The sequence below is a fragment of the Candidatus Limnocylindrales bacterium genome (genome assembly GCA_035626395.1).
Lineage (GTDB): Bacteria > Desulfobacterota > Binatia > UBA1149 > CAITLU01 > DASPNH01.
This window is the reverse complement of sequence record DASPNR010000001.1, coordinates 1-42,256: the sequence shown is the minus strand read 5'-3', so window position 1 is coordinate 42,256 and position 42,256 is coordinate 1. Positions and strand designations below refer to the sequence as shown.

Below are 42,256 nucleotides of genomic sequence, written 5' to 3'. Positions count from 1 at the left end.
GAGCGGGATTTGTGGCGGCACCGTGAGCGCGATTCGTGGCGGCACCGTGAGCGCGATTTGGAAATATTTCTCGGGACTCATTGGTGCCGTAGGATCGAACGCGAAAATCCTTTCGGATGAACGCGAGAAAAAGGACGCGGACAAATGATCGAAGACCCCAAATCCACCGTCGGCGGCTACGCTGCCGAACTGTCGGCGAAGCTCGCGAGCGTGGCCGAGCGCGCGCGTGCGGCGGGATGGTGGGGCGCGCATTTCTGGTGCGGCGTGCTGCGGATCATCCTGGACGACCTGATCGCGGCGCTGACGGAGCTGCGGGACGCGATGTACGGCGCGGAGCAGCGGCAGAGGGAGGCGTTGTCGCGGATCGCGGCGGCGCAGTGCCCGACCTCGGAGGGCGGAACGGCGATCACGCCGGCCGAGGCGCGGACGTTCGTGCCGCTGATCGCGAACAGCGCGGAGCGGCTGAGCGAGATTAGCGACGGGGTGAAGGTCGCAAGTTAAACAACGCCTATGAAGATCGTCGTTCGTTTTCTCTACCGCCTCCGCTACGGCGTGCGCGGCGCGATCAAGCCTCCCATCAACTGGAACCGTGCTAACTCGCGCTGGTATCGCTGGCGCTACCGCGTGTGGCGCCTTGACGCTTCGATCTACGAGTGGACCGGGCTTCCCGAACTGTGGTGGAAGTCGGTTCGCGGGGAGAAGAACGGCAAAATGCCGCGGGTGGCCTGAACGAACCATAGACGCGGACCTCAAAGAAGCCCTCGACGGATGGATCGACGATCTGCGCCAGAAGCAGCACCCCGCCATACTCACGCTCATGCGCGCGCGGACCACGCTAAACGCCCAGGAGGCCGAGAACGCCAGGCTGCGCGAGGCATTGGAGCGGATTTCTAAACTCCGCGGCACCACTTCTTCGGCCATCGCCAAGACCGCGCTGAACCCCTGACAGGGGAACAACACATGACGCAAAACGGAGTCATCATCACCCCCGAGCAAGAAGCCGCGATCCTCGAGGCAATGGTCGGGGTTTTCACGTTCAACGATGTTCGCGCCGCTGCAACGCGAGCGGGGATTGGCGCGTTTGGTATGGGCGTCCGCTACGCGTCCCCCTCACGCGTTGCCGACCGGCTTTTGCAGCGTGAACGCCGCGCCGGCCGCGTGCGCTTCCTGGGCCAGCGCGAGGGCTGGGTGAAAATCGAGAAGCCTTAGCGAACGAATCATGAACGCCGCGCCCACAGTCGCCCCCGGTCACTACTCCGTCACCACGACGACGCGTGCGCCCGACGACTCCACCCCGCTCCGCGGCTACGACCGGCAATCCGACGCCACCGGCCTATCCCCTTCCTACCTCAAGGCGATGCACCGCGCCTCCCGCAACACTCCAGAATGCCCCTGGCGCGGCCAGTTCGCCACGCGCCGCGGCATCCTCAAGTGGTGGGAGAACCACCCGGAGTTTGTTGCGCGCCGGGCGTGGGCTCTGGAGCCGGGGCAAACTTCACCTTGTTCAGATGCGCCGCAAGTTCGCCCGTCTGCTCGCGCTGGTAAATCCGGTGAACCGTCGGGTTCTTGTGCCCCGCAATCCTCATTGCAAACGACTCGGGCACGCCTGCGCGCCGCGCGCGACTTATGCCTGAAACCCGCGTAGAATGAAAGCACGTGTGGCCAATTCCGATCTTCTGGCGCAGCGCCCACCACTCCTTTGCCGCGAGCCTCGGCAGGACGCAGGTGAATGGTGCCTTGGCCGCCCTGAGCGCACGCAGCCGCGGGACCAAATTCTCGTGAATCGGAATCGCCTGCATCTTGCCTCCCTTGGCGCGCACGGTGAGTTCGCCCCTTTCGAGATCCACCAGATGCATTGGAATCTGCGTGCTGGAGAGGCGGCACCACGTATGCAGGGCGATTTCAAACGAGGTGGTCATCCATTGCGCCGCAATCGGCAGATGCGCCTCGCGGCGCGCGCATTCGGCGCGAATCAGCGCAATCTCCTCGTCCGTCAGCTCGGGCTTCTCTTTCGGGGGGTCTCGCCGCAGCCGAAGCCGCGCGCACGGATTGCGCAGGCAGTAATCGCGCCGCACGGCTTCGTCCATGATGACGCCGAAAATCTTCAACTCGGTGATGGCCGTATTCCGCGAGTACGCCTTTCCGCAATGGCGGGTATGGCCGAGACGCCACGGGATGTAGTTCATGACGTGCTCGTGGGTGACGGTCGCCGGCACGTGCATGGACTTCTCGACCAGGTACAGGTTCAGCCACGCCCAGGCGTTCGCGGCCCGCTTGAGACTGAGCGGGCTCGAGCGGTAGCGATCATTGACGTAGCGCGGCACCCAAGCGTTCCAGATTTCGCGCTTGGCGGCACCGCGGAACGCGATTGCTGCCTCGCTCTTGGCCGCGGCGAAGGCGTGGGCCTTTCGCTTTCCCGTCGGGTCGTCGACCCGGAAGGGGGTCGCCTCATGAACGCGTTTCAGGCGGCGCGTGCAGAAGTACGCGACGAAGTAGTGGGGGCGATCATCGCGCGTGTAGACGTTGGCGTCGCGGGGCACGGCAACAACCGGCAACAGCAGAACACACCCGACGCAACTTTTCTCCTGCTGGATGCAACCACTTTTAGACGGCTTTCACCGGGGGTCTTGAATCACCGGTTCGATTCCGGTCTGAGCCACCACTCTAAACCAGAGTGGTTGGCAACAAAACGGGAACAAAACGAGGGGTATAAGGCCCCCGAATTGGGCCGGGAAGGGGCGCTATGACCAGCGGCCTCCTCCGACCCCAGGACCGCGACGCGGCGCTGCGCGAGACCGCCGAATACATCGGGTCTTCCGACTTCGGCGAGTTCGGCGGCGTGATCGAGCACTGGAACCTGACGCAGCCGATTCCCGGCTTTCCGCGGCTAATCGCGGGTAGCACGTACTGCCGGCGGACGCTGGAGGAGGCGCTGTTTCCTGCCGACTACGGCCGGACCGAGGTGCGCCAGCACGAAGACCGGAGCGCGGTGGAGTCGCCGGAGGTTAGACTATGAATGACGACCTCGACCCGCAGGGCGCTCCCGAAAACGAGGCCCTATCCATCCGAATCGTGCCGTTCAACAGCCTGTTCGCCGTCGAGATCAAGTGGCCCTGTGGCGACCGCTCCGACGCCTTCGGCAACCCCGATTTCCTCTTCAGCCACACGCGCGACGTTCTCGCCAACTACATCGCTCAAGCCACGAAGCAACCCGCCCCATGATCGGCCAACTACCCGACCCGACCTTTTCCGACCAATTGGCCGCGGTCCGCCGCGAGCGCCACGAAGACCTAATGCGCGCCCTTTGGGCCATCGGGGCCTCCCCTTTTCAGACTCGGTTTTTGGCGGGAGGGCCAATGACCGCACCGACTACGAACACGACTGCAACCAAGCTGAATCCGCACCATGACCAAGACTGCAACCGTTGACACCGAGCTTCCGTTGGCCACCGCGCCGGCCGCACAACTCGCCCCCGCGCCCACGCGCTCCGGCCCTTCCGTCGGTGAAATGCTCGGCGCCGTCATCGAAAAGGGCGTAACCCAAGAGAACGTCGCCGCCATCGAGAAGCTGGTGGGGCTCTACGAGCGGATGGAGGAAAAGGCTGCTGAGCGCCAGTTCAATGCCGCCTTCGTCGCGCTCCAGGCCGATCTTCCCGTCATCGTCGCTTCCACGGTCATACCGAATCGCGGCAAGTACGAGCGGTACGAGGATGTCATGCGCGTGGTTGCGCCCCTGCTCGTGAAGCACGGCTTCACGGTATCCTTCACGATGGGCTTCCGCGAGGGTCGCGTGCTCGAGACATGCCACCTGCGCCACGTTGGCGGTCACTCGCAGTCCAATTCCTTCGCCGTCCGTACCGGCCGCGCCGACTCCGAGACCCAAGCCGACTGCAAGGCGGCGACGACCGCCAAGCGGAATGCCCTGCTCAACGCGCTCAACATCGTCATCCGGCAGGACGCCTACCAAGACGAAGACGGCGACGCGTCACTCGACGGCGCTTTCATTGCGCCGGACAAGGCGCTGTATCTGCGCGAACTGGTGAGGGAGACGAAGGCGGACGAGGCGAAGTTCCTGCGGTACGCTGGCGCCGACAAGTATGAGGAGATTCCTGCGTCCCGCTACGACGTGCTCGTGGCAGAGCTGCACCGGAGGAAGCGGTCGTGAAGATCCACGATCACAAGCAGGGCTCTTCCGCTTGGCTAATGGCCCGCGCCGGCATCTTCACGGCGTCCGAGCTCGACAACCTCATCACGCCCGAGTGGAAGCCGCGCACCGGCCAGACCCCCGACACGTACATTTACCGCAAGGTAGCCGAACATCTCTGCTGCTTCCCATTGGACACCGGCTCCTCGTGGGCGATGGAGCAGGGCGTTATCCTCGAGACCGAGGCACTCCCGTGGTTCGAGTTCTCCCAAGGCGTCACGGTGCGGCGCGTCGGCTTCATCACGAACGACGATGGCACGTTTGGCTGCTCGCCGGACGGGCTGATCGACGGCGACGAAGATAGCGATGATTTCGGCGGCATCGAGATCAAGTGCCCACAGCCGGCGACCCACGTCCGCTACCTCGACAACGGCGAGCTGCCCAAGGAGTACGCCGCCCAAGTCCACGGCTCCATGTACGTCACCGGCCGCTCATGGTGGAAGTTCCTCTCCTACTCGCGCCAGCTCCCGCCGCTGCTCCTCACGATCCACCGCGACGAGCGCATCATCGCCGCAATTCGCGCCGCTCTTTCCTCCGCACAGCAAACCTACAACTCCCGCCTCTCGAAACTGCAATCGCTCAAATCCGCCCACGAAGCCCCGCTCAAGGCCGCATACGAGGCCAAAATCCGCGAGTGGGAACTGACGGGCAAGATCCCCTAACCGCGCTGCGTTTCTCCCCTTCCCGCCCCACCGGATGAATAAAAGTCCCGCCCTCATGATCTACCCCGGCGACTACCTCCGCGATCCTGTGGCGGCCTGCTCCATTTCTGCTCAAGGACTCTGGTTTCGGATGCTGCTAATGATGCACGACTCGGACCGCTACGGCTACCTCTCCGTGAACGGCTCGCCTATTCCTCCAGCGATCATTGCCCGCCATTGCGGGTGTGAGACCCTGGCGCAATACGAGACCCTTCTGGCTGAGCTAGACAGCGTAGGCGCCCCGAGCCGTACTGCCAACGGCACCATCTTCAACCGGCGCATGGTTCGCAACGCTAAGGAGCGTGCGCAAGAGGCGGAACGAAAGCGACGTACACGAATGTCCGGTGCTTGTCCGGGAAATGTCCGGCATTTGTCCGCCCACACGGAAGATGAAAGTGAAACTGAAAATGAAACAGAAACAAACCTCGGAATAGAGCCAGTTCCCGAGGTGCCGATGCCCAATTGCCTTCTCACCGAGGCGTTCAAGGCGAAGTGGGCCGAGTATGTCGCCCACCGTCGGGCTTCCCACTTCAAGCCCCTCAAGCCGGCCTCCGTCGCCAAGCAGTGGGCCAAGCTCGCCGAATGGGGGCACGACCGCGCCATCGAGGCCATCGACCAGACGATCCGCAACGGCTGGCAGGGGCTTTTCGAGCCCAAGGCCGTTTCTGGCCACGCTACAGCGCCCGCGCCCCGCCCCGACATCTACACCGAGCCGGCCGACTGGCGCCTCAAGGCCGCCGCCAAGTGGCCCGGAATCACCATCCCCGCGCGCTGGGCCGACCTCTCCGCCACGATGCGCAACGACCTAGTCGCCGCCCCATGACGACCACCCACCACACTCTCGGCGCGGCCGCGCTTGGGCGCACATTGCCCAATTCGATTGAGGCCGAGGAGAACTTGCTCTCGTGCTGCCTGCTCGACGGGGCCGACGTCATTTCGCGCTGCCTGGAGGCCCGCATCTCCACGGAGTCATTTTACGAGCAGAAGCACGGCACCATTTTCGAGAAGATGGTTGAGCTCTACAACCGCCAGGCACCTATCGAGGTGTCGGTGGTCGCGGAGGAGCTGAAGACCGAGCGGCGCCTCGACGCTATCGGGGGGTACTCGTTCCTGACCAAGGTGTCTGCTCGCATCCCGACAACCGCACAAGCCTCGTACTTCATCGAGAAGGTGCGCGAACAAGCCCTCTTGCGCGAGATCATACGCACGGCGACCAAGGCCGTTGAGGGTTGTTACAACTTCTCGGGCGGCATCGACGAGTTTGTTGACGACATCGAGCGCCAGATGTTCGCCGTAACCCAGACCCGCATCTCGGACCGAATGCAGCGCGCCGCGCAGATTGTCCCAGACGCGCTCGCTGTGATCGACAGCATGGTTCAACGCAAGGGCGAGAAGACCGGCGTGTGCTCCGGGTTCACGGATCTGGACCAACTCACGTGGGGATTCCAGCGCGCCGACCTCATCATCCTTGCCGCGCGCCCCAGCATGGGAAAGACGGCCTTGGCCCTCAATATCGCCGAGAACATCTCGGCGCCGACCAAGGGTGCAGGCTCGCCGGTTCTCGTCTTCTCGCTCGAGATGACGGCTACGCAACTCGTCCAGCGGATGCTGTGTAGCCGGAGCCGCGTGAACATGAAGCTGCTGCGCGACGGATTCCTGAGCAGGGGCGGCGACGAACAACTGCGCCTCGTAAATGCTGCCGACGAAATGAAGCGCGCGCCGCTTTTCATTGACGACTCCAGCACCATCACGGTCTCGACCATCCGCGCCCGCGCCCGCCGCGTGCATGCGCGCCATCCGCTGGCGTTCATCGTCGTTGATTACCTTCAGCTAATGGCACCGTCCAAGTCTGACGTGCCGCGCGAGCAGCAGGTGGCCGAAGCCTCCCGCGGCCTCAAGGCACTTGCGAAGGAGCTCAACGTCCCGGTCATGGTGTTGTCGCAGCTCAATCGCGCCGCCGACAAGGAGAGTCGGCCGCCGCGCCTCTCCGATCTGCGCGAGTCCGGCGCCATCGAGCAGGACGCCGACGTCGTGCTCCTCATGGCGCGTCCCGCAGCCGCAGGAGATCAGTTCCAGGTAGCGACCGACACGACCGAACTGATCGTCGCCAAGCAGCGCAACGGGCCCGTTGGAACGATTAAGCTGACGTTCCTCCGCGATATCACCCGGTTCCAGAATTTCCACAACTGACACCCCATACGCTCATGAGCTATTCAAGGCCACATCCACGGCCGCCCGTTTTGGGGCGTCGGCGCCTTCTTCGGCGCAGCAAGCTGCTCGGCCAGCCCACGGCGCACCATGCCGAGGAGAATCGTTTCGCCTATCGTCGCGTGGCGCGCGGCAAAGCCGTCCTCGTACAATGCGGCGAGGAACACGGCCTCGTCCCTGAAACTTTCGCTCAGGTAAACTTCGTTGGCCGTACCGATTTGACTGGCACGAAGCGTCCAGTCGCAGGCGCCGCAGTCGACGTGCCGGAGGAACAGGCGGAATTTAGCGGTGGGAAACTCCACCTCGAGCGGCACGCGTGCGAGCAGCCGAAACCAGACCGGGTCGAGGCGTTGGAGGCGAGGCATCGGGCGGACGCTATTCCCGCCAGGATCGAGAGCAACTGAGGGGAACGAAGCCCGTGAATCCGATCCGCTCCGCAGACCACTACGCCGACGCGATGACGCGCATCGCCGAGCTTGAGCGCAAGCTGCTGCTCGCGCGGAAGGGGCTGTTCTGGATTCAGGTCCGTGCCGCCTGCGATGCGGGCGAGCCACTAGCCGACAAGATCGTGGCCGTGGCGACCGACCACCTCAACGAGACGGCTGACGCCGCGCTACCCAGCTAAGAACGAAAGCGCAGGAGAACCCATGCCCAAAAACAAATACCTCAAGACCTCCAACAAGCTGCGGCACCAACTGCTGTCCGCAGTCAGCGCGGCCACCATGACCCTCTGCAACGAGCACGTACCCGCGCATCTCGACGGTCCGCCGGAGACGTGGCCCGAGGATCAGAAGAAACTCTGGGACCTCATCACCGAAGCCGAACACCGGTGCCGCCGGAACATCGAGGCGGTGTTGATCGGTGCCCGCCGGATGGCGTTCGACAGCCACGCCGACGAAATGGACCAAACCGCTGCCGCGTTGAAGGAGTCGGCCGACTCGCTTCGCGACGTGGCTCCACCCAACGCCTGACCGCGGAACGAAAGGTGGCCAATTTTTATGCCTACGTTGACATTCAACCACAGCGACGCCGAGGCGAAGGCGCTCGAACAGCTCGCGGCGGAAAAGGACATGAGCAAGACCGCCGTGCTCAAGCAGGCGTTGCGGCTTTACCAGACGGTCCACGAGCGCGCGAAGCGCGGTTACACCCTCCACCTCGAACCGGACGCGCCTTCAAAGCGGAAGGTCGAACTGATCCCGCTCTGACCCCCATGGAACCACACGACCGGGCTGCGGCCCTTTTCGAGCGATGCAAGCAGGCCGGACTTGTCGGCATCAATGGCGACGGTGCGCCGACCCGCGACATGGTCGCTGAGGCGATTCTGGACGCCGGGGACTACAGCGCCGAATGCAGCGAACTGGCGACCTACTGTCGCCGGCTCGTGCGCCTCGTGCGCAAGACCGATCCGCAAAACAAGGTGGCCGCGGACTGCGTGGAGTTTCTCCGCTGCATCGGCGAAGCGAAGGCAATCAACCGCTGACACCCCATGAAACTCCCGATGCGACCCTTCTTCCTCCGCTCGGCCGACCGCTACGGGCGAGCCCTACAAATGGCGCGCGCAGCGCGGGACAACGGCAACCGCACGCTGATGCGGCGGTGGGCGTTGGAGTTCCGCGAAGAGCGCAAGCTGTTGCTCTCCTACGCTCGATAACCCCGAACAACACCTATGCCTAACGACCGCAAAATCGTCATCAATGTCGTCCCGCAGAGCCCCGCGGCGTGGGAGAACATCTCGCTCGCCGTGTTCTTCGTCGCGTGCGCGGTCGGGGTCCACTCTATCGCGGGTTGCTGTGCCCGCGTGGACGAGGCGCGCCACCGCGCGGAGTCGGTGAAGATCACCGACAACACCGTCATCACGGCCAAGCCGTAGGGAACGAAGCCACTGCCGGAAGAGGGGTTCACCGCCGCGTTAAACTGACCGCGCATGAAGATTACAACTACCCAGCGCCGAGCGCTCTCCCGCCTCATGGCCACGTACCGGAACCGCTACGCGACCGACCGCAACATCGCTCAAATTCGCACCGCGATTCGCAGCATCCTCCGCAAATGAAAGCCACCGATAGAATCAACGATGAGGGCGAAGACGCTCTCCAAGAAATCAGCCACGAGTTGGAGCAAATCGCCGTCGAAATCCGCAACCGCGGCATGCGCGGCCGGATGGTCGGCGACGTTGCCGGCGCTGCCCGCGTGCTCCGTGAGCTGACGCAGCGCGTTGAGCTGCTGACCCACTGCGACTGAACGAAGGAGCCTACATGAAGCCAGCAAATGAACGCGCGTTAGACCTTTCCTCGCTTGTAGGGGAGGTGTGGCGCTCTGCTTACCGATCGGCGCAGGAGGACGTTGAAAACGGACGCCCCGGAGGCGCGGCTGATGCGTGGAAGGAACACGGCTTCTTTGACGACAAGGTGTGTGTCTTGCGTCGAGGAATCATGGCATTCGCGGACGACGTGGCGCGAATCGACTACCTTGCTACGCACCACCCCAACCTCGCTGTGCAGATCAGCCGCAATGCGATTTCGACGCCTCCCTTACGCGAGGCGATTGACCGAGAAATCGAGCAGTCTACGGAGCTTCCGCACGCCTGACGCCGAACGAACCCTATGGACCTCAAAGGCAGATACGTGACCTTCGTGTGTCGGATCACGGACCCGGAGAAATACGCGGGCGAGAACCCGATGAACACTCACCAATTGGCTGGCGTTGAAGTCGTCGGGATCTCGGTAGGCGACCTGATGGGCTACAGCGACAAGCTAGAGGAGCTGTGCGGAGGCCAAGAAAACGAGGCCGTGCGGGCGGCGTTCGAGAAACACTGCCTTCCCGGTCAGCAGCGCATCTAAGAACAACTTCAATGAAGAATAATCCTCCGCTTCACCTGAAGCTCGAACCGTCGCCTGGTGCCGAGATCGGCGATTGCTACGACCACGCGGCGAAAATCGTCCGCAAGGTCGGGTGCGTCGTGAACTTCGACTTCAACGAGGTCTTCTGCGGCGTCCGGCCGTGCGACATCCGCGGCAAGGGCCGGCGTGCGCGATTCATCGAGGTGTATCACCGCGAAATGACGAAAAAGGCCGGCTGCAAGATCTGCTACGCCAACCCGTAGGGGAACGAATGACTGCGATACCTCATCATCACGCAGGCGACTTAGCCCGCATCCACGAACTAGAGCGAAAGTTGATGCTCGCCCGGAAGGGCCTACTTTGGATTCAGGTCCGCGCCGCCTGCGATGCGGGCGAGCCACTAGCCGACAAGATCGTGGCCGTGGCGACCGACCACCTCAACGAGACGGCCGACGCCGCGCTACCCAGCTAAGAACGAACCCAATCTCCGATGAAAATTCAAATAGACGACCTAACAACGCTCGCAAACCACCTCGAAAAGCTAACTGAGGCGGCGAGACGCGGCCACGGATGGACCTACGATGACGAGGTGAAGATGCTCCGCCAGACGGCGGAGGAATTGAAGCTCCTGCGCGGTCGCGAGGCGACCACGATGAGGCTCGCGAAGCACATCGAAGAACTGACGAAGGACAAGGAGCGGCTGGACTGGATTGAAGCAAACCGCGTGGACCTCAGCGAAGTCCATGGCGAGTGGTGCGTGTTCACCTTTCCCGACGCCCAGTCTTATACCTTTTCCAAAACCCCGCGCGAGGCCATCGACAAGGCTCGCGCCATCAAACGCTGAGGCCGTCGAACAAAGGGGACAAATTTATGGCTACCCACCAAATCGAAACGACCGCGCAGAAATCCGTCCGTGGTGTCTGGCGCGAACACCGCGAAGAGCGCGAACAGATGAATCGCCGGCACGAGCGCGAAATGGCCGCGGCCGTCGCGGCCGAGTTTCCCGTTGGCTGCAAGGTCAAGTGGAAGCACGGCCATAACATGATTTCCGGGCTCGTGTTCGAGCACATGCGGTATTCGTGGCACTCCGAGAAGGTCATCGTCCAGAACACGAAATCCGGGGCGAAAAAGGAAATCGAAGCGTGGGAGTTGGAGCACGCCGACTGAGCCACCGGGAACGACACCTATGCTCGAATACGCTCTCGCATTCCTGATCGTCGCCATTCTGTGCGGCGTCGTTGGTTTCAGCGGCGCCACAGGCGTCGTCGTCTTCATCGCCAAGATCGGCTTCATCGTATTCCTCGTCCTTTTCCTACTCGCGTTGGTGTTCGAGTGGCCGCGTCGGCGCTGAGGGGCACGAAAGCTTTCCCGATGAACGCGACTAATCACCTATTGGCTGTCCTCGCAGAAGAGGGCGGCGAAGTCGGCAAGGAGTGCCACAAGGCCCAGCGGTTCGGCCTCGACGACAAGGTCACCCTGGACCCACAAGGTCCACGCGGCACGACCGGCCCAACCAACCGCGAGAAGATCGTTGCCGAACTCAACGACATGCTCGGCGTCGTGCAAATGCTGGTAGATCGCGGCGTGTTGCCTGCGAACTGGCAGGACAAGGCCGCGCAGGAGCGGAAGGCGATGAAGGTCGCACGCTACATGGACTACGCAGTGCGCGTTGGCGCTCTCGAGCCCAATACCTAGGCGAACGAACCCAATTTCCCCATGAGCAACCGATTCAGCCCAGCACACGCGCGTCGTGAAAACGAGAACGCGCAGCTCGACCGCGACGGCTTCCCGCCGTGCGTGATGACCGTCGCCGAGTTCAAGGAACATCTCGACCGGACGTTTCCCGGAGACGGGTTTCGGATCGTCGCATTCCGCGTCCGCGGCTATTGCCCCGGCGGCACGATCACCTCGCGGCGCGGGGAGATGCCTGGCCTCCGCGCCAACAAGGTCCAGGTGGCGGCGTGCCAAGCGGCGTGGAAGCGCGCCAAGCGGGCGGTGTAGCGAACGAATCTATGGCCACCCACCAGACAGGCTCACGCGAATATCCGGTAGAGGAGCAAGCTCCCACCGTGACCGACATCCAGGGCCGCGAAGGCTGGAAGCTGCACCATGAGGCTCCCAGCGGCCCCAGCAAGATCGTGCGCCCCGATGGGGTCTGTGCGTTCTATCGCTACATGCCGACCACGCAGGAAGAGGCGCGGCTGATCGTTTGGGCCTACACCGAAGGCCACAAGCACGGCGACAGCGAGCGGCGCGAAGCGTTGAAGAAAACCCTCGGGCTCTGACCCGAACGAACCAGCTTTCACGATGAAGCCGCTACAAATCTTCTGCGAACGCGAGCCATGGAACATGGGCCGCATCGCGCTTTACATCCGCGCCGGCCAAGCCGTCGCGTCTCCCATCGTCATGGCGCCGGTAGCGGAGGGGCTTCGCTACGATCCCGCACTGACGCTCGAACCCGAGCAGGCGCAGGCGTTGATGGACGAGCTTTGGCGCACGGGCTTGCGCCCAACCGAGCGGCACCTGGCGGACATGCGAGCCTTGGTCTTCAAGACCGGCAAACCCTGATGGAACAACTCCAATGCCACGATTCACCAAAGCAACCCCGCTGAGCTGGCCCGAGCCCGTGCGCGAAGAGCGCGCCGCGTGTTTCGTGTGCGGCAAGAACGTCGCGACCTACGTCCCCGCCGGCGGGGACGGGAGCGTGCGGCTTTTCCGCTCCCACAAGCGCACCGGCCCGGCCGGCGTGCCGTTCATCTGCGCGGGCACGCGTCAGGAAGACCCCAACTGGTAGGGAACGAAAAGGCGTGATCTCCTACATCTCAGTTTGCAGCGGAATCGAGGCGGCGACTGTGGCGTGGCACCCGCTCGGCTGGCGCGCCGCCGCGTTCTCGGAGATCGAGCAATTCCCTGCGGCGGTGCTGGGCGAACACTACCCGAACGTCCCAAACCGGGGCGACATGACCAAATTCAAAACATGGCCCGATGAACCAATCGACCTTCTTGTTGGAGGAACCCCCTGCCAGGCGTTCAGCATCGCCGGCCTGCGCAAAGGACTGGATGACCCGCGCGGTAATCTCACCCTCGTCTTTCTTGCTCTGGCTCGAAAGTATCGGACCCGCTGGGTGGTGTGGGAGAACGTCCCCGGAGTGTTATCTGATCGAGGAAATGCGTTCGGCCAATTCCTCTTTGGCTTGGGGCAACTCGGGTATGGGTGGGCCTACCGGGTGCTTGACGCTCAATACTTCGGAGTTCCCCAGCGACGCCGTCGCGTCTTCGTTGTCGGATATCTTGGAGACTGGCGACGTGCCGCAGCGGTTCTTTTTGAGCCCGAAAGCCTGCGCGGGGATTCTGCGCCGCGCCGCGAACCGGGCCAAAGAGTTGCCGGAACGGTTACGCGTGGCGCTCTCGATGGTAGCAGCCCGTGCGGTGGGGACGGCAGAGACTCCTTCCTCGTGACACACGCGCTTCGCGCCGAAGGATTCGACGCGAGCGAAGACGGAACGGGGCGTGGCACGCCGCTGGTGCCGATTGCCTTTTCGGCGAAAGACTATGGTGCCGACGCCGGCGAACTGAGTCCGACGCTGCGCGCTGGCGGCCACACCGGCAGTCACGCCAACGGAGGAGTCATGCCGGCCGTTGCCTTTCAGGAGTGCGTGACTGGCGTCCGAGAATATCCCGAGGCAGGCACGCTGCGCGCCGGCGGCCCTGGGCATGATCCGGTCGGGACGCGGCTGCGTATCGGGATGTCCGTGCGTCGGGTCACCCCGCGCGAGTGCGAGCGCCTGCAAGGCTTTCCCGACGACTACACCCGCATCATGTATCGCGGAAAACTCGCGGCTGACGGCCCGCGTTACAAGGCGCTGGGAAACTCCATGGCGGTCCCCGTCATGCGCTGGATCGGCCAGCGCATCGCGATCGCCGACACCCTCTAGAACGAACCCTCATTTTCCCCATGGCCAAAGTCATTCATTCCAAGGTTTCCGCGCAGCTCGCCGTCACGCTCGAATTGAGCGAGGCGGAGGTGCGGGCGCTCGACGGTATTTTCGGCTACGACGTGGAAATCTTCCTCAAGGTTTTCAAAGAGCGGATGGGCCGCGCCTACGTTGAAAAGCACGAGGACGGCGTGCGCTCGCTGCACGCCACGATCCGCGGACAACTCGCCAAACCCATCGCGGAAATCGGCCTCGCGCGGCAGCGGATGTGGGAAGCCGCCGCGAGGACCACCGCCTAACGGGGAACGAAGGTATGGAACCCAAACACTTCAACGTAGGCGACCGCTTGGCTGCGGAATTTGGCTGCAACGTTCACCGGTGGACCGTGCAAGCCGTCGATGGCGACCGCATGCTTGTGCGCAGCGATGGAGGGACTGAGGCCCTGTGGTCAACTCATGAGCTACGCGAACGCAAAGCGGTGAGGCTCCCGACGAAAGCCTCGCGACCGACTTTGCGCGGTTACATCCGGATGCTTTTTCACGGTCGCTGGATACCTGCTGTCGTCCCTGGCGAGCAGGGATGGCGAGCGATTCACACCCGCACCGGCGCGAGAGTCGGAGGTGAGAACACTACTCGCCAGATGGCCGTGGGCTTTTGCCACACCGCTAACTTTTCGTGAACGAATGCGCGCTCGCCCTCCCGCCCTCCGCCGCGCTCCCCGCGAGCGAAAGCCGCGCAGAAACCGGCCGCGCGCCAACTGACCTTTCCGGCAACCGTCCGACACCCTATGCCGACCGCATCACTTCTAGCTTCCATGGCCATCCAGTTCGCAATCCCTGCCCCGGCCCAATTCGACCCCGAGCGGATGCTCCACGCCATCCGCCAGGTCGAGCACTCACGCCAGGACTTCACGTCGCGCTCGGGCGCGAAAGGCGTCTACCAGATAACGCCGGCCGTCTGGTATCGCCATTCCACGAAGCCGCACAGCATGGCCACCAGCGCGAATCCCATCGCCGTACGCGAGACTGCCCACGTCGCTCGTGCCCACCTGCGAGCGATCCGGCTCGAGCTGCGCGCGGCCGGCTATCCGGAGACGCCGTACTTCTGCGCGCTCGCATGGAAGGCCGGCGTGGAAGGGGCAAAGGCCAAGCGAGTGCCGCGCGAGGACATTTCATACGCCGAGCGGGCGGCCAATCTCTACGAGGACAAGCCATGAGGTCCGTTCTCGCCATCGATCCGGGCAAAGCCGGCGGTATTGTCGGCATTCAGACAGACGACCTCAACGGGCATGCCTACAGCATCCACAAGATGCCGGACACTGTCGGCGACTTGGTTGATATCCTCCGGACCATGCGCGCCGAAGGTTGGCACACCGCCTACGTCGAGCGCGTGGCCAGTTCGCCCCAAATGGGGGTCGTGTCGGCCTTCACCTTTGGTCGAGGCGTCGGCAACATCGAAGCCGCGTGCCAGGCGCTCGGGCTCCGCTTGGAGTGGGTTGCCCCAAGCGTATGGCAGAAGGCGATGGGATGCCTCACGAAGGGCGACAAGAACATCTCCAAGAGACGGGCGCAGGAGCTATTCCCCGCGGTCAAGGTTACGCACGCAAATGCGGACGCCCTCCTGATCGCGGAGTACGGGCGCCGCTTAGAAGCCACGCGGACCGCGTAACCGGCTGGCCTCGGCCACTTGCGCCCTTGCGGGACCGGTCTCTAGCGAGGAGACTATTTGGCGGCCGTCACCCACGCGATGGCTGCGTCCACCTTGGCGTCGTGCGCTTCGTAACTCGCCAGAATCTGCGCGCGCGTCCTGCCACTGACCCCGTGTTCTTCCTGCATTTGCTGAGGGGTCATGCCGCGAAACGCGGCCCGCGCGCGAGCGGTATCGTCGCCCTTCAGGTATGAAAGCGCTTGGATGGCCAACTTTTGATGGTCGTTCATACTCGCTAGAGTTCGTCTCGGGCGGAATTGCCCTTCGACCTACCCATCCTGCCACAATCCAGCCGCCCCTGTCCATTACACAATAGGCTTGCCCTTCCACAATCCCGCCCTTCCCTGCCCTCCATGGCAGGCAAGCCCGGCATGAAGATGGGCGACAAGCACACTGTCGATCCGCAAGCCCTCATCCCGGCTGCCGTCTCCGCGGCGCTCGGATCAACCGCCTTCACTGCCACAAAGCAGCTCACGGAAGAGGAAAAGCGTTTCCTATCCCGCGCCCTCACCTGCGACGTCGACGTCTGGCGCCGCGAGTTCGGTGCCCAACTTCGCACCGCCGCCCAAGACATGCTCCTCCTCATGGCCAAGGAGCTCGAAAAGATCCCGCCCGCCGCCCGCGCCTACACCCTCGCCGTCCTCGTCGACAAGGCCGCCATCCTCGAAGGGCGCACATCCCTCCAAGGCGCCTCCGTCAACATCCAGGTCAACAACTTCAACGGCGCCAGCCCCAAGAACGCCATCCTTGATGCTCTCGAGGGTAAGGGTCGCTCGCTCAACTCAGATGCGCGTGATGCGCTGGCCGTTTGAGACGCATCGTTGTATCGTGATGGATTGATTCTCCATCGCGTTTCCCATTTATGAGTAAAGCCAACCGCACCGCAGGGCGCCGCGCATGGATCGCGCGCCTGTTGCAGGCCGAAAAACACGTCGAAGCCCGGGCTTACGCCTCCAAGCACGGGCTTGCGGACTGGCTTGCGAGCATTTCGCAGGCGGTGAACGGACAAGCCACTACACCCATTACGTTAAGTAGCGCAGGGAGCGCCACGTTGTCTCCCTCCCCTACCCTGCCGTCCGAGCCGGAGATCGCGTGCGCGTGCGCCCCAGGGGGGGCGGGGGTCGACGAACCCCCGGGTGCCCAGAATCAGGATCAATTCCCGCCGCACGGTAAAAATTCGCAGTTGCGAGTTGAGCCGGCGACGGGGCAGCCGGCGGGAGGCTTGCCAGTGGGGGCGCTGGTAGCCGCCCCCGTCGAAACATGGCCGGACGGCGAGGACGGCGAGGACGGCGAGCCGGAGGTGATCGCGGCGTTGGCCGCGGTCGGGCAGGATGCTCGGTGCGCGGGTTCCCCGCTTACCGAGAGGGGTCAGAGCTCCGGGGGCGTCGAGCCCCCTCCGCTGCTTGCGCACGCGGATTTTCCGGAAAAAGGGCGATCTGTCGAGCCAGAAGTTGGCCTAATGGGAGCCGGCGTTACATTACAGTCAAGTATCCCGGCTAATGTGGCGGTGGTTGGGCTGTGGCCGGAGGAGAGCGAGGCTTGGGTGGTGAGGGAATTGCCCAACCCGCGGCTGTTCATGATCCGGCTGCCGGATGGGAGGCTGGCGAGCTGCTGGAAGGGTGGAAGAAAGTGGGTGCCGAAGGCTAAGCTGCGGGTGAGGATCGATAAGCGGGAGGGCGATCCGATCTACCAGCCGAGATTCTGAGGTGTGCGACCCTACTGGAGGCAGTTGCATTAGGGGTTCACCACGGCGCTTGTGATTCGGTCGGGTTCCAGCTTTAAGCAGCCCCCATGAATCCGAAACCAGACCGCGCCGCATGCTTTCCCGATTGCAAGATCGCCGTTGCCTCGGGTGCGGAGCGAATTCCGGCGCTCGAGGTCAACCTCCTGGTCCTGTGGGCCGAATATGCGGAGCGATCGGGCTACGACGTCGACGGGCTCGTGGTGGAGACCGTGAATTGGGCCCATCGGCTGCGGAAGACGCCCGAAGGATGGGTGGTCGAGTTGGGCGCATTTCCGGGCCTCCCTCGGGTACACTTGGGAGAGGGTTTCTTTGACCAGCAAATCAAGAACCAGAGCAGCGTTTGAACTTCCCTATGAGCTGGATTGTTTGCGCCATTGCGGTGTGGGTGCCGGTGGGGATCTACTTCGCCCTCGACATGTGGAAGATGGACGTCGTGTGCGAAGCCACCGGACACTGGCGACGGAGTTGGTACGGCGTGGTCGCCTTGTTCCTCTGGCGGATCGTGTGGACATTCCCGGTTTGCGTCCTCGTCATTGTGATTGGAGGGCAATCCGTGATTCGGAATTTCCTTCGAAGGTCGTCTAAGAAGGGGGCATGAGCCGGCATGGCCAGAACTCGCCGGTAAGCCAGTTTGGCGTCCGATCAACCTCGGCTTCCCCGCTGTAGGGGTTCGCTTCGCCGGGTTTCCAGAGCCAGCCGTTGCCGCGGTTCCATTCGCAGACAACGGGCGGCGCGGTAGGGCTGTCCCGATACCAGTAGAAGCCGTCCTCGGCGGGAGGTGTTCGGGTCCAAGTCACCGCCTGAGCATCGGATCCTTCTTCTGCCAAGGCCACTCGAAGAGGAGGCGGAGGACACAGCGAACCCGCGGGTCCGAAAGGGGAATGACCTCCCCGGGCTTGCCCGTGCCGACGAGCTGCGGAACCTCCTTCCAGCAGCCGTCGCGGCGGAGGTGGTAGGGGCCGATTTTCATGGGGCCTTACGCTGCATCGCGGCGTCGATCAATTCTAAGGCCGCGATTTCGCGGTGTTCCTTATACTCCGCGTATGCAAGTTCGTGCAGGCGAAAGATTGCATCGTGCACCTTGGGTGTTAGCAACGTGGCGTTGGGGATGTCCACGGTGAGCAGCGGACTTGAATAGCTCTTCCGCCTGCCATCGTATGCCGTGTGGAAAAAGCCGTGGTTAACGTGGGCTGTTTGCGCCATAGAATTAAGGAGAGGTGAACACAACGCCGACCGTGGCCTCACGCATCTCGGCGGCGACGCGTTGAACGGCAGCGACCGACGCTGGATCGGCCGGCCGCGGTTTGACGCGAATGCGCTTCCACGAGGCACAGCCGGAGAGTGCCAAGGCGATGGCGAGGGCGGGTAACGACAGGCTTGCGGGTTTCATTGGCGCAATCCTGCCGGGTTGTGCGTGGCTTGGCCATTACGATGCGCGCGGTCGTTTCTCACGCAGCATGGAAAGCTCACGCTCAATCTGGGCCAACGCGGTGTCCAATTCACGTGTCGGAACCAAGCGGATGTGCTGTGCGTGATTCAATGCGCGAAAGCTCGGCAGTTGGAGCAAATCGGAGATAAATTGCATTGCGGCGTGGTCATTATGCTTCATGGCTTCATCACCCAATGCTTGCCGCTCTCGCGGAACTTCGCCCCGCGCTCGTGGGAAAAGCGAAGGACTGCGTGGAACACGCCGGGGAACGTGCGGAAGTCGTCGCCGAACATCTGCCCCACCCCGGGCGTCAACATCGGCCAGTATTGCTCAATGTCGGCGAAGCACGGGTAGTAGTCGTGGCAGCCGTCTATGAAGATGAGCTCGGCCGTGACGCTGTGGAATTTGAGAATCTGCGCCCCGTTGTGGCTTGTGTTCAGGATGGGGATGATTCGGTCGGCATAACCGGCCGCCTTCACATTCACGAGGAACTGCTCGTAGAGCAGAGGGCGCCCCTGCGCGGAAACCGGGAACTTGTAATCGACGTTCGCTCGTACGAAGTGCTCCGGCGAGGCGAGCCAGGTGTCGACGCAGTAGATCTTGGTCCCGAGGTGTTCGGTCAGCTCGGCCATTTTGATTGCCGAGCAGCCTTTCCATGAGCCGACCTCGACGATGGTGCGCGGCTGGGTCTCGGCGATCATCTCGGCGAAGATGGGGGAGTCGGTGGAGTCCCACGTCTGGCGGTCCACATCGAGGCCGAGGGATTCGACGCCGGCGTAGACTTCGGGGCCGGGGAGCGGGCGCGGGCCGTTCATGCCATCACCTGCTTTTGCGTGATCGGGTAGGGCGCGCGGCCGACGTGCGACACGACGCATTCGAGGTCGGCGTAAATCTTGTAGCCGCACTGGCGCGCGACGTGGCAAAAATAGTAGTCCTCGCCGAGGAGGTTGCCGGGCGGGTGATGGTCTGAGACGGCGTCAACTATGGCATTCAACATATCGCAGGTCGTGGCGAGCGGACTCGCGATTTGCTTGGCCTCCGGACATCCCTTCAAGACGGCGCGAATCTTCGCCAGCCTCTCCTCCGCCGTCCGGGGCCCAACGACCCCCATCGGGAAATACTCGTGCAGAACACGCTCCGGCTTCTCGTCCGTCGCCGGCACCGCGAAATCCCGCCATGGCTGCGCCTCGCGAATCGTGTCGAACACCTGACACCGAATCCACAGCCAGCCAGTCGCGATGTAGTCGCACTGGATCAGCCCTCGGTCGTCCTTCACGGCGCCTGGCGTAGTACGCACAAGCCAGTGGGGCTTGCCCGGATGGCGCTTGCAGTAAATGCCTCCGACGATGTTGCGGTCCGCGTGCGACGTGATGCGGTCGAGATGACCGAGCGTGCCGCCCATGTCATCGTCTACGAAAACGATCTCCTCGAATTTCTCGTCGAGAGCATATTGGGCGAGCTCGTTGCGAGCAAAGTTCACCGACGGGCCGTCGAGGATAGAGAAGCCGAACTCACGCCCCGGCAGGAGCTGCGGGTTGCTCATCACCGGAAGCAGCCACTGCAAGTAGCCCGACGAGACGCCTTGGCGGATGGGCGTGGCGATCAGAATGCGGCGCATGGTCACTTGATCCACAGGAGCAGCGCGCACCACACCATGAAGCCCAAGGCCAAAATGGCGGTCGCAACCTCGCCGCCCAGCTTCACCTCCCGAGTCCGCGGGTAGTTGTGGAGGCTCATGTTGAGAGATGAAACGACGAACACGAACATGTTTAGCCAGAAAGACGTCAGCACGTAGGTTTCCATGCGTTCACGCCACGAGTCACGGGACAAACCCGCAAGCCGTCTGTAACACGCATCGTTACGTATAAGGCCTCCTTCTAGGCGACAACCCTAGCGTAACTGTCGCGGTTACATTCTTGCCACTTGCTTTGTAAGCCACCTGGGTTGCGCCATGGCGACCGAACAACGCTGCTGCAAAGACTGCAAGTGGTGCTCGGTGGAGCACGGCTTCAGCAGAGACTTCTACTTCTGCGAACACCCTATGGCCCCGAGGAGTCCCGATAGCGGAAAGCCGGACAAGGCTTCCTATTTTAGGAGCAAATATCCTGAAGCAGCATGCGGCCCGGAGGGGAACCTCTTTGAGCGAGTCGAGCCGCGCCCGAGCCTGTGGCGGTCCCTCTTGGGCATATGACCGACGATCCCCTCAAGCCGTGCCCCTACTGCGGCGCCGAGGCCCGCGTCACCTTCACCGGCATTCTCCCCGACGTATGGTGGGAGGTCGCCTGCGCCGACGGATGCGCCTCCGTCGGCAAGCAGGGCCACGAGACCCCTACCCGCGCCGTCGTCTGCGAGCGGTGGAACAGTTGGCAACATGCCTGCCGGTAGCGTCCATTACGCCGACCATTTCCACCCGGATTTCGGCGTATTGTGGCGACCGCCAAAGCCCCGCGCCGAGCTGGAGACGTGGAGCCTTGAGCAGCTCCAAAAGTACAAGGCTGCGCGCGACCTGATCGACTCTCACGGCGCCGGCATAAATCCCGTTCAGGGGTGGTCACTCCCGATGTGGAAGCGCGTCCAGGAGAATTGGACGAAGTACAATATCCACGTCATGCTCGGCGGGAACCAGAGCGGAAAGACTACATTCGGCGCCCGCGCGACCGTATGGGCCGCAGCGACAATTCCCGAGGCGGAAACGTACTGCTTTCACGTCACGGACAAGCGGTCTATCGATGACCAGCAGCGGTTCATCTACGAGGCGATCCCCGCGGCGATCAAAAACCTTCCGACGAAGAAAGGGACGCATCACAGCATCCAGTATTCGCAGAAGAACGGGTTCACCGACGGCATTTGCATCCTTCCGCCCCACCCTGGATGCCGGCGCGGCGGATCGATCAACTTTTTCAACTACGCGCAGTACGCCCAAAACGACCAGATCATCGAGGGCATCAAGGCGCACTTCATTTGGGCGGATGAAACGATCCCGATGGGCCTCTTCGACACCCTACGGTATCGCCTCTTCACGTACCACGGCCGGATGCTGCTCACGTTCACCGTGATCGACGGCTGGAACGACACCATCGAGAAAATCCTGTCGCGGCGCCGCACGCTCGAGTCGGCATTCGTCGGAGGACGAATCAATCGCAAGCTCCCGCTGATCGAGGAAAGCCTCTCCGTAGACTCGTGCTGCATCTACTACGCGTGGACCGAGCACAACCCATGGACCGACTGGAACGAGTTCATGAAGCTGAACGCGAACATTCCGTTAACGGAACTGCTCGCGCGCGGCTACGGCGTTCCGACCAAAAGCATGTCCGGCGTCTTCACCGGGTTTGACCGCGAGGTCCACGTCGTCCCGCACGAAAACATTCCGTTCGTCAAGGACACAAAATACGCGGTTACGCGTTACATGGCCATAGACCCGGCCGGCTCGAAAAGCTGGTTCATGGCGTGGGTGGCGATTGACTCCGGCGGAACGTGGTGGGTCTACCGCGAGTATCCGGACGCCGACGTTTGGGCCGAATCGAGCAACGATCCCGACGGGAAGCCGGGCCCGGCGCAGAAAGGGTCAAAGTTCGGCATCAAGGATTACGTCGAGCTCATCCGCGACGCAGAGGGAGAGGAGCAAATTTACGAGCGGTACATCGACCCGCGCATGGGCGCTGCGGAAAAGCAGAGCGAGGAAGGCGCGACTACAATAATTTCCGACCTAGACGACCAGAACATGACCGTCATTCCGGCTCCCGGCGTGGACGAGGACAACGGCCTCCAGCTACTCAAGGGGCTTATGCGTTGGGACGAGACGAAGGAGCGCGACTCGCTCAACTCGCCGAGGTTCTTCGTCTCAGATCGGTGCCAGAACATCATCTTCGCGCTCTCGGAGTACAAAAAGCACAGCCGCAAGGAGGCGACGAAAGACCCAATCGACGCCCTGCGCTACATCGCCGTCAGCAATCCAGAGTACTATGAGCTAACGGACATGAAGGACGACCACCCGACGGGGTGTTATTAGGCGCAACCCTCATTTCGGCTTGTAATAAGCCGGCCTAATAGCAACAGGGTTGTGCCGTGAGCAGCATCACGGGCGACACTACCCAGCCAGAACCGGCGCTTCAACTCGCGCCGCGTGGCGAAGACGGCCCGGATTTCGGGTGGCTCAAGAAGGCGTGGGAGGATTGCGTCCGCGACAACCAGCCGTTCGTCAGCCAATGCCAGGTCAACTACAACACTCGCTACGCGCTGTGGTCCGGGCAATCGGAGGACGGGAAGAAGCACGCTCGCGAGGGCGCAAAAGTCGATCCGACGCCATGGGACGGAGCCTCCGACCTCCGCGTTTTCCTCACCGACGAGGCGATCAACTCGAAAGTGGCCATGCAGTGCATGGCGTTCCGCAAAGCGAACCTCGTGGCGGTGCCAGTCGAAGGAAACGACCTCAAGCGCGCGAAAACCGTCTCCAATTTCATGCGCTGGCTTATCCAGACGCAGATCCCGGAGATCGATCGCGAGGTGGAACTGCTCGCAAACATCCTCAACGAGAAGGGAATCGCGGCGACAGGTCAGTTTTGGGAGCGGTGTCAGGAGAAAACGCTCGCTAGCGTGTCGATTGCCGAGCTCCAGGAGCAGTTCCCGAGCATCGACATCCCGGCGCTTCTGGAATCCGGCATCGCCGACGACGATTTGGCGGCGCTTTTCGAGGAGCAGTTCGGCTGTTCGGCGCGCAAGGCGAAGAAAATGCTGCGTGAACTGCGGGAAACCGGCAAAACGACCGTCCCGACGCTCGGGCGCGAGTACTCGAGGCCGATCATCCGCGCGTTTTCACTCGACGAGAACCTTTTCATCCCAAGTTACGCGACGGACCTCGAAACCGCGCCGGCCATCTACCGCGTGGAGTACTTTACGGCCGAGCAGCTCCGCGGTTTTGTGCTCACGGACGGCTGGGACGAGCAGTGGGTGGAGAAGGCCATCGAAACGCAGCGCGGAAAATGGCTTTCGGCGACGCCGCCGGAGTATCTGTACCCGGTTTCACGCTCCTTCATCTGGCAGGAGCAGCGTTTCCACGAGTTGATCGGCGTCGTGTACGCTTACCAGCGGCTTTCGGACGAAGACGGGGTGCCCGGCATCTACCTGACGGTCTTCAACCCGAATCTATCTCCCGACGACACCACCAAAGGGTATGCAAAGTTTGGCCTCTTGGGCTACGCACACGGGCAATACCCCTTCGTCTTGCATCGCCGGGAGTATCTTTCGCGAAAACTCCACGATTCGCGCGGCATCCCTGAGCCGGGCAAGCCGTGGCAGGATCAGATCAAGGCGCACCGCGATTCGCGCATCGACGCGGCGTCGCTCGCGATCATTCCGCCGATCATGTACCCGATTGGGCGGCCGCCGGCGCGCTGGGGGGCTGGGGCGCGCATTCCGGAGCGGCGTCCGGGCGAATATCACTTCGCGGATCGGCCGGCGCCTGACCTTTCCACGGAGGAGAGCGAGAAAATCCTGTCCGACACGTTCAACCGCTACTTCGGCTTCGTCTCGGCGGAGACTGACCCGACGTTCGCGGGCCTCAAGAACCAGCAGGACGTGGATAAGTTCCTAAGCGGTTGGTGCAAGGCGTACCGACAGGTTTTTTCGCTGTATAAGCAGTTCGGCGACGAGAAAGTGGCCTTCCGCGTTATCGGATTGCAGCAGGTGGCCCCAGGAATCTTTGAGAAGGGCGATCCGCGCGAATCGATGGACTTCTACCTTCAATTCGACGTCCAGAGCATGGATTTCGAGATGATGGGGCAGAAGTTGGAGGCCATCGCGAAGGCGATTGCGACCGGCGACAAGTACGGCCAGGTCGACTACGCGCAGTGGTTGCAGGTGATGCTTGAGGCGATTGACCCGAACATTGCCGAGCGGATCATCCGGCCGGAGAACGTAGGCACGGCGCAGGCGGTGAAGGAAGAGAAGGACGCGCTGTCCAAAATCTTCGCCGGGTTTGACGAGGACATCACGCTCGGCGCGCCGCCTCAGATCGGAATGCAGGTTATCCAGCAGTGGGCGCAGACGCCGGACATCATGCAACGCTTGCAGCAGGACGAGCCGTTCAAGAAGCGCGTCGAGAAGCGGTACAAGCAGTACGAATTTCAGACTACGCAGCAGGAGAACGCGAAGATCGGACGTTACGGAGCATGATCCAATCTCAACGCCAGAAGCACTACGAGGAACGCATCCGCGAGAAGATGCTCCCGCTTGTCGGGATGCCGGCGTTCGAGGCGTTCATGGCCGTCCTGCGCGAGTCGCGCGAGGCATCCATCGCGGATTCGCTGATGGATTCGGTCATCGCCAACCAGCGCAACCACCTCGCGGCCATCGGCGAAATTCGGTGCTTCACGTCCATTCTATCGATCTACGACGCGGCCGTTGAGCAGCATCGGACGGCCAAGCCGGAAGAGGTCGAGGGAGACTAGCACAAGGCAGGCTGTCACCCTCGGGGTTACATTTGTGTTGACGGGAGGATTATTAGTTGTGCTTCTTCGCGTGCCGGGTTAGCAGTTATGCTAATGGCCGCCCTCGGGGGCGAACAACCCGTGGCAAGGGAATCCGTTCTTGGTCGTAACCATGGCAAGCGAGACACAAGGGGCAGCTTCGCAACCCGGGGAAACCCAAATGCGCGATGGCAAGGAGAAGGGCGCTGACAACCTGACCGGAGCGCAAGCCGCTGCGCTGTTCCTGAAAAAGGAGCAAGCCAACTCGGAGAGCGCGCCGACTGCGGAGCAGGAGGTCGCCGAGAAATCGGAAGGCGCAAACCCAGCCGCAGAAGAGGAGCCGAAGGGCACCTCTGCCGAGACGCAGCCCGAAGCCGAAGCCTCCGCCGAAATTCAAAACACGGAGTCCGAGACCGAGGAAGCGTCCGACGATCTTTCCCAGTCAACCACTCTCACGCCAGAGCAGAAGGCCGCCTTCCAGAAGATTGTTAATCGGGAGACGGTGAAACGGAAGGCGCTGGAGGCGCAACTACAAGGGGTACAGGCGCAGCTGGCCGACATGCAGGCCGCGCAGACCCACTCACCGCAAGTCGCCGCGCCAGCCATTCCCGACGGTTCACCTCTCGCGAAAGTTGAGGACATCGCGGGGCTGCAAAAGCTCCACGCGGACGCCAAGGAGGCGATTCGCTTTGCGGAGGACGCCCTTGAGCGTGCCCGCGACGGCGAGCAGCTTCCCGAAGGCTGGACGAAGGAGTCCCTTCGCCAGATTAGGCGCGAGGCGCAAGCCCACCTCGACGATTACATCCCGGCCCGCGCGGCGTTCCTGCAACAGCGGCATAACGCCGACCAGAAGGCATTCGAGAAGTTTCCGTTCCTCCGGGACCGGACAGCCCCCGAATACCTAACGGCGCAGATGCTTCTTAGGCATCACCCCGAGCTGAACAACAGCCCCTTCAAGAACACGCTTCTTGGGGCGGCAGTCGTCGGCTTGCAGGCGATGCAGGAGCGCGAGCAAGCCGCGAGCAAGGCGAAGGAAAAGCCCAAGGCGCCGACGCCGAAGCCCGCGAGCGACCAGACCGCCGTCAGTGCGGGCGCCGCAAGCGCCCCGCGCGCGCCGGCGACGGCCCAGAGGCAGCAGCTAGCGAAGGCAGAGAGTGAGTTGAAGGCGAAAGGTAACGTCAGCGGCAGCGATGCAGCCAAGTTCCTCGCGCAACGCGAACTCGCTCGAACCTCTCGCTAGTCATGGCTCAAGCCACCACTTACAATCAGCCGTCGAATCGTGAAGACCTCACGAATTTCCTGACGATTCTCGATCCGGAGGACACGCCAAAGCTGTCCTCCTTCCCCAAGACCCCGCGGCCGTCCAACGTCTACCAGGAATGGCAGATGGACAGCCTGGCGCCCGTCGACTTCTCGGGCGTCGTTGAGGGTCGCGACGTCCAAGCCTTCAACAACGAGGCCGAGAACCGCGCCCGCATCGGCTCGTACATCCAGCGCTTCCGCCGCCCGTGGGCGGTCTCGGAGGAGCAGGAGGCGAGCGACCCGGCCGGCATCGCGTCCGAAAAGGCCAACTCGAAGACGAAGGCCATGCAGGAGGTCAAGCGGTCCATCGAAGCCTGCATTGGCTCCGACAACGACCGCCAGCAGGGCAATGGCTCAGTCCCGAACAAGCTCCGCGCCCTCGGTGACTGGATCGACTCGGCGGGCCCGGCGGACGTCCCGGCCACCTACCGCACGCCATCGGCCTCCATCGACACCACGGCGACGGCGTCTCTCACCGAGGCGAACTTCAACGCCGTTTTCCAGAGCATCTTCCAGCGCGTCGGCGGCGCCCGGAAGTACACGCTCTACGCTGGCCCCAACCTCAAGAAGGCGATCAGCAACTTCCAGCGCGCCACCGGCTCGAACGGCACCACGAAGACCTACCAAGTCACGCAGGACGCCGAGTCGCATCGAATCGACCTCAATGTCTCCTTCTACGAGGGCGACTTTCACACGGTCGAAATCATCCCCGACCTGTTCAACGGGCTCCTGGATGGTGCGACGCCCTGGAGCGTCACCGCGCAGCAGCAGGCGCGCGGCTACGTCATCAACCGCGAGTTGGTCGGCATCGGCACGATGATCGGCATGTACTCGCGCGAGCTCGAGGATCAGGGCGGCGGCCCGCGTGGGTTCGTTTCCACGACGCTGACGCTCATGTGCAAGAACCCGGCGGGCTTGGGCAAGTTCGCCGCCACCTCCTAACCAACAACCCAGCAACAGGAGGAACTTACCATGGCCGATACTGCTGTTACCATCGCGCGCACGCGCACGTCGCCGCTCGACAACATCGAACGCCTGAGCAGCGGAAACCAGAAATACAAGGTTCTGTTTTCCGACATCGCTTACGGCACGGGCTCGACCGACACGGTTACGATGACGCTCGGCGCGACCCCCGACAAGTGGGTTGCGACGAACGCCCTCGCCAACGTCACGACCGCCTTCGCGGGCACGACCGCGATGACGATGATCGTTGGCACGACCACGAGCACGAACGCCTTCATCACGGCGCAGTCGATCCTGACTGCGGGCGTGAAGAGTGGCGCCACGGGCCTGTCGGCGAATGCCGTGTCCGGCACGGCGTCCGCCTCGATGGTCGCGACGTTCACGAACGCGACGGGCGGTTCGCCGTCCGCGCTGACCGCCGGGGAACTGGACATCTACCTGTCCATCCTCGACACGACCAAGTTGGGCTAACGGATCTAGCCCACGCTTAGCACGGGGGAGGGCGGCAATTCATGGGGAAGCTGGCGCCGCCCTCCCCTTCCACTTTATGAGCGACGAAGCAACCAGCCAGTTCATGCGCGAGGCCATCGACGAGGTCGTGGCCACGTTCCCGGCGGAAAAGGCCAAGCTCGAGGCGGAGGCGCCGGCATTGGCTGCAAAGCTCCAAGCCGAGGGCCCCTTGGCCCTGAAACAGGGCTTGGGGCAGAAGATGGGCGAAGTTCCCGGGCGCATCTACCACCGATGGAACCTGCAATACCCGGGCTGCTGGGATGACCCGGCGTTCGTACACGCGTTTTTCACGGACAACCCGCAGTATCGTTCGCCGGGCTGGCGCCCGAAGCAGCACGCGCTTCGCCACGGGAAGACCTTCCTGAACGGCAAACCCGCCTGATGGCCGTCGCCACCAAAGCGTATTCGGATTTCGTCAACCGCGAGGCTGACCTTTGCGGCATTTCTCGCGACCTGATTCCCACGGACGTTGCGACGCTCTGGAATGGCTCGTTCACCCCCGCGATCAAGGAGGCGTGGGAACGCGGGCCATGGCTGGACGTCTGCCCCTATGGGGAGGCCCGATTCATCGGGAACCTGCTCACGTCGCCGAACAACCTGACGAACGCAGCGTGGACGGCGACGAACCTGACCGTCACGGCTAACGCCCTCGCCAACCCGGCGGACAGTCGCGTTACTGCGTCCAAGGCGCTGGAGACTGTCACGAACGGCGAGCACAAGACGGCGCAATCCATCGCCTTCTTCCCGACGACCGGCTACCAGGTGTCGTTTTATGCGCGCGCGCTCGGTCGCAGCTACGCGTACCTCTCCGTTTCCGACGGGACGACGACCTACACGGCGTTTTTCAACGTCTCCACCGGCGTCATCGGCACCGTCTCGAACTTCACGAACACGAGCATTCAGGCGGAGCCGAACGGGTTCTTTCTCTGCACGGCGACGCTCACCAGCTCGAGCACGGCCGGAAGCGGCTCGGTCGCGCTCCAGGTGTCGACGGACGGGAGCACGATCAGCTACGCAGGCGATGTCACCAAGGGATTGTATTTCTGGGGGGCCTCGCTCCAGCAGACGACCTACCCCAGCCCGGACAGCATGCTCATCCCGTGGGACCAGACGGGAGAGAGTGAGATTGAGGCCGTTTTTCAGGTGTGGCGCGACAGTCCCGTATGGCCGAACAACCCGCGGCCGCAGGGATACGAGCTCACGCCGAGCGGCATCCAGATCATCCCGGAGTTTGGCGGGGGCGGTTTCGTGCAGCCCGTCAACTACGTGGCGCCGATGCCGAACCTGGTGTGGCTCTACTTCCGCAAGCGGTGCCCGACGTTTGAAGGCGACGACTTCGACGCGACGGATACGTACGCGATCGGCGACCAGATCTACTACACGGCGGCCGACGGGAAATCGAACTACTACAAATGCCTCGCCGCCACGTCGGCCGGCCAAGACCCGGACGATACGCCGAGCAAGTGGGAGCTGCTGGAGATCCCGGCGGTGTTCTTCGATTTCATCTGCTACCGTGTCTACTCCGAGTGGCTGCTTTCGGACGGCCAGATGGACAAGGCGCAAGGCGCCGAACAGGTCGCGAACAACCGGCTCGACCAGGAGTTTGACCGGCAGGAGCGGCAGATGGGCTGGGTTCTCCCAATGAAAGTTCAGACCCACGTCACCTCACAGGCCCGAATTTACTAACCCAAGGAATCACCATGGCAGCAGGCGCATCCGGCCCTAGTGGCATCGTAAACCTCTACACGCTTCCCGCGCGCGACAATGCGGGCGCACAGATCGCGGACCAGCGCATCACCGTGGACAGTACTGCGGGCGGCGTTCAGGGGACGGCCTACACGCAATCCTACGTCGTTACCGTTGAACTCGACGTGCAGGACGCCGACGTGATGGTGACCTTCGACGGGAGCGCGCCCACGAGCACGAACGGGCACCGGCTCTATGCCGGCCAGATGATGACGTGGAAGAAAGAGCGGTTCAACGCCGCGAAGTTCATCCGCCAAGGGAGCACTAACGCGGCGATTCAAGTCAGCCCAAGCGCGATCTAATCCCATGGCCCTTTCTGGCAATCCCGTTGTCCTAGGAAACAACGCCAACCGTCCGGCCGGGTCAGTGTCGCCCGTTGGTAGCTCTTCGTCAACGACGACGGACAACGCGATCGTACGCTGGGACGGTACTACCGGCACGTTGATTCAAAACAGCGCCGTCACCGTCGCCGACACGACGGGAGCCATGGCGTGGGATTCTGGCCAAAACGCCCTCCTCACTGCCGCCTCGGGACGGTCGCTGATTTTGCAGTCGGGCGGCGTAACGGCACTCACCTTGGACTCCTCGCAGAACGCGACCTTCGCGGGCGAGGTTCGAGGGGCCGGGAACATTTACATCACAACGGGAAGCACGAGGCTGTCGGCCGCGGCTGACGGCGTCCTTAGAATTTCAAACGCCGCCGCCACGGACTTTAGCCGCCTTCAGTTCGGCGGGACGTCCGCGAGCTTCCCGGCGCTGAAGCGTCTGAGCGCTGCACTACAGGTTATCACAGCGGACGACGGAGGCTACGCGGAACTTCACGCGTTGCGGCTACTCCTGAGTGGAACGACGCAGATTCGCGCGGGAACCGGAACGCCGGAGGGTGCGGTCACAGCTCCTGTTGGTTCACTGTTCCTCCGCACGGACGGCGGTGCGTCGACCACCCTGTACGTCAAGGAGTCTGGCGCAGGGAATACAGGTTGGATCGCTAAATAGCACACAGCAATGCCCTACTCGCGTTCTACGTATCGCATGGCTGGATTCTCAGCTGTGCCGGTGTACCAAAACGGTGGCACCAATCCGGTCAGCGTTACATGCACATCCGCTTTCAAAAGGCGTTACGTCAATGATGCTGACCCAAACGACTCGGAGGAGTCTTCTAAAGAGTTGGCGGTGTCCTTTGATCTACTTGCGGCGCCCGCCACCCAAACCACCGTTTCGGTCGGAGGCGGTGTAACCGTGACCGATGCGCAGCTCGCGGCGCTTATTCGCCGTCGTAGTGAAATCGCGGGAGGCTTGTGATGACGCTCGAACATCGGCAGGCGGACATCACGGCCCAGCTGGCGCAGAACAACGTTCGCGACTTGATCGCGAACCTCGCGCGAGCGTTTGAGGAGCGGGACGCTTTGCAGGCGAAGATAACGGAGTTGGAGGCTAAACTCGCGGAGGCGACGAAGCCTGTAATCTGATGGACCGTTACCGGACATATGGCCCGATGGACGACGTTCCGATTGCGGACGGCGACGACGGCTTTGTCGGGGTCGATCAGTACACGACGCCAGAGAACCTGGGCCCGCGTCTGGTTCAGGATGCGGTGAACGTCGATTTCAGCACGCAGGATGCGGTCACGCGCGGGGGGTTCGTATGCACGGCTTCTGTGGCATTTGGGTGGACATTGAGAACCCAAGCCCAGTCGAACTCGTGGAGTTCGGTTACCTTCGGCGACAACCTTTTTGTTGCTGTGTCCAGGAACGCCGCTCCAGGTCCCACCACGAATCAAGTGATGACCTCTCCGGATGGTACTGCATGGACAATTCGTTCCAGCTCCATGTTCGGGACGTGGGTGGCTGTCGCATTTGGTTCGGGCACATATGTCGCCGTGAACAGCGACGGGGTCGCTGCGACGGCGATAATGACTTCCGCGGACGGAATAACATGGACCACCCGATCGGCCTCAGAGGGGTCCAGTTGGAATTCGGTAACATATGGGAATGGGCTGTTCGTCGCGGTGGCTCAGGCGGTGGCTAGCGACGGCGTGATGACCAGTCCGGATGGGATCACGTGGACAAGTCGAACATCGGCCGCGAATAACAGGTGGAAGTCGGTAGCGTATGGAAACGGGGTGTTTGTTGCTGTGTCCACGACGGGCACCGGCAACCGCGTGATGTCGTCTTCCGACGGAATCACGTGGACCGCAAGAGCGTCAGCCGCCGACGATGATTGGACCTCAGTGGCATATGGGAACGGCGTTTTCGTCGCAGTCGCTTTAGCTGGCAGTGGATCACGCATCATGACATCGCCTGATGGGGTGACATGGACGGCACGAGCCAATCCAGAGTCCGCGCGGGCGTGGGTGTCCGTCGTCTACGGGGCCGGCAGTGGTATCTTTGTGGCCGTCTCTAACGGCCCACACGTCATTGTGTCATCGGACGGTATAACATGGAGCACCCGCACAATTCCTAGTAGTTGGTCTGGCTCAGCCATTACCTACGGAAAAGGATTGTTTGTTGGAGTCTCAGGCAACTCGACGATTGCCCAGCAGGTGCTGGTATCTTCGGGTGGCATCTATGCCTCCTCAAATTTCTCGGACCCCAACGACCCAGGCGCCATTTATGTTGCGTTGGCTGGTGCATACTCAGCGTTCTTCTATGCTCACGGTAGCACTCCGCGCGTGGTAGACTACCCGTCCGGTGAGGAGGTGTCCGAACAGTCCACGTTAGTTCAGGCCAATAACAAGGTCTATATATTCCGCGGGCCCAATGAGACGCCGCTCGTCTGGGATGGGGACTGGTCAACGACATTTACGGTGGCCACCGGCTCGATTCCGGCGAGTGTCCAAGCCTTGTATTGCCAGAATCGTCTTTGGGCCATTGATGGCAAGGACACGTTATCTGCATCCGACGTGCTGGACTTCACTACTTGGAATAATCTCGACAACTCGTTTAACCTGTCGAAGGGCGATTCCAACTACCTAGTCACTACCTACCCCTTTGGCGACACCACGATCCTCGTCTTCAAGAATCGAAGCATTCTGGCAATAAGCGGTGTTGACGGCTCCCTCGGCGACATTGTCGCCACGGAGATTACGCGACAGGTGGGCGCCATTGGAATCAACGCCGTTGTGTCGGTCGGGCCCGACGTCGTGTACATGAGCGACCGGAACATCAACCTAATCACGCTCACGGCGACAAACAACGCGGTCCAGCACAAGACGCTTCCCCTGTCGCGGAACATCCAGCGCCTGTTCAACCGGGTGAACTGGAATTTCGCGTACAAGGTCTCGATGGGCTACAACGACAACAAGCTCTACGTGGCCATCCCGCTGGACAACTCGACCGTTTGCAACGCGGTAGTCGTCTACAATTTCGTTACGGAGAATTGGTACGGGGAATGGAATTTCGCCGATGGCCTCGGCATGTCTATCCAAGGATGGGCAGTCGCGAACTATCTCGGCCTTCAACGCATGCATGCGATCACGGAGGACGGGCGAATCTTCGTCACGGACGAAGGCTCAAACGACATAACCGGGACAACGGTAGCGGAGATTTCGTCTTCGGTGACAACGCGAGCCTACCGCATGACCGACGAGAACCGCGTCAACCGCCGTATGTGGGCGGACATCTCGACGTGGCGGCCGTCCTACTCCGTCACGGCGTACGTGGACGGGGCTTCCGAGTCCTCGGCGCTCATCACGAACCAGACCTATTCGCGGTCGCAGTCGTGGATTTTCGGGGATTCGATGTACAATCTCAACAATTCCGGCGACAACTACAACCGCGCTGGCAGGAAGGATTATGCGGGGCTGCCGAGCGAAAGCATCCAGCCGCAAAGCGGGTTCCTACCGGAGATGCGGCAGGACTACCGTATTCCGCTCATCTTCCGGCGCAAGGGCCGGCTGGTCTGGTACAAGGTCGAAAACGCGCAAGGCGTGCTGTCGCTGAACGGCATTGGCGGGGAAGCGCGTACCGGCGACCGCAACAATTTCACTCAGGTACTCTGATGGCCAACGTCACTCCAGGCTATACCTTCACGTCGGCGTCGGACCCGATCACTTTCACCAAGCTAAATCTGATTGCACAGCCAACCGTGACGATTGGGACGGCCGAGGTCACCAACACGATGCTGGCGAGCTCAAATGGCATCGGTTACGTATCCGGCACGGGTGGCGCCGTGACGCAGGCCACAAGCAAGAGTACAGGCGTAACGATCAACAAGCCCTGTGGCACGATCACGATGAACAACGCTGCCCTGAACGCGGGGACGAGCGTGGGGTTCACGGTGACGAACAGCGTCGTCGCGGCAACGGACGTCGTCACCGTCAACATCAAGTCCGGCGCCACCGCCGACTCCTACACAGTCACGGTCGATGCTGTCGCCGCCGGCTCCTTCCGAATCTCCCTCCGAAACTACACGGGCGGCAATCTCTCCGAGGCGGTCGTTCTGTCGTTCGGGCTCATCAAAGCAGTCGCCGCTTAACCCATGGCCTCAATCAACGACTATATCCGCTTTCGGAGCGTACCGACGAACACGCCAGGGGTTAATCGCCAGATTTTGGAGGTGGACCCGGACGCGCCGCCGGAGGTGCAAGAGGCTGTGCGCCTGGCGAATCAGACCAACGCCGGATACGGTGGAAACATCACCGCGGATGGTCTCGTTGGGATGGTTCAAAGCACCCTCGGTTCCGGCTATTCGGCCACGCCGGGAGCCGAGTCGTACGCGCCCGTCAATTCGGTCACCGCGGCGCAGCAAGCCGAACTGTACGGAGATCCCGAGCCACCGCCGCCCGTTTCGGCACCTTCCGTTCCAGTCGCACCTCCGCCGGCGCAATTCAATCCGCCGCCCATCGCTCCCTCCGTCCCTTCGCAGACGCCGGTTCAGACTCCGACGGTTCCTCCGCCTGTTGCGATGGGTATGATGCGAAGCACGGCGTCAACACCCCAGACGGCCTCTCTTCCAACGATGAACACGCCCGAAGGGATGCGCGACCTCTACTCGGAAGGGGCCAACACCCTCCAGGCGCAGATCGCGTTGGCGCCCGATCAGTGGGCCGCGTACAACGAGTGGGCGCCGAAGTACGTAAACACGGACTTAAATCTCCTCCGTAATTCCCTGTTCGGCTCGGTGGACGTGGGCCAGTTCTTCGGCTTGAACGCCGAGGGTCAGCCGACCCGCAACACCGAGTTTTGGCAGGGCTACCAAGATGCCGGCGGCTGGGGCGCGGGCGGCGGCCAACAGTGGCTTGACCAGGCGGTCAACACTTCCACCTACCTCGATCAGGCTGCAATCCAACGAGGTGGCGGCCTCATGGGCATCAATCAGGCGCTCACGCAGGCGGCGAGTGAGCAGAGCCAGCGGGCGAACACGGCGCAGCGAACGGCCGACCTCAATGACGTGCGCAATTTGGGCGGCATGGCGCAACAGCTCTACCAGGACGCCAACCCGCAGCTTTACGGTTATCGCAACGTCATCTCGGATCGGGCACTCCAAGGCGTCGCTCCGACGGCCGCATACAACCAGATGGCGGGGATTGCCCAGCAGGGGTTCGCACCTCTCCAAAGCGGTCAGATTCGTGATGTCGGGAGCAACTTCGCGATGCCCACGGTGGGGGCGCCCAATTCCTACAACAATGTCCGCGCGGCCACCTCGGACGCCGGCTTGCAGAGCGCGATGGGGTCTTTGGGCTACACCGGAAGCGACATCCAGCGCACACTCGAGCAACAGGCGTTGCAGGGATTGCAGCTCGGGCGCGGTTTGTCTGCGGAGGAAACGCGCGACGCGACGCAGGCCGCGCGCGAGGCATTCGCGGCGCGCGGACTCATTAACAGCAACGCGGCCATCGGTCAGGAGGTTTTGAACCGCGATGCGGTGGCGCGTCAGCGCGAGGCGGAGCGGCGCGCATTCGCTCAGTCGGTCGACGCGACGGGATTCGGCCAGCGCCAGCAGGGGTTCGCGAACGCACTTGGCTACTCGAACGCGGCGCAGAACTACGCTGGCATGGGCTTGCAGGCCGACCTCGCCAATCAGGGGATGGGGCTCAATTACGCCCAGCTCGGTCTCAACGCAGGAATGGCGAACCAGCAGGCGCAGCTCGCGACGAACCAACTCAACCAACAGGGAGCGCTCGCGAACCAGCAGGCAGACATCACCCGCAATAATCAGGCCCTCCAGTACGGCGATTTCAACCGGCAGGGCTTGCAACAACAGTTCGCGAACCTCGGTTACGTCGATCAGGCGGAGATGCAGCGGCGCCAGTTCGAGGATCAACGTTTGCAGCAGGCGTTTCAGAACTTCGCCGGCACGTCGTTCGACCCGTATCAGGGCGTGCTCGGCCGCACGTCGGCGAACCAGGGCACGAACGCGGGTATTTTCGGTACGAGCGGGGCGACGACCGGGCAGTTGGGGAATGTGTACAACCAGACAAACCCGTTCAATTCGTACGCGTCTGACCTCTACAACACGAATTTCAACGCGGATCAGGCGAACAAGATTTCCGGAAGGAACAACCGCTCGGCCCTCTGGGGCTCGTTCATGTCCATGCTTGGCGGAATCGTCCCGGGTTAAACCATGCCATACGCACCAGGAGTCCAGGACATCAGCGGTCAGTTGCTCGGGCGCGGGATTAGTGACCTCGGCGCCGGGATCGGCCGTTTCATCGAGGCTAGGCAGAGGCGCAACGAGCAGAACAACGTTTTCCTCTCTAAGGCGAAGGCCACGGAGAGCTTCATCAAGAACAATCCGGAGAAGTTCGGCGGCGAGGAGTCGGTTAAACAGTTCCTTTCGGTCGATCCGAAGGAGTCGCCCGAAGCGCGCTACAACCGTCTGCAAGGGGCGCTGGAGAACACGATCCTTCAAACCAAGCTGCAAGAGCAGCAGCAGCAGGCGCAGATGCGTCAATTGGAGATCCAGCGCGCTCAGCAGCAGCAGGCGCAATTGGAGCGACTGCGGCAGTTCCAGCAGATGAGCCAGGGTGTCGGCCGCGGCGTCTACGCTCCGCAGGTTCAGGACCGGATGCAGCAGCAGATGGCCCAGAACCCGTTTATGGCGCAGGCGGCACAGCTCGCGCAGGCTACCGGGCAGGCGCCGGCCCCCGAGACCTTGGCGCAGATTCAAGCGCAGAAGGAGATCGCGGCCGCGAAGCCGAAGGACACGATGGTCCTTGAGCGCGTTCGCCAGTCCGGACCGAGGGGCGAGCCCATCGAGGTCACGTACGACGCCACGACCGGAAAGAAGTTTGCCGAGGGCCCGGTTTCCCAGACCCCGCGCCCCTACCCGAGCGCAGAAGAGGCGGCGGAAAAGGCGTACAAGGAGGAGCGGTCGAAGGCCATGGCCGCGATGGTTCAGGAGGTCATTGGGAAGGCCCAGCAATACCAGGAAACGCTCGACCAGACCTCGCGCGCGCGTGCGTTGCTCGAGCAGGACACGAAGCAGGGCCGTGGCGAAACGACGGTTCGCGCCCTTCAGCAGGCAATCAACTTCCTCGTTCCGGGCGACAAGCCCGTCTTCGACACGTCGAAGTCGGAGACCTTGCAGACGGCTTATGCCGACATGGCGGTCACGGCGGCGGCTCGCCTCAAGGGCCAAGGCCAGATCACGCAGCCGGAACGCGAGCTCCTGGCCAACACCGTTGCGAAGTTCACGGACTCGGCCAAAGGCGCAAGCTACATCATGGACTTCATGGACGCGGTTGCCCGGCGCGAGATCGCGAGAGGCGAGTATTTCGCGGACATCGAGGCGAGCGATCGTGCGGTCACCGCGAAGGACAATCAGCAGTTCTACCGCGACAACCCGATTTCCAAATTCCTGAAGTCGGACCTGAAACAGACGGGCGAAGAGTCGAAGACGGTTGACGACATTCTCAAGAAATACCGCTGATGGCCACGCTCAAAGAGCTTGAGGCGGCGCTGGTGAAGGCCGATGCCGCCGGCAACACGGAGGACGCGCAGATTTTGGCGACGGAGATTCGGCGTATGCGCGCGCAGACGGCCGCTCCGGCGGCGCGTCCCGTCGCTGGTCCGCCGGCTGATCCGAAGATCCAGGCACAGCGCCAGCAATGGGCTCAGGGCGGCGCGGGGGAGCGCGCGGCGATGCTTTTCCGGAACTTCCTCCCCTACTCGAAGGAGCCGGCGAAGCGGATGGCCGGAGCGGTCGTTGACGCGGGGCTGGAGGGCGGCGGGGCGGCCGTCGGGCAGGCCGTGGGAGCGGCAGGCGGCCCGTTCGCGCCAGTCACGGTGCCGGTGGGTGGGTTCATCGGGGGCGCCGCCGGGAACGCGGTCGGCCAACTACGGCGCGGGAACCCTTTCAACGTAGGGAAGGCCCTTGGTGCTGGCGTCGCCGGCGCCGTCCCTGGCGGCCCGCTGGCAGCCGCCTCGGTGCGGCAGGTGGCCAAGGAGGGGGCGAAGCAGGCCGGTGGGAATGTGGCCGCCAAGGCAACGGAGACGCTCGTTTCGGAAGGGCGGATGCCGACACTGGCGGAAGGAGCGACAGCCGCGGGTGCAGGAGTCCTTGGGACGGCGGTTGCTTCAAAACTCGACAAGGGCGTCCGTTCGGCCGCGGTTGAGTTTCGCGAGATGCAAAACGCGGTCGTTGATCGAACGATCCGCGAGGCGCAGGCCGCCGGGTATGTCGTACCTCCGTCGCGGATCGACCCCTCGCGCGTCAACAAACTCTTTGAGAGCATTGCCGGAAAGGCGGCGACGGCTCAGGAGGCCGTAGCGCGTAATCAGGAAATCACGAACGCCCTGGCGAAAAAGGAGCTTGGCCTCCCGGTCACGGCGCAACTCACCGAAGCGACCTTGCGACAGGTGCGTGCGAATGCAGCCAAGCCGTACCAGGAGATTTCCGAAATGGCCACGAAAGCGAAGGCCGACTTGGACGCGCTTGAGCGGAAAAGCGCCCTCACGGCCACGAACCAGCACGAGCTCGAAATCCTGCGCTCGGACCCGAAATACGTGCAGGAGCAGAGCGAGCTTGCGATAAAGGCCGCGGCGGATGTGGACGCCCTCAAGAAGGCCCGGCACGACGCGCAACTCTACTACAATTCCCACTTCCGCAACGGGCGCCCAGAGGATTTGGAAAAGGCGGTCGCGGCGGAGGCGCTTTCGGAGGAATTGGAGGAGAAAATCCAGATTGCGGCGCAGAAAATTGGCCGCGATGACCTGGCGCGGCAGTTGAAGGAATCTCGCCGAAAGATCGCTAAGGCGTACGAGATCGAGAAGGCGCTGAATCTCGGCGACGCGAACGTGTCAGCACCGCTGCTCGGGCGTTCGCTGGACAAGGGGCGCCCACTGACGGGAAACTTGCGCACGATTGCGCAGACGCAGCAGAGCGCGCCGTTTCGCTCGAGCATGAGAGACGCGGCGAGCACTCCAACGGCCGGCGTGAACCAGCTTTTGCCCTTCGGCACGGCCACGGCGGCGGCGAGCGGCGCCCCGCAGGGAATGGCAGCGGCGGCGATGTTCGCAGCGACGGGGCCGATGCGGAACATGATCCTGTCGCAGCCGTACCAGCGCTTCATGGCGCAGCCTAATCACGGGCGCCGCATGCCGGATAATCTCGCACAATTCGCGCGCATGAGCATCGAGGCGGATTCGCGGAACGAGCCGAATGGGTTTTTGCAGTTCCTCCAGACCGAGTTTCCCCGCAAACAATAACCAAAATTGTAATTGCCAAGCGAAGGCTTGTCCCTTGGCTTGTCTCACAACCCGATGAAGTCAGGAACGATTGCCGTCGTGAATCTGCTGGGGGCGCTGTGCGCGGTCGGCTGCGTGAGGCGGCTTCCAAACCTGAAGGATTCTGAAATCCACTCCCGGACGGCCAGCATGGGGGTCGTGGTGGAGGCGACGGCCACGGGGGTTAAGGTCACGGAAACCACGCTGAATGCCGAGGCGGCCGAGTGGAAGGTCAGCTTTCCGGGTTTTTCCCACGAAACGCGAGTCAAGGACTACACCCAGAAGCGGCCGCGGGAGAAAGACGACAAGCCGTGAGCGATCGCCTCATCCTATTCATCGCGCAAATCCCCGAGCCGGTATGGACGGGCATGGCGCAGGCCGGTATCTTGGCCCCCGTGCTCATCTGGTTCATGTGGCGGGACGGGAAGCGGGACGAGAAGCTGGAGAACATCGCGACGTCGTTGAACCATCTGGCGCGCGGACTCGCGCTGGAAGTGCTTTCCCGGCCGTCTGCTCACGAGAGGGCCAAGGTGGAGGCTAACGACATCCTTTCCCAAATCGCGCTAGACAAGCCCACGAAATAGCCGTTACGGCCCTAACGCGAAACCGGCGTCGCACTCAGGGCTTGTGAACGTAGGTCGTGAACTGGTGCCTGCCCTCGCGCTTTAAAAACCGTTCTTTTGTGAGCTGCTTTAGCACTGGGCTCACGTTCTGCGCGTCGAGCCGGTACGGAAAGCCGCCATCAGCAACCAAGCGGCGCACCTCGTTATTCGACAGCTTCTTTCCGGGGTTCTTCGTGAACACGGCGCGAACGGCGGCCTCCAGGGCGCCTCGAGGCGCCAGCGGGCGCGGAGCATAGATGACCGGCGCGTCTGCGGACCTAGCTGCGACCGGGAGCGCAGGGGCTACGACTGGCGCCGCTCCGTTCGGTGCGGCCAGCGCCCGGAGCTCGCTTAGGCGAATGCGCACGTCGCGCAGCTCGGTTTCCAGTTGTTGCTCGCGCTGCGACAGGGCGGCGAGGCGTTGCTCGATGGCGTTGCTCATGGGGAAGTGGCTTCCTGCGGCGCGCGCGGGCGCTGATGCGGACGCCCAAGTGGCTCAGGTGCGAATCGCATCTCATGTTCGGCATTCACGGCTTTCAGAATCTTCGACGATGCGTCCTCGACTGCCCGCCGTACGTCATCCCCGGCGGCCCAAGAAGCGTTCTCAGCCTGCTCCAGCTTTGCCCGAAGCGCGCGCAGTTCCGCAGCGATAGCGAGCAACCCCTGTTCATGGGCGACATGAACAGCCCCAAGTCTTACCCAAATTCCGATCAGAACCAGCGCCAGAACGATCAAAGCGGCGGTGAACATGGGGCGAAGTTATTCACAAAATGACCCGATGCGTGTTAACGCGTCGTAGTAAATTCTCCCTACCGTGTTTTTCCTCGCCTCCCCATCGGGAAAAGCCTGACGGTCGGACATGGGTTCCAAAACCTCGTCTGCGCCCCAGCCCCAGGGCGCACGCTTCCTGAGAAGCGGTTTGGCTAGGTTCGTAAAACAGCATATCAGTCCCTCCGACGCGCTTCGCTTGGTTCGACGGTATCGCGCTTCTAATCACGGTCGCGGCCTTCGCGCTTCCGACCGCGTCCCGTTCTTGCTCGAACTTCTGCGTAGAGCATGTCGACGATCTCTTTCAACTTCTCCGCGTCGGGCGCGGAGGGTGGATTCGAGTTAGATCCGTTAAGCCCCTCAGTGGGCACAATCGCCATGTGGCCGACGCGGAGGGCAACCCCCATCGTCACCGCTTTGACGAAAGAGTTTATCAGATCACGAAGGACTAGTGGCTCGGTACTCCCGATCCTCTGAACTGCGGCGATAAACTCCGCGCGCTGCGCCTTGGTGATTTTGACGCTGATGCTGTCATCGTAGACCGTGTCGCCTCGGCGTGGCATTTGCGCATCAGAAAACGCGCGATCCGTATACTAGGGAAACTTTTTTATTGACTACTAAAGATTCCTAGTATTCCTAGTGGACCCGATGAACGACGACTCGGGGTTTACGGTGCCTGTGAGCGCCAAAATTACGCCTAACTCGAAGGGGTTATTGGAGGAGGCTTACAAGCGGTTCGGGGTGCGGGAAGGGGCGCTTGTTCGGATGGCCGTCGAGGACTACGTCCCCCGCTATCTTGCCAACCACGGCAGGCCCGACGGACAGGTCATGGAAGTTGTCCGGGAGGCCCAATCCAAGGGCGTCGACGTTGTCGCCACCCTCACCCGCGCCGCGCGCCGGGCGCGGTGAACACCTAACCCAGCTTCCCCATGTGCCAATTCAAAAGCGCCATCGTCCTCAAGGACGAGTCAGCCAAAGGCGGTTTCAAGCTCCTCATGTCTCCGTGGACCGAGAGCCATTCCGAGCTTTGCGTCATCCACAAGCTGAACGACACCGCCAAGGCGCGCCTCTACTTCGCCCGCGTCGAGTTCACGCCCTCGTCCATGGACAAGGCCCACTTGGTCGACGAATACAAGCTCCGGATCGACGAAGAACGGACGCCCGAGTGGTTCGACGACGACATGAAGGTCGCGGTGACCGACAAGCTCCGCGCCTACATCAAGTCCATCATCGTCGAAGGCGACGTGCAGTTGCTCATCGGCGGTCAGTTCATCATCGCGCCCGGCGCGAAGGTTGAATCGGCGCATTCGATGGTTATCAACGCGATTTGTGGCGGCACCGTGAGCGCGATTCGTGGCGGCACCGTGAGCGAGATTTGTGGCGGCACCGTGAGCGCGATTTGTGGCGGCACCGTGAGCGAGATTTGGGGCGGCACCGTGAGCGCGATTCGTGGCGGCACCGTGAGCGCG

General features: G+C 62.5%; 64 protein-coding genes. 55 read left to right on the top strand and 9 right to left on the bottom strand.

Annotated elements, in window-relative coordinates; genetic code table 11:
- Positions 1 to 144: 144 nt before the first annotated feature.
- From VEC57_00320 to VEC57_00305, 4 genes are all read left to right on the top strand, one after another.
- Positions 145 to 501 carry a hypothetical protein gene (locus VEC57_00320; protein HYB97563.1) on the top strand — a complete coding sequence of 119 codons (357 nt, stop codon included), beginning with the start codon at positions 145 to 147 and terminating at the stop codon, positions 499 to 501.
- A 9-nt stretch (positions 502 to 510) separates the two neighbouring features.
- The gene (locus VEC57_00315; GenBank protein HYB97562.1) at positions 511 to 729 is read left to right on the top strand and encodes a hypothetical protein; all 219 of its coding nucleotides are present in this window, start codon (positions 511 to 513) and stop codon (positions 727 to 729) included.
- A gap of 88 nt (positions 730 to 817) precedes the next feature.
- Positions 818 to 946, top strand: a complete 129-nt coding sequence (locus VEC57_00310; GenBank protein ID HYB97561.1) for a hypothetical protein — start codon at positions 818 to 820, stop codon at positions 944 to 946.
- Positions 947 to 960: 14 nt separating this feature from the next.
- Positions 961 to 1,209 carry a hypothetical protein gene (locus VEC57_00305; GenBank protein HYB97560.1) on the top strand — a complete coding sequence of 83 codons (249 nt, stop codon included), beginning with the start codon at positions 961 to 963 and terminating at the stop codon, positions 1,207 to 1,209.
- A gap of 218 nt (positions 1,210 to 1,427) precedes the next feature.
- Here the strand turns inward: VEC57_00305 and VEC57_00300 are convergent, their stop codons facing one another.
- Positions 1,428 to 2,555, bottom strand: a complete 1,128-nt coding sequence (locus VEC57_00300; protein HYB97559.1) for a hypothetical protein — start codon at positions 2,553 to 2,555, stop codon at positions 1,428 to 1,430.
- A 188-nt stretch (positions 2,556 to 2,743) separates the two neighbouring features.
- Between VEC57_00300 and VEC57_00295 the strand changes: the two genes are divergently transcribed.
- The 6 genes from VEC57_00295 to dnaB all read left to right on the top strand — a co-directional run bounded on the left by VEC57_00295 (position 2,744) and on the right by dnaB (position 7,094).
- Positions 2,744 to 3,016, top strand: coding sequence for a hypothetical protein (locus tag VEC57_00295; protein ID HYB97558.1), 273 nt, complete (start codon positions 2,744 to 2,746; stop codon positions 3,014 to 3,016).
- Positions 3,013 to 3,222: a hypothetical protein gene (locus VEC57_00290; GenBank protein HYB97557.1), complete on the top strand. Its 210-nt coding sequence runs from the start codon at positions 3,013 to 3,015 to the stop codon at positions 3,220 to 3,222. The genes VEC57_00295 and VEC57_00290 overlap by 4 nt, the downstream gene beginning before the upstream one ends.
- A gap of 219 nt (positions 3,223 to 3,441) precedes the next feature.
- The gene (locus VEC57_00285; protein HYB97556.1) at positions 3,442 to 4,164 is read left to right on the top strand and encodes an ERF family protein; all 723 of its coding nucleotides are present in this window, start codon (positions 3,442 to 3,444) and stop codon (positions 4,162 to 4,164) included.
- On the top strand, positions 4,161 to 4,865 hold the full coding sequence (locus VEC57_00280; GenBank protein HYB97555.1) for a YqaJ viral recombinase family protein: 705 nt from the start codon (positions 4,161 to 4,163) through the stop codon (positions 4,863 to 4,865). Before VEC57_00285 ends, VEC57_00280 begins: the two co-directional genes overlap by 4 nt.
- 55 nt (positions 4,866 to 4,920) lie before the next feature.
- A complete protein-coding gene (locus VEC57_00275; GenBank protein HYB97554.1) occupies positions 4,921 to 5,727 on the top strand; it encodes a hypothetical protein in 807 nt (268 codons plus the stop codon).
- Positions 5,724 to 7,094, top strand: coding sequence for a replicative DNA helicase (gene dnaB / locus VEC57_00270; protein HYB97553.1), 1,371 nt, complete (start codon positions 5,724 to 5,726; stop codon positions 7,092 to 7,094). Before VEC57_00275 ends, dnaB begins: the two co-directional genes overlap by 4 nt.
- Positions 7,095 to 7,117: 23 nt before the next feature.
- Here the strand turns inward: dnaB and VEC57_00265 are convergent, their stop codons facing one another.
- Positions 7,118 to 7,477: a hypothetical protein gene (locus tag VEC57_00265; protein HYB97552.1), complete on the bottom strand. Its 360-nt coding sequence runs from the start codon at positions 7,475 to 7,477 to the stop codon at positions 7,118 to 7,120.
- A gap of 53 nt (positions 7,478 to 7,530) precedes the next feature.
- On the opposite strand from VEC57_00265, the gene VEC57_00260 reads away from it, so the two are divergent.
- From VEC57_00260 to VEC57_00160, 21 genes are all read left to right on the top strand, one after another.
- Positions 7,531 to 7,737, top strand: a complete 207-nt coding sequence (locus VEC57_00260; protein HYB97551.1) for a hypothetical protein — start codon at positions 7,531 to 7,533, stop codon at positions 7,735 to 7,737.
- A 22-nt stretch (positions 7,738 to 7,759) separates the two neighbouring features.
- Positions 7,760 to 8,083, top strand: a complete 324-nt coding sequence (locus VEC57_00255) for a hypothetical protein (protein HYB97550.1) — start codon at positions 7,760 to 7,762, stop codon at positions 8,081 to 8,083.
- A 27-nt stretch (positions 8,084 to 8,110) separates the two neighbouring features.
- Positions 8,111 to 8,317 carry a hypothetical protein gene (locus VEC57_00250; GenBank protein ID HYB97549.1) on the top strand — a complete coding sequence of 69 codons (207 nt, stop codon included), beginning with the start codon at positions 8,111 to 8,113 and terminating at the stop codon, positions 8,315 to 8,317.
- A 5-nt stretch (positions 8,318 to 8,322) separates the two neighbouring features.
- Positions 8,323 to 8,592, top strand: coding sequence for a hypothetical protein (locus VEC57_00245; GenBank protein ID HYB97548.1), 270 nt, complete (start codon positions 8,323 to 8,325; stop codon positions 8,590 to 8,592).
- Positions 8,593 to 8,778: 186 nt separating this feature from the next.
- Entirely contained in the window at positions 8,779 to 8,982 is a 204-nt protein-coding gene (locus VEC57_00240) for a hypothetical protein (protein ID HYB97547.1), read from the top strand.
- A gap of 176 nt (positions 8,983 to 9,158) precedes the next feature.
- Entirely contained in the window at positions 9,159 to 9,350 is a 192-nt protein-coding gene (locus tag VEC57_00235) for a hypothetical protein (GenBank protein HYB97546.1), read from the top strand.
- Between the two features lie 14 nt (positions 9,351 to 9,364).
- Positions 9,365 to 9,697 carry a hypothetical protein gene (locus VEC57_00230; protein ID HYB97545.1) on the top strand — a complete coding sequence of 111 codons (333 nt, stop codon included), beginning with the start codon at positions 9,365 to 9,367 and terminating at the stop codon, positions 9,695 to 9,697.
- A 15-nt stretch (positions 9,698 to 9,712) separates the two neighbouring features.
- Positions 9,713 to 9,949 (top strand): hypothetical protein, encoded by a 237-nt coding sequence (locus tag VEC57_00225; protein HYB97544.1) that lies wholly within the window; start codon positions 9,713 to 9,715, stop codon positions 9,947 to 9,949.
- An 11-nt stretch (positions 9,950 to 9,960) separates the two neighbouring features.
- Complete coding sequence (locus tag VEC57_00220) at positions 9,961 to 10,212, top strand: hypothetical protein (protein HYB97543.1); 252 nt, start codon at positions 9,961 to 9,963, stop codon at positions 10,210 to 10,212.
- Between the two features lie 227 nt (positions 10,213 to 10,439).
- On the top strand, positions 10,440 to 10,793 hold the full coding sequence (locus tag VEC57_00215; protein ID HYB97542.1) for a hypothetical protein: 354 nt from the start codon (positions 10,440 to 10,442) through the stop codon (positions 10,791 to 10,793).
- 26 nt (positions 10,794 to 10,819) lie between these two features.
- The gene (locus VEC57_00210) at positions 10,820 to 11,116 is read left to right on the top strand and encodes a hypothetical protein (protein ID HYB97541.1); all 297 of its coding nucleotides are present in this window, start codon (positions 10,820 to 10,822) and stop codon (positions 11,114 to 11,116) included.
- A 19-nt stretch (positions 11,117 to 11,135) separates the two neighbouring features.
- Positions 11,136 to 11,300: a DUF1328 family protein gene (locus VEC57_00205; GenBank protein ID HYB97540.1), complete on the top strand. Its 165-nt coding sequence runs from the start codon at positions 11,136 to 11,138 to the stop codon at positions 11,298 to 11,300.
- A gap of 20 nt (positions 11,301 to 11,320) precedes the next feature.
- Positions 11,321 to 11,644 carry a hypothetical protein gene (locus VEC57_00200; GenBank protein HYB97539.1) on the top strand — a complete coding sequence of 108 codons (324 nt, stop codon included), beginning with the start codon at positions 11,321 to 11,323 and terminating at the stop codon, positions 11,642 to 11,644.
- A 21-nt stretch (positions 11,645 to 11,665) separates the two neighbouring features.
- The gene (locus VEC57_00195) at positions 11,666 to 11,950 is read left to right on the top strand and encodes a hypothetical protein (protein ID HYB97538.1); all 285 of its coding nucleotides are present in this window, start codon (positions 11,666 to 11,668) and stop codon (positions 11,948 to 11,950) included.
- A 68-nt stretch (positions 11,951 to 12,018) separates the two neighbouring features.
- Entirely contained in the window at positions 12,019 to 12,234 is a 216-nt protein-coding gene (locus VEC57_00190) for a hypothetical protein (GenBank protein ID HYB97537.1), read from the top strand.
- A gap of 22 nt (positions 12,235 to 12,256) precedes the next feature.
- Positions 12,257 to 12,517 (top strand): hypothetical protein, encoded by a 261-nt coding sequence (locus VEC57_00185; GenBank protein HYB97536.1) that lies wholly within the window; start codon positions 12,257 to 12,259, stop codon positions 12,515 to 12,517.
- A gap of 13 nt (positions 12,518 to 12,530) precedes the next feature.
- A complete protein-coding gene (locus tag VEC57_00180; protein HYB97535.1) occupies positions 12,531 to 12,743 on the top strand; it encodes a hypothetical protein in 213 nt (70 codons plus the stop codon).
- A gap of 13 nt (positions 12,744 to 12,756) precedes the next feature.
- Positions 12,757 to 13,884: a DNA cytosine methyltransferase gene (locus VEC57_00175; protein HYB97534.1), complete on the top strand. Its 1,128-nt coding sequence runs from the start codon at positions 12,757 to 12,759 to the stop codon at positions 13,882 to 13,884.
- A gap of 20 nt (positions 13,885 to 13,904) precedes the next feature.
- On the top strand, positions 13,905 to 14,183 hold the full coding sequence (locus VEC57_00170) for a hypothetical protein (GenBank protein ID HYB97533.1): 279 nt from the start codon (positions 13,905 to 13,907) through the stop codon (positions 14,181 to 14,183).
- Positions 14,184 to 14,749: 566 nt separating this feature from the next.
- Positions 14,750 to 15,100 (top strand): hypothetical protein, encoded by a 351-nt coding sequence (locus tag VEC57_00165; GenBank protein HYB97532.1) that lies wholly within the window; start codon positions 14,750 to 14,752, stop codon positions 15,098 to 15,100.
- Positions 15,097 to 15,552, top strand: coding sequence for a hypothetical protein (locus tag VEC57_00160; protein HYB97531.1), 456 nt, complete (start codon positions 15,097 to 15,099; stop codon positions 15,550 to 15,552). Before VEC57_00165 ends, VEC57_00160 begins: the two co-directional genes overlap by 4 nt.
- A gap of 53 nt (positions 15,553 to 15,605) precedes the next feature.
- Here the strand turns inward: VEC57_00160 and VEC57_00155 are convergent, their stop codons facing one another.
- A complete protein-coding gene (locus VEC57_00155; protein ID HYB97530.1) occupies positions 15,606 to 15,821 on the bottom strand; it encodes a hypothetical protein in 216 nt (71 codons plus the stop codon).
- Between the two features lie 123 nt (positions 15,822 to 15,944).
- On the opposite strand from VEC57_00155, the gene VEC57_00150 reads away from it, so the two are divergent.
- Positions 15,945 to 16,403, top strand: coding sequence for a hypothetical protein (locus VEC57_00150; GenBank protein HYB97529.1), 459 nt, complete (start codon positions 15,945 to 15,947; stop codon positions 16,401 to 16,403).
- Positions 16,404 to 17,382: 979 nt separating this feature from the next.
- Positions 17,383 to 17,679: a hypothetical protein gene (locus VEC57_00145; protein ID HYB97528.1), complete on the top strand. Its 297-nt coding sequence runs from the start codon at positions 17,383 to 17,385 to the stop codon at positions 17,677 to 17,679.
- Positions 17,680 to 18,301: 622 nt separating this feature from the next.
- On the opposite strand, the gene VEC57_00140 is transcribed toward VEC57_00145, so the two are convergent.
- From VEC57_00140 to VEC57_00125, 4 genes are all read right to left on the bottom strand, one after another.
- A complete protein-coding gene (locus VEC57_00140) occupies positions 18,302 to 18,538 on the bottom strand; it encodes a hypothetical protein (GenBank protein ID HYB97527.1) in 237 nt (78 codons plus the stop codon).
- A 402-nt stretch (positions 18,539 to 18,940) separates the two neighbouring features.
- A complete protein-coding gene (locus tag VEC57_00135) occupies positions 18,941 to 19,579 on the bottom strand; it encodes a class I SAM-dependent methyltransferase (GenBank protein ID HYB97526.1) in 639 nt (212 codons plus the stop codon).
- Positions 19,576 to 20,382, bottom strand: a complete 807-nt coding sequence (locus VEC57_00130) for a hypothetical protein (GenBank protein ID HYB97525.1) — start codon at positions 20,380 to 20,382, stop codon at positions 19,576 to 19,578. The genes VEC57_00135 and VEC57_00130 overlap by 4 nt, the downstream gene beginning before the upstream one ends.
- A gap of 2 nt (positions 20,383 to 20,384) precedes the next feature.
- Positions 20,385 to 20,567 (bottom strand): hypothetical protein, encoded by a 183-nt coding sequence (locus VEC57_00125; protein HYB97524.1) that lies wholly within the window; start codon positions 20,565 to 20,567, stop codon positions 20,385 to 20,387.
- 384 nt (positions 20,568 to 20,951) lie between these two features.
- On the opposite strand from VEC57_00125, the gene VEC57_00120 reads away from it, so the two are divergent.
- The 20 genes from VEC57_00120 (at position 20,952) to VEC57_00025 (ending at position 40,001) form a co-directional block, all read left to right on the top strand.
- Positions 20,952 to 21,149 (top strand): hypothetical protein, encoded by a 198-nt coding sequence (locus tag VEC57_00120; protein HYB97523.1) that lies wholly within the window; start codon positions 20,952 to 20,954, stop codon positions 21,147 to 21,149.
- Entirely contained in the window at positions 21,136 to 22,773 is a 1,638-nt protein-coding gene (locus tag VEC57_00115) for a terminase family protein (protein HYB97522.1), read from the top strand. The genes VEC57_00120 and VEC57_00115 overlap by 14 nt, the downstream gene beginning before the upstream one ends.
- Positions 22,774 to 22,829: 56 nt before the next feature.
- A complete protein-coding gene (locus VEC57_00110; protein HYB97521.1) occupies positions 22,830 to 24,935 on the top strand; it encodes a hypothetical protein in 2,106 nt (701 codons plus the stop codon).
- Positions 24,932 to 25,210, top strand: coding sequence for a hypothetical protein (locus VEC57_00105; protein HYB97520.1), 279 nt, complete (start codon positions 24,932 to 24,934; stop codon positions 25,208 to 25,210). The genes VEC57_00110 and VEC57_00105 overlap by 4 nt, the downstream gene beginning before the upstream one ends.
- A gap of 199 nt (positions 25,211 to 25,409) precedes the next feature.
- Complete coding sequence (locus VEC57_00100; protein HYB97519.1) at positions 25,410 to 26,468, top strand: hypothetical protein; 1,059 nt, start codon at positions 25,410 to 25,412, stop codon at positions 26,466 to 26,468.
- Positions 26,469 to 26,470: 2 nt separating this feature from the next.
- Positions 26,471 to 27,472: a DUF5309 family protein gene (locus tag VEC57_00095; protein HYB97518.1), complete on the top strand. Its 1,002-nt coding sequence runs from the start codon at positions 26,471 to 26,473 to the stop codon at positions 27,470 to 27,472.
- A 30-nt stretch (positions 27,473 to 27,502) separates the two neighbouring features.
- Entirely contained in the window at positions 27,503 to 27,964 is a 462-nt protein-coding gene (locus VEC57_00090; protein HYB97517.1) for a hypothetical protein, read from the top strand.
- A 76-nt stretch (positions 27,965 to 28,040) separates the two neighbouring features.
- Complete coding sequence (locus VEC57_00085; GenBank protein HYB97516.1) at positions 28,041 to 28,385, top strand: hypothetical protein; 345 nt, start codon at positions 28,041 to 28,043, stop codon at positions 28,383 to 28,385.
- On the top strand, positions 28,385 to 29,689 hold the full coding sequence (locus VEC57_00080; GenBank protein ID HYB97515.1) for a hypothetical protein: 1,305 nt from the start codon (positions 28,385 to 28,387) through the stop codon (positions 29,687 to 29,689). Before VEC57_00085 ends, VEC57_00080 begins: the two co-directional genes overlap by 1 nt.
- A 14-nt stretch (positions 29,690 to 29,703) precedes the next feature.
- Positions 29,704 to 30,051 (top strand): hypothetical protein, encoded by a 348-nt coding sequence (locus tag VEC57_00075; GenBank protein ID HYB97514.1) that lies wholly within the window; start codon positions 29,704 to 29,706, stop codon positions 30,049 to 30,051.
- 4 nt (positions 30,052 to 30,055) lie between these two features.
- Positions 30,056 to 30,745 (top strand): hypothetical protein, encoded by a 690-nt coding sequence (locus VEC57_00070; GenBank protein ID HYB97513.1) that lies wholly within the window; start codon positions 30,056 to 30,058, stop codon positions 30,743 to 30,745.
- Between the two features lie 36 nt (positions 30,746 to 30,781).
- The gene (locus tag VEC57_00065; GenBank protein HYB97512.1) at positions 30,782 to 31,051 is read left to right on the top strand and encodes a hypothetical protein; all 270 of its coding nucleotides are present in this window, start codon (positions 30,782 to 30,784) and stop codon (positions 31,049 to 31,051) included.
- Positions 31,051 to 31,218 (top strand): hypothetical protein, encoded by a 168-nt coding sequence (locus VEC57_00060; GenBank protein ID HYB97511.1) that lies wholly within the window; start codon positions 31,051 to 31,053, stop codon positions 31,216 to 31,218. The genes VEC57_00065 and VEC57_00060 overlap by 1 nt, the downstream gene beginning before the upstream one ends.
- 26 nt (positions 31,219 to 31,244) lie before the next feature.
- The gene (locus tag VEC57_00055) at positions 31,245 to 33,749 is read left to right on the top strand and encodes a hypothetical protein (GenBank protein ID HYB97510.1); all 2,505 of its coding nucleotides are present in this window, start codon (positions 31,245 to 31,247) and stop codon (positions 33,747 to 33,749) included.
- Entirely contained in the window at positions 33,749 to 34,225 is a 477-nt protein-coding gene (locus VEC57_00050) for a hypothetical protein (protein HYB97509.1), read from the top strand. Before VEC57_00055 ends, VEC57_00050 begins: the two co-directional genes overlap by 1 nt.
- Before the next feature lie 3 nt (positions 34,226 to 34,228).
- The gene (locus VEC57_00045; protein ID HYB97508.1) at positions 34,229 to 36,310 is read left to right on the top strand and encodes a hypothetical protein; all 2,082 of its coding nucleotides are present in this window, start codon (positions 34,229 to 34,231) and stop codon (positions 36,308 to 36,310) included.
- A 3-nt stretch (positions 36,311 to 36,313) separates the two neighbouring features.
- Positions 36,314 to 37,621 carry a hypothetical protein gene (locus tag VEC57_00040; GenBank protein ID HYB97507.1) on the top strand — a complete coding sequence of 436 codons (1,308 nt, stop codon included), beginning with the start codon at positions 36,314 to 36,316 and terminating at the stop codon, positions 37,619 to 37,621.
- Positions 37,621 to 39,399 (top strand): hypothetical protein, encoded by a 1,779-nt coding sequence (locus VEC57_00035; protein HYB97506.1) that lies wholly within the window; start codon positions 37,621 to 37,623, stop codon positions 39,397 to 39,399. The genes VEC57_00040 and VEC57_00035 overlap by 1 nt, the downstream gene beginning before the upstream one ends.
- A gap of 78 nt (positions 39,400 to 39,477) precedes the next feature.
- Positions 39,478 to 39,732 carry a hypothetical protein gene (locus tag VEC57_00030; protein HYB97505.1) on the top strand — a complete coding sequence of 85 codons (255 nt, stop codon included), beginning with the start codon at positions 39,478 to 39,480 and terminating at the stop codon, positions 39,730 to 39,732.
- Positions 39,729 to 40,001: a hypothetical protein gene (locus VEC57_00025; GenBank protein HYB97504.1), complete on the top strand. Its 273-nt coding sequence runs from the start codon at positions 39,729 to 39,731 to the stop codon at positions 39,999 to 40,001. The genes VEC57_00030 and VEC57_00025 overlap by 4 nt, the downstream gene beginning before the upstream one ends.
- A gap of 34 nt (positions 40,002 to 40,035) precedes the next feature.
- Here the strand turns inward: VEC57_00025 and VEC57_00020 are convergent, their stop codons facing one another.
- Positions 40,036 to 40,461 (bottom strand): hypothetical protein, encoded by a 426-nt coding sequence (locus VEC57_00020; GenBank protein ID HYB97503.1) that lies wholly within the window; start codon positions 40,459 to 40,461, stop codon positions 40,036 to 40,038.
- Positions 40,458 to 40,769, bottom strand: coding sequence for a hypothetical protein (locus tag VEC57_00015; protein HYB97502.1), 312 nt, complete (start codon positions 40,767 to 40,769; stop codon positions 40,458 to 40,460). Before VEC57_00015 ends, VEC57_00020 begins: the two co-directional genes overlap by 4 nt.
- A 666-nt stretch (positions 40,770 to 41,435) precedes the next feature.
- Here VEC57_00015 and VEC57_00010 point away from each other — a divergent pair.
- Together VEC57_00010 and VEC57_00005 are read left to right on the top strand one after the other, a co-directional pair.
- Positions 41,436 to 41,696: a hypothetical protein gene (locus tag VEC57_00010; protein ID HYB97501.1), complete on the top strand. Its 261-nt coding sequence runs from the start codon at positions 41,436 to 41,438 to the stop codon at positions 41,694 to 41,696.
- 20 nt (positions 41,697 to 41,716) lie between these two features.
- The coding region (locus VEC57_00005; GenBank protein HYB97500.1) for a hypothetical protein at positions 41,717 to 42,256 on the top strand (540 nt) is incomplete at its 3' end.

Coding starts and splice junctions, on each gene's coding strand:
- VEC57_00195 (HYB97538.1), top strand. CDS start 11,666: ATGAGCAACCGATTCAGCCCAGCACACGCGCGTCGTGAAAACGAGAAC.
- VEC57_00160 (HYB97531.1), top strand. CDS start 15,097: ATGAGGTCCGTTCTCGCCATCGATCCGGGCAAAGCCGGCGGTATTGTC.
- VEC57_00065 (HYB97512.1), top strand. CDS start 30,782: ATGGCTGGATTCTCAGCTGTGCCGGTGTACCAAAACGGTGGCACCAAT.
- dnaB (HYB97553.1), top strand. CDS start 5,724: ATGACGACCACCCACCACACTCTCGGCGCGGCCGCGCTTGGGCGCACA.
- VEC57_00290 (HYB97557.1), top strand. CDS start 3,013: ATGAATGACGACCTCGACCCGCAGGGCGCTCCCGAAAACGAGGCCCTA.
- VEC57_00045 (HYB97508.1), top strand. CDS start 34,229: ATGGCCTCAATCAACGACTATATCCGCTTTCGGAGCGTACCGACGAAC.
- VEC57_00210 (HYB97541.1), top strand. CDS start 10,820: ATGGCTACCCACCAAATCGAAACGACCGCGCAGAAATCCGTCCGTGGT.
- VEC57_00180 (HYB97535.1), top strand. CDS start 12,531: ATGCCACGATTCACCAAAGCAACCCCGCTGAGCTGGCCCGAGCCCGTG.
- VEC57_00070 (HYB97513.1), top strand. CDS start 30,056: ATGGCCCTTTCTGGCAATCCCGTTGTCCTAGGAAACAACGCCAACCGT.
- VEC57_00230 (HYB97545.1), top strand. CDS start 9,365: ATGAAGCCAGCAAATGAACGCGCGTTAGACCTTTCCTCGCTTGTAGGG.
- VEC57_00245 (HYB97548.1), top strand. CDS start 8,323: ATGGAACCACACGACCGGGCTGCGGCCCTTTTCGAGCGATGCAAGCAG.
- VEC57_00035 (HYB97506.1), top strand. CDS start 37,621: ATGGCCACGCTCAAAGAGCTTGAGGCGGCGCTGGTGAAGGCCGATGCC.
- VEC57_00320 (HYB97563.1), top strand. CDS start 145: ATGATCGAAGACCCCAAATCCACCGTCGGCGGCTACGCTGCCGAACTG.
- VEC57_00090 (HYB97517.1), top strand. CDS start 27,503: ATGGCCGATACTGCTGTTACCATCGCGCGCACGCGCACGTCGCCGCTC.
- VEC57_00250 (HYB97549.1), top strand. CDS start 8,111: ATGCCTACGTTGACATTCAACCACAGCGACGCCGAGGCGAAGGCGCTC.
- VEC57_00105 (HYB97520.1), top strand. CDS start 24,932: ATGATCCAATCTCAACGCCAGAAGCACTACGAGGAACGCATCCGCGAG.
- VEC57_00095 (HYB97518.1), top strand. CDS start 26,471: ATGGCTCAAGCCACCACTTACAATCAGCCGTCGAATCGTGAAGACCTC.
- VEC57_00155 (HYB97530.1), bottom strand. CDS start 15,821: ATGAACGACCATCAAAAGTTGGCCATCCAAGCGCTTTCATACCTGAAG.
- VEC57_00080 (HYB97515.1), top strand. CDS start 28,385: ATGGCCGTCGCCACCAAAGCGTATTCGGATTTCGTCAACCGCGAGGCT.
- VEC57_00140 (HYB97527.1), bottom strand. CDS start 18,538: ATGGCGCAAACAGCCCACGTTAACCACGGCTTTTTCCACACGGCATAC.
- VEC57_00215 (HYB97542.1), top strand. CDS start 10,440: ATGAAAATTCAAATAGACGACCTAACAACGCTCGCAAACCACCTCGAA.
- VEC57_00150 (HYB97529.1), top strand. CDS start 15,945: ATGGCAGGCAAGCCCGGCATGAAGATGGGCGACAAGCACACTGTCGAT.
- VEC57_00220 (HYB97543.1), top strand. CDS start 9,961: ATGAAGAATAATCCTCCGCTTCACCTGAAGCTCGAACCGTCGCCTGGT.
- VEC57_00265 (HYB97552.1), bottom strand. CDS start 7,477: ATGCCTCGCCTCCAACGCCTCGACCCGGTCTGGTTTCGGCTGCTCGCA.
- VEC57_00295 (HYB97558.1), top strand. CDS start 2,744: ATGACCAGCGGCCTCCTCCGACCCCAGGACCGCGACGCGGCGCTGCGC.
- VEC57_00050 (HYB97509.1), top strand. CDS start 33,749: ATGGCCAACGTCACTCCAGGCTATACCTTCACGTCGGCGTCGGACCCG.
- VEC57_00305 (HYB97560.1), top strand. CDS start 961: ATGACGCAAAACGGAGTCATCATCACCCCCGAGCAAGAAGCCGCGATC.
- VEC57_00040 (HYB97507.1), top strand. CDS start 36,314: ATGCCATACGCACCAGGAGTCCAGGACATCAGCGGTCAGTTGCTCGGG.
- VEC57_00130 (HYB97525.1), bottom strand. CDS start 20,382: ATGCGCCGCATTCTGATCGCCACGCCCATCCGCCAAGGCGTCTCGTCG.
- VEC57_00100 (HYB97519.1), top strand. CDS start 25,410: ATGCGCGATGGCAAGGAGAAGGGCGCTGACAACCTGACCGGAGCGCAA.
- VEC57_00055 (HYB97510.1), top strand. CDS start 31,245: ATGGACGACGTTCCGATTGCGGACGGCGACGACGGCTTTGTCGGGGTC.
- VEC57_00200 (HYB97539.1), top strand. CDS start 11,321: ATGAACGCGACTAATCACCTATTGGCTGTCCTCGCAGAAGAGGGCGGC.
- VEC57_00225 (HYB97544.1), top strand. CDS start 9,713: ATGGACCTCAAAGGCAGATACGTGACCTTCGTGTGTCGGATCACGGAC.
- VEC57_00170 (HYB97533.1), top strand. CDS start 13,905: ATGGCCAAAGTCATTCATTCCAAGGTTTCCGCGCAGCTCGCCGTCACG.
- VEC57_00060 (HYB97511.1), top strand. CDS start 31,051: ATGACGCTCGAACATCGGCAGGCGGACATCACGGCCCAGCTGGCGCAG.
- VEC57_00165 (HYB97532.1), top strand. CDS start 14,750: ATGCTCCACGCCATCCGCCAGGTCGAGCACTCACGCCAGGACTTCACG.
- VEC57_00145 (HYB97528.1), top strand. CDS start 17,383: ATGAATCCGAAACCAGACCGCGCCGCATGCTTTCCCGATTGCAAGATC.
- VEC57_00275 (HYB97554.1), top strand. CDS start 4,921: ATGATCTACCCCGGCGACTACCTCCGCGATCCTGTGGCGGCCTGCTCC.
- VEC57_00235 (HYB97546.1), top strand. CDS start 9,159: ATGAAAGCCACCGATAGAATCAACGATGAGGGCGAAGACGCTCTCCAA.
- VEC57_00010 (HYB97501.1), top strand. CDS start 41,436: ATGAACGACGACTCGGGGTTTACGGTGCCTGTGAGCGCCAAAATTACG.
- VEC57_00135 (HYB97526.1), bottom strand. CDS start 19,579: ATGAACGGCCCGCGCCCGCTCCCCGGCCCCGAAGTCTACGCCGGCGTC.
- VEC57_00315 (HYB97562.1), top strand. CDS start 511: ATGAAGATCGTCGTTCGTTTTCTCTACCGCCTCCGCTACGGCGTGCGC.
- VEC57_00240 (HYB97547.1), top strand. CDS start 8,779: ATGCCTAACGACCGCAAAATCGTCATCAATGTCGTCCCGCAGAGCCCC.
- VEC57_00115 (HYB97522.1), top strand. CDS start 21,136: ATGCCTGCCGGTAGCGTCCATTACGCCGACCATTTCCACCCGGATTTC.
- VEC57_00185 (HYB97536.1), top strand. CDS start 12,257: ATGAAGCCGCTACAAATCTTCTGCGAACGCGAGCCATGGAACATGGGC.
- VEC57_00120 (HYB97523.1), top strand. CDS start 20,952: ATGACCGACGATCCCCTCAAGCCGTGCCCCTACTGCGGCGCCGAGGCC.
- VEC57_00020 (HYB97503.1), bottom strand. CDS start 40,461: ATGAGCAACGCCATCGAGCAACGCCTCGCCGCCCTGTCGCAGCGCGAG.
- VEC57_00310 (HYB97561.1), top strand. CDS start 818: ATGCGCGCGCGGACCACGCTAAACGCCCAGGAGGCCGAGAACGCCAGG.
- VEC57_00075 (HYB97514.1), top strand. CDS start 29,704: ATGGCAGCAGGCGCATCCGGCCCTAGTGGCATCGTAAACCTCTACACG.
- VEC57_00015 (HYB97502.1), bottom strand. CDS start 40,769: ATGTTCACCGCCGCTTTGATCGTTCTGGCGCTGGTTCTGATCGGAATT.
- VEC57_00255 (HYB97550.1), top strand. CDS start 7,760: ATGCCCAAAAACAAATACCTCAAGACCTCCAACAAGCTGCGGCACCAA.
- VEC57_00125 (HYB97524.1), bottom strand. CDS start 20,567: ATGGAAACCTACGTGCTGACGTCTTTCTGGCTAAACATGTTCGTGTTC.
- VEC57_00085 (HYB97516.1), top strand. CDS start 28,041: ATGAGCGACGAAGCAACCAGCCAGTTCATGCGCGAGGCCATCGACGAG.
- VEC57_00205 (HYB97540.1), top strand. CDS start 11,136: ATGCTCGAATACGCTCTCGCATTCCTGATCGTCGCCATTCTGTGCGGC.